At 67.9% G+C, this 50322-nt stretch carries 47 protein-coding genes; 18 read left to right on the top strand and 29 right to left on the bottom strand.

Annotated elements, in window-relative coordinates:
• Window positions 1-309: 309 nt before the first annotated feature.
• Window positions 310-912 (top strand): TetR/AcrR family transcriptional regulator, encoded by a 603-nt coding sequence (locus tag QZ258_RS11155; RefSeq protein ID WP_294181545.1) that lies wholly within the window; start codon window positions 310-312, stop codon window positions 910-912.
• 18 nt (window positions 913-930) lie between these two features.
• Here the strand turns inward: QZ258_RS11155 and QZ258_RS11150 are convergent, their stop codons facing one another.
• Window positions 931-1938, bottom strand: coding sequence for an aldo/keto reductase (locus QZ258_RS11150; RefSeq protein WP_294181544.1), 1008 nt, complete (start codon window positions 1936-1938; stop codon window positions 931-933).
• Between the two features lie 230 nt (window positions 1939-2168).
• On the opposite strand from QZ258_RS11150, the gene QZ258_RS11145 reads away from it, so the two are divergent.
• Window positions 2169-2534, top strand: coding sequence for a hypothetical protein (locus QZ258_RS11145; RefSeq protein WP_294181542.1), 366 nt, complete (start codon window positions 2169-2171; stop codon window positions 2532-2534).
• Between the two features lie 66 nt (window positions 2535-2600).
• Here QZ258_RS11145 and QZ258_RS11140 read toward each other — a convergent pair whose 3' ends face one another.
• Window positions 2601-4856 carry a polyribonucleotide nucleotidyltransferase gene (locus tag QZ258_RS11140; protein WP_294181541.1) on the bottom strand — a complete coding sequence of 752 codons (2256 nt, stop codon included), beginning with the start codon at window positions 4854-4856 and terminating at the stop codon, window positions 2601-2603.
• Between the two features lie 322 nt (window positions 4857-5178).
• On the opposite strand from QZ258_RS11140, the gene QZ258_RS11135 reads away from it, so the two are divergent.
• Genes QZ258_RS11135 through QZ258_RS11125 form a run of 3 tightly spaced genes read left to right on the top strand, consistent with a single transcriptional unit; the run spans window position 5179 to window position 6230 of the window.
• A complete protein-coding gene (locus QZ258_RS11135) occupies window positions 5179-5385 on the top strand; it encodes a dodecin family protein (protein WP_294181539.1) in 207 nt (68 codons plus the stop codon).
• Window positions 5386-5426: 41 nt separating this feature from the next.
• Window positions 5427-6038, top strand: a complete 612-nt coding sequence (locus tag QZ258_RS11130) for a DedA family protein (protein WP_294181537.1) — start codon at window positions 5427-5429, stop codon at window positions 6036-6038.
• Window positions 6039-6047: 9 nt separating this feature from the next.
• A complete protein-coding gene (locus tag QZ258_RS11125) occupies window positions 6048-6230 on the top strand; it encodes a DUF5302 domain-containing protein (protein WP_294181535.1) in 183 nt (60 codons plus the stop codon).
• Between the two features lie 54 nt (window positions 6231-6284).
• Here QZ258_RS11125 and QZ258_RS11120 read toward each other — a convergent pair whose 3' ends face one another.
• A complete protein-coding gene (locus tag QZ258_RS11120; protein WP_294181533.1) occupies window positions 6285-6929 on the bottom strand; it encodes a CE1759 family FMN reductase in 645 nt (214 codons plus the stop codon).
• A 1-nt stretch (window position 6930) separates the two neighbouring features.
• A complete protein-coding gene (locus QZ258_RS11115; protein ID WP_294181546.1) occupies window positions 6931-8058 on the bottom strand; it encodes an LLM class flavin-dependent oxidoreductase in 1128 nt (375 codons plus the stop codon).
• A 174-nt stretch (window positions 8059-8232) separates the two neighbouring features.
• Here QZ258_RS11115 and trxA point away from each other — a divergent pair, with 174 nt between their 5' ends.
• Window positions 8233-8610: a thioredoxin gene (gene trxA / locus QZ258_RS11110; RefSeq protein WP_294181531.1), complete on the top strand. Its 378-nt coding sequence runs from the start codon at window positions 8233-8235 to the stop codon at window positions 8608-8610.
• Between the two features lie 41 nt (window positions 8611-8651).
• The gene (locus tag QZ258_RS11105; RefSeq protein ID WP_294181528.1) at window positions 8652-9053 is read left to right on the top strand and encodes a hypothetical protein; all 402 of its coding nucleotides are present in this window, start codon (window positions 8652-8654) and stop codon (window positions 9051-9053) included.
• Window positions 9054-9063: 10 nt separating this feature from the next.
• On the opposite strand, the gene QZ258_RS11100 is transcribed toward QZ258_RS11105, so the two are convergent.
• Window positions 9064-9492, bottom strand: a complete 429-nt coding sequence (locus QZ258_RS11100; protein WP_294181526.1) for a hypothetical protein — start codon at window positions 9490-9492, stop codon at window positions 9064-9066.
• 25 nt (window positions 9493-9517) lie between these two features.
• Entirely contained in the window at window positions 9518-11407 is a 1890-nt protein-coding gene (locus QZ258_RS11095; protein ID WP_294181523.1) for a hypothetical protein, read from the bottom strand.
• Window positions 11408-11545: 138 nt separating this feature from the next.
• Between QZ258_RS11095 and QZ258_RS11090 the strand changes: the two genes are divergently transcribed.
• Window positions 11546-12568, top strand: a complete 1023-nt coding sequence (locus tag QZ258_RS11090) for a hypothetical protein (RefSeq protein ID WP_294181521.1) — start codon at window positions 11546-11548, stop codon at window positions 12566-12568.
• Here the strand turns inward: QZ258_RS11090 and QZ258_RS11085 are convergent.
• The 5 genes from QZ258_RS11085 to QZ258_RS11065 form a co-directional block, all read right to left on the bottom strand.
• Window positions 12565-13473 (bottom strand): cation diffusion facilitator family transporter, encoded by a 909-nt coding sequence (locus tag QZ258_RS11085; protein WP_294181519.1) that lies wholly within the window; start codon window positions 13471-13473, stop codon window positions 12565-12567. The genes QZ258_RS11090 and QZ258_RS11085 overlap by 4 nt on opposite strands.
• Before the next feature lie 101 nt (window positions 13474-13574).
• Window positions 13575-14153: an RdgB/HAM1 family non-canonical purine NTP pyrophosphatase gene (gene rdgB, locus QZ258_RS11080; RefSeq protein WP_294181515.1), complete on the bottom strand. Its 579-nt coding sequence runs from the start codon at window positions 14151-14153 to the stop codon at window positions 13575-13577.
• Between the two features lies 1 nt (window position 14154).
• Window positions 14155-14907 carry a ribonuclease PH gene (rph, locus tag QZ258_RS11075; RefSeq protein ID WP_294181513.1) on the bottom strand — a complete coding sequence of 251 codons (753 nt, stop codon included), beginning with the start codon at window positions 14905-14907 and terminating at the stop codon, window positions 14155-14157.
• A gap of 20 nt (window positions 14908-14927) precedes the next feature.
• Window positions 14928-16283: a UDP-N-acetylmuramoyl-L-alanine--D-glutamate ligase gene (murD, locus tag QZ258_RS11070; RefSeq protein ID WP_294181509.1), complete on the bottom strand. Its 1356-nt coding sequence runs from the start codon at window positions 16281-16283 to the stop codon at window positions 14928-14930.
• Window positions 16270-17622: a hypothetical protein gene (locus QZ258_RS11065; RefSeq protein WP_294181507.1), complete on the bottom strand. Its 1353-nt coding sequence runs from the start codon at window positions 17620-17622 to the stop codon at window positions 16270-16272. The genes murD and QZ258_RS11065 overlap by 14 nt, the downstream gene beginning before the upstream one ends.
• A 41-nt stretch (window positions 17623-17663) precedes the next feature.
• On the opposite strand from QZ258_RS11065, the gene QZ258_RS11060 reads away from it, so the two are divergent.
• Entirely contained in the window at window positions 17664-18968 is a 1305-nt protein-coding gene (locus QZ258_RS11060) for a nicotinate phosphoribosyltransferase (RefSeq protein ID WP_294181506.1), read from the top strand.
• Window positions 18969-18983: 15 nt separating this feature from the next.
• Here the strand turns inward: QZ258_RS11060 and QZ258_RS11055 are convergent, their stop codons facing one another.
• Genes QZ258_RS11055 through QZ258_RS11045 form a run of 3 tightly spaced genes read right to left on the bottom strand, consistent with a single transcriptional unit; the run spans window position 18984 to window position 22028 of the window.
• A complete protein-coding gene (locus QZ258_RS11055; RefSeq protein ID WP_294181504.1) occupies window positions 18984-19259 on the bottom strand; it encodes a DUF3039 domain-containing protein in 276 nt (91 codons plus the stop codon).
• A gap of 4 nt (window positions 19260-19263) precedes the next feature.
• A complete protein-coding gene (locus tag QZ258_RS11050) occupies window positions 19264-20886 on the bottom strand; it encodes a hypothetical protein (protein WP_294181501.1) in 1623 nt (540 codons plus the stop codon).
• Window positions 20862-22028, bottom strand: coding sequence for an ABC transporter ATP-binding protein (locus tag QZ258_RS11045; RefSeq protein WP_294181499.1), 1167 nt, complete (start codon window positions 22026-22028; stop codon window positions 20862-20864). The genes QZ258_RS11050 and QZ258_RS11045 overlap by 25 nt, the downstream gene beginning before the upstream one ends.
• 213 nt (window positions 22029-22241) lie before the next feature.
• On the opposite strand from QZ258_RS11045, the gene QZ258_RS11040 reads away from it, so the two are divergent.
• The 4 genes from QZ258_RS11040 to QZ258_RS11025 are packed head-to-tail and all read left to right on the top strand — an operon-like array spanning window position 22242 to window position 25478.
• Window positions 22242-22958: a phosphocholine cytidylyltransferase family protein gene (locus tag QZ258_RS11040; protein WP_294181497.1), complete on the top strand. Its 717-nt coding sequence runs from the start codon at window positions 22242-22244 to the stop codon at window positions 22956-22958.
• A 37-nt stretch (window positions 22959-22995) separates the two neighbouring features.
• The gene (locus tag QZ258_RS11035) at window positions 22996-23814 is read left to right on the top strand and encodes an ABC transporter permease (RefSeq protein WP_294181495.1); all 819 of its coding nucleotides are present in this window, start codon (window positions 22996-22998) and stop codon (window positions 23812-23814) included.
• A complete protein-coding gene (locus QZ258_RS11030; RefSeq protein WP_294181493.1) occupies window positions 23814-24575 on the top strand; it encodes an ABC transporter ATP-binding protein in 762 nt (253 codons plus the stop codon). The genes QZ258_RS11035 and QZ258_RS11030 overlap by 1 nt, the downstream gene beginning before the upstream one ends.
• Window positions 24576-25478, top strand: coding sequence for a hypothetical protein (locus tag QZ258_RS11025; RefSeq protein ID WP_294181491.1), 903 nt, complete (start codon window positions 24576-24578; stop codon window positions 25476-25478).
• Here the strand turns inward: QZ258_RS11025 and QZ258_RS11020 are convergent.
• Window positions 25475-26752 carry a CDP-glycerol glycerophosphotransferase family protein gene (locus QZ258_RS11020; RefSeq protein WP_294181490.1) on the bottom strand — a complete coding sequence of 426 codons (1278 nt, stop codon included), beginning with the start codon at window positions 26750-26752 and terminating at the stop codon, window positions 25475-25477. The two genes, QZ258_RS11025 and QZ258_RS11020, sit on opposite strands and share 4 nt — an antisense overlap.
• 128 nt (window positions 26753-26880) lie before the next feature.
• Here QZ258_RS11020 and QZ258_RS11015 point away from each other — a divergent pair, with 128 nt between their 5' ends.
• Window positions 26881-29739 (top strand): CDP-glycerol glycerophosphotransferase family protein, encoded by a 2859-nt coding sequence (locus QZ258_RS11015; protein WP_294181488.1) that lies wholly within the window; start codon window positions 26881-26883, stop codon window positions 29737-29739.
• Window positions 29740-29749: 10 nt separating this feature from the next.
• Here QZ258_RS11015 and QZ258_RS11010 read toward each other — a convergent pair whose 3' ends face one another.
• From QZ258_RS11010 to QZ258_RS10995, 4 genes are all read right to left on the bottom strand, one after another.
• The gene (locus QZ258_RS11010; protein ID WP_294181486.1) at window positions 29750-30796 is read right to left on the bottom strand and encodes a glycosyltransferase family 2 protein; all 1047 of its coding nucleotides are present in this window, start codon (window positions 30794-30796) and stop codon (window positions 29750-29752) included.
• Window positions 30797-30910: 114 nt separating this feature from the next.
• Window positions 30911-32431: a S1C family serine protease gene (locus tag QZ258_RS11005; RefSeq protein ID WP_294181484.1), complete on the bottom strand. Its 1521-nt coding sequence runs from the start codon at window positions 32429-32431 to the stop codon at window positions 30911-30913.
• A gap of 106 nt (window positions 32432-32537) precedes the next feature.
• On the bottom strand, window positions 32538-33227 hold the full coding sequence (locus QZ258_RS11000; RefSeq protein ID WP_294181482.1) for a PKD domain-containing protein: 690 nt from the start codon (window positions 33225-33227) through the stop codon (window positions 32538-32540).
• 77 nt (window positions 33228-33304) lie between these two features.
• Window positions 33305-33871, bottom strand: a complete 567-nt coding sequence (locus QZ258_RS10995) for a hypothetical protein (RefSeq protein WP_294181477.1) — start codon at window positions 33869-33871, stop codon at window positions 33305-33307.
• 69 nt (window positions 33872-33940) lie between these two features.
• Here QZ258_RS10995 and QZ258_RS10990 point away from each other — a divergent pair, with 69 nt between their 5' ends.
• A complete protein-coding gene (locus QZ258_RS10990) occupies window positions 33941-35152 on the top strand; it encodes an aminotransferase class I/II-fold pyridoxal phosphate-dependent enzyme (RefSeq protein WP_294181475.1) in 1212 nt (403 codons plus the stop codon).
• A gap of 53 nt (window positions 35153-35205) precedes the next feature.
• Here the strand turns inward: QZ258_RS10990 and QZ258_RS10985 are convergent, their stop codons facing one another.
• The 3 genes from QZ258_RS10985 to QZ258_RS10975 form a co-directional block, all read right to left on the bottom strand.
• The gene (locus QZ258_RS10985; protein ID WP_294181473.1) at window positions 35206-36633 is read right to left on the bottom strand and encodes an HNH endonuclease signature motif containing protein; all 1428 of its coding nucleotides are present in this window, start codon (window positions 36631-36633) and stop codon (window positions 35206-35208) included.
• A 117-nt stretch (window positions 36634-36750) separates the two neighbouring features.
• Window positions 36751-37650, bottom strand: coding sequence for a carbon-nitrogen hydrolase family protein (locus tag QZ258_RS10980; protein WP_294181471.1), 900 nt, complete (start codon window positions 37648-37650; stop codon window positions 36751-36753).
• A 9-nt stretch (window positions 37651-37659) separates the two neighbouring features.
• Window positions 37660-39462 (bottom strand): hypothetical protein, encoded by a 1803-nt coding sequence (locus tag QZ258_RS10975; protein ID WP_294181469.1) that lies wholly within the window; start codon window positions 39460-39462, stop codon window positions 37660-37662.
• A 136-nt stretch (window positions 39463-39598) separates the two neighbouring features.
• Here QZ258_RS10975 and QZ258_RS10970 point away from each other — a divergent pair, with 136 nt between their 5' ends.
• Window positions 39599-40249, top strand: coding sequence for a nuclease-related domain-containing protein (locus QZ258_RS10970; RefSeq protein WP_294181467.1), 651 nt, complete (start codon window positions 39599-39601; stop codon window positions 40247-40249).
• A 202-nt stretch (window positions 40250-40451) separates the two neighbouring features.
• A complete protein-coding gene (locus QZ258_RS10965; protein ID WP_294181466.1) occupies window positions 40452-40772 on the top strand; it encodes a hypothetical protein in 321 nt (106 codons plus the stop codon).
• Here the strand turns inward: QZ258_RS10965 and QZ258_RS10960 are convergent.
• The 4 genes from QZ258_RS10960 to QZ258_RS10950 form a co-directional block, all read right to left on the bottom strand.
• Window positions 40769-42622: an ATP-binding protein gene (locus tag QZ258_RS10960; protein ID WP_294181464.1), complete on the bottom strand. Its 1854-nt coding sequence runs from the start codon at window positions 42620-42622 to the stop codon at window positions 40769-40771. The two genes, QZ258_RS10965 and QZ258_RS10960, sit on opposite strands and share 4 nt — an antisense overlap.
• A gap of 954 nt (window positions 42623-43576) precedes the next feature.
• Entirely contained in the window at window positions 43577-44224 is a 648-nt protein-coding gene (locus tag QZ258_RS12420) for an ATP-binding cassette domain-containing protein (RefSeq protein WP_363182261.1), read from the bottom strand.
• Window positions 44225-44326: 102 nt separating this feature from the next.
• On the bottom strand, window positions 44327-45304 hold the full coding sequence (locus QZ258_RS10955) for a hypothetical protein (protein WP_294181463.1): 978 nt from the start codon (window positions 45302-45304) through the stop codon (window positions 44327-44329).
• A gap of 406 nt (window positions 45305-45710) precedes the next feature.
• Complete coding sequence (locus QZ258_RS10950; protein ID WP_294181461.1) at window positions 45711-46157, bottom strand: hypothetical protein; 447 nt, start codon at window positions 46155-46157, stop codon at window positions 45711-45713.
• A 71-nt stretch (window positions 46158-46228) separates the two neighbouring features.
• On the opposite strand from QZ258_RS10950, the gene QZ258_RS10945 reads away from it, so the two are divergent.
• Window positions 46229-47380: an acyltransferase gene (locus QZ258_RS10945; RefSeq protein WP_294181460.1), complete on the top strand. Its 1152-nt coding sequence runs from the start codon at window positions 46229-46231 to the stop codon at window positions 47378-47380.
• A 156-nt stretch (window positions 47381-47536) separates the two neighbouring features.
• Here the strand turns inward: QZ258_RS10945 and QZ258_RS10940 are convergent, their stop codons facing one another.
• From QZ258_RS10940 to QZ258_RS10930, 3 genes are all read right to left on the bottom strand, one after another.
• A complete protein-coding gene (locus QZ258_RS10940) occupies window positions 47537-48883 on the bottom strand; it encodes a cyclic GMP-AMP synthase DncV-like nucleotidyltransferase (protein WP_294181458.1) in 1347 nt (448 codons plus the stop codon).
• Window positions 48880-49872: a CBASS cGAMP-activated phospholipase gene (locus tag QZ258_RS10935; RefSeq protein WP_294181456.1), complete on the bottom strand. Its 993-nt coding sequence runs from the start codon at window positions 49870-49872 to the stop codon at window positions 48880-48882. Before QZ258_RS10935 ends, QZ258_RS10940 begins: the two co-directional genes overlap by 4 nt.
• A gap of 135 nt (window positions 49873-50007) precedes the next feature.
• Entirely contained in the window at window positions 50008-50286 is a 279-nt protein-coding gene (locus QZ258_RS10930) for a hypothetical protein (RefSeq protein WP_294181454.1), read from the bottom strand.
• Between the last annotated feature and the right edge of the window lie 36 nt (window positions 50287-50322).

The raw sequence follows: 50322 nt of genomic DNA, 5'->3' as shown, positions 1-50322 counted from the left end.
GTTGACGCCCGTCGAGTTCGAAGCCATCATGACCACACAGGCCGCATCCGCGGCCTAACGAGAAGAGTCACCAAGACCTTCAGCAGTCCCGCCCTTTCGCCCAACCAGGCGTACCCTCGCACTAAGAGACGGTGTGGCGCCCTACCATTCCGCCTCGGGATGCACCCTCATCCCATTGCACATACACAGAAGGATCCACCCGGCCGTCTTCGCCGGCATCCATCTACTGCCGATGACGACGGTCACCGAGGACCAGCGGTCAGAGACGACCGCAGGCCCCCGACAGAATCCGCCCGAGGAGTTACTGTCATGTTCGTTTCCGTTCCCGAAAACACCGATCAGCGCCCGCTGGCGCCGGCCAAGCAGCGCATTCTCGAAACCGCCGATGTGCTGTTCACCCGCGAAGGCATTCGCGCGGTCGGCGTCGATTGGCTCATCGAGGAGTCGCACGTCACGAAAGCGACCTTCTACAAGCACTTCCGGGCGAAGGATCGTCTCGTCCTGGACTACCTCGCCGATCGTCACCGCCGGATCGCGCTCGACGTCGCGTTGCGCCTGAGCTCGATCTCGAGCCCCGCCGACGCCCTGTTCGCGCTGCGCGATTGGACCGCCGCGGATGTCGGCAACCCGGCCCTGCGCGGGTGCGCGTTCCTCTCGGCCGCGGTCGAGTACCCGCTCGACGACCACCCGGTGCGCGTCAGCGTCGGCGTCCACCGCGAGTGGCTGCACGACCTCTTCGAGAACCTGCTCGCCCAGCTCGGCCATCTCGCGCCGCACGAGGGAGCCGACGACCTCATGCTGGCCCGTGACGGCGCGCTCCTCGGCGGCTACGCGGGCAGCCCCGACAGTGCCCGCGGTTCGCTCAACCGCGTGTTCGAGTCCGTCGTCGCGGCGGCGGCCGTCCCCGCGTAGACCCGAACCGGCACCGCGCTACGAACTCGCGCGGTCGAGCTCGAGAAGCTGGTGGCGACTGAGCAGGATCTTGGTCGCCGCCACGAAGTCGTCGACGTGCTCCGCGCGACTGGCCGAGACGACGGGCGCGGCGACATGGGGCTTCGTGAGCAACCAGGCGAGCGACACCGCGGCGGGCGTCGACTCGACCTCACTGGACACCTTGTCGAGGGCCGCCAGCACGCGCAGCCCCGTGCGCGTGAGGTAGTCGGCGAGCTCGAGGCGCCGATCCGAGCGGGCGATATCGGCGCGCGTTCGGTACTTGCCGGTCAAGAATCCACTTGCCAGCCCGAACCGCGGCATGACCGAGAGGTCGAGCTCGCGCGCGACGCGGACGACCTCCTGCTCGTGCTGCCGCCGGTGCATGAGGTTGTAGTGATTCTGCACGGCCACCATGCGGGCGACACCCAGTTGCGCCGAGGCGATCCGAGCCTCGACGAGCCGATTTCCGGCGTGATCCGAGCCGCCGAAGGCGCGCACCTTGCCGGCGCGAATGAGCTCATCGACCGCGAGAAGCGTCTGCTCGAAGGGAACCTCCGGGTCGTCGATGTGCAGGTAGAGCAGGTCGATGCGATCGGTGCGCAGTCGACGCAGCGAATCCTCCACGGCGGCGGAGATCGCCCGCGCCGTCACCCCCGGATGCTCGGGCCCTTTGCCGACCTTCGTCGCGACGACCAGGTCGTCGCGGTTGCGGCGAAACCGCATCCAGTTGCCGATCATGATCTCGCTGCGACCACCCGCATAGGAGTCCGCGGTGTCGATGAAGTTGCCGCCGGCCTGCGCATAGCGATCAAGAATGCGCTCGGTCTCGGTCGCATCCGCGGTCCAGCCGAAGACGTTCCCGCCGAGTGCGATGGGGAACACGCTGAGCTCGGAGTTGCGGATCTGACGGCGCACGGAGGCGACACCGCCGACGAGGACCGGCATCTCGAGGCTGCCCGAGTCGGGGCCGAGGGAAACCGTGCCGACCTGTTCGTGTCGCTTCACGTTATGCACCTCCTCGGGACCCAGGAAATCGTGTGTCGAGCGACGCGACACTTCGATGAACCTGGAGCGACGCAATGCGCTCAGAGTAACTCTCACGCACGCGCGAGGTGCGCCGAGTGTCCGAATCGTTACGGCGCGCGGCGTGCGGCCGGCTTGAGTCGCGCTTTGAGTTGGCTGTGGCTGTGCCTGCGAGCTCGCCGGGGTGCCGGATCGGGTGGCAACGTGGGAGCATGCCTCCTCCCGCGCGCACCGCGCCGCACCTCGCGCCGCGCATCACCCGGCGCGTCCCGCGGGGCACGGTCACGGCCGTCTGGGTGGCGCTCGCGACGTTCGGAACCGGGGCCGCGATCTCGACCCTGTGGCTCGTCCGCCCGCGGTGGACGACGTGCGTCGCCGGCGTGGTCGAGGGCGGATGCGTCTCGGGCGTCTCCAGCGTCACCGCGATGGCCGCTGCGGTCGCCCTCATGACCGTGCTCGCCGCCATCGTGCTGATCGCCGCCTTCGTGCGCGGCGGCATGCGGCTGCCGCTCCTCGTCGTGGCCACCGCCGCGGGCGTCGTCGTCTTCGCGACCGGGCTCCTCGCCTCGATCGGCTGAGCGCCGCGTCTCCCACGCGAGAAGGCCCGCCCCGCGGAAGCGGGACGGGCCTTGTCGTGACGAGATCTAGCCTTCGGCGGGAGCCTCGGGAGTCTCCGCCGCGTCCGCGGACTCCTCGACCACCGGGGCGAGCGAAAGCTTGCCGCGGTCGTCGATCTTGGTGATCTCGACCTGGATCTTCTGGCCGACGCCGAGCACGTCTTCGACGTTCTCCACGCGCTTACCACCGGCGAGCTTGCGGACCTCGCTGATGTGCAGCAGGCCGTCCTTACCGGGGGTGAGCGAGACGAAGGCGCCGAAAGTCGCAAGCTTCACGACCGTGCCGAGGTAGCGCTCGCCGACCTCGGGCTGCAGCGGGTTGCCGATCGCGAGCACCTGGGCACGCGCCGCCTCGGCCGAGGGGCCGTCGGTCGCGCCGATGTACACGGTGCCGTCTTCCTCGATCGAGATCTCGGCGCCCGTCTCGTCCTGGATCGCGTTGATCGTCTTGCCCTTGGGGCCGATCAGCTCGCCGATCTTGTCGACCGGGATGTTGACGCTGATGACGCGCGGCGCCGTCGGCGCCATCTCGTCGGGGGCGTCGATCGCCTGGTTGATGACCGCGAGGATGGCCGTGCGGGCCTCCTTGGCCTGCTTGAGCGCACCGTCGAGCACGCTCGAGGGCAGACCCGCGAGCTTGGTGTCGAGCTGGATCGCGGTGACGAAGTCGCTCGTGCCGGCGACCTTGAAGTCCATGTCACCGAGCGCGTCTTCGGCACCGAGGATGTCGGTGAGGGCCGCGTAGCGGGTCTCACCGTCGACCTCGTCCGAGATGAGGCCCATCGCGATGCCGGCGACGGGGGCCTTGAGCGGCACACCGGCGTTCAGCAGCGACAGGGTCGAGGCGCACACCGAACCCATCGACGTCGAGCCGTTGGAGCCGAGAGCCTCGGAGACCTGACGGATCGCGTAGGGGAACTCTTCACGCGTCGGCAGCACCGGCACGAGGGCGCGCTCGGCCAGGAAGCCGTGCCCGATCTCGCGACGCTTCGGGCTTCCCACGCGGCCGGTCTCACCGGTCGAGTAGGGCGGGAAGTTGTAGTGGTGCAGGTAGCGCTTCTTGGTGACGGGGTTCAGCGAATCGATCTGCTGCTCCATCTTGAGCATGTTGAGCGTCGTGACACCCAGGATCTGGGTCTCACCGCGCTGGAAGATCGCCGAGCCGTGAACGCGCGGGATGACCTGCACCTCGGCGTCGAGCGCACGGATGTCGGTGAGGCCACGGCCGTCGATGCGGATGCCCTCGGTCAGAACGCGCGTGCGCATGACCTTCTTGCTGACCGACTTGTAGGCGGCGCTGACCATCGGCGGCACCTCGCCGCCGAGCTGACCGGCATCGACCTTCTCGTTGATCGCGGTCTTGACGCGCTCCTTGAGCGCATCGTCGGCCTTCTGGCGCTCCTGCTTGTCGGCGATCTGGTAGACGCTCTTGAGCTCGTCGTAGGCGATCTCGGCGACGGCGTTGTAGGCCTCGTCCGAGTACGGCGGGAACAGCGGGAACTCCTGGATCTCCTTCGCCGACTGCGCGGCGAGCTCGGCCTGAGCCTTCGCGAGCTGACGCAGGAACGGCTTGGCGGCCTCCAGGCCCTGGGCGACGACGGCCTCGTCGGGCTTGGTCGCCCCCGAGCGGATGAGCTCCCAGCTGACGTCGGTGGCTTCGGCCTCGACCATCATGATCGCGACGTCTTCGTTGCCGTCCTTGTCGGTGACCAGGCGGCCGGCGACGGTGAGGTCGAAGACGGCCTCGGCGAGCTGGCTGTGCTTCGGGAAGGCGACCCACTGGTCACCGATCAGGGCCATGCGGATGCCCGCAACCGGTCCGTAGAACGGCAGGCCGGAGATCTGGGTCGAGGCGCTGGCCGCGTTGATCGCGAGCGCGTCGTAGAACTCGTCGGGCGCGATGCTCAGCACCGTGATGACGATCTGGACCTCGTTGCGCAGCCCCTCGACGAAGGTCGGGCGCAGCGGACGGTCGATCAGACGGCAGACCAGGATCGCCTCGGTCGAGGGGCGACCCTCGCGACGGAAGAACGAACCGGGGATCTTGCCGGCGGCGTAGGAGCGCTCCTCGACATCCACCGTGAGGGGGAAGAAGTCGAAGCCGTCGCGCGGGTGCTTGCCCGCGCTCGTGGCGCTGAGGATCATGGTGTCCTCGTCGAGGTACGCGGCGACCGCGCCCTGGGCCTGCTGCGCGAGGCGACCGGTCTCGAACCGGACGGTGCGCGTGCCGAACTTGCCGTTGTCGAGAACGGTTTCGGCGAACTTGATTTCGGGACCCTCCATGGGTCTCTCCTTAGCTGCCGCGCATCCGGCGCGGCGATTCTCGCGAAGGAGCAGGAGTAGGCAGGAAGGGACCCGGCGAATGCCGCCGGGATCTGCTCTGGTCAACAGTAGAAGCGCTCCGAGCCGCGACCTCGCGGGCTTCGGAAGACCACCACCGGTGACCAGCTTCGTGCCGGCCTGCTCCGTGATATTCCCGCGGCGTTGTCTCCGCGCGCGGGCAATCGCCGAGTGGCGATCGCTTTGATGCTAGCAGTTTGCCCTGGTGAGGCGTTGAATGAATGGGCGGGTCGCGATCCGCGCCCGCCTGATTCAAGGAGGAATCATGGCCACCGTGGCTCGAGTCACCACCATCACCGCACGATCGGACACCAGTTTCGAGGATGCGACCCGATCGGGAATCGAACGAGCGAGCACCACGATCCGCGACATCACCGGCGCGTGGGTCAAGGAACAGCAGGTCTCCGTCGAGGGCGGCACCATCACCGCCTGGCAGGTGACGCTCGAAGTGACCTTCGTGCTCGAAGACTGAGCCGACACCAGATGTTCACCTGCGGCGAGTAGAACGCCAGGGTGACGACGGACCCGTGGCTTCTCGAGCTGGCGTCGTCGCCCTGGCTGTATCCGCTCGTCTTCGCACTCGTCGTCGGTGATGCCTTCCTCGTCGTGCTCCCGAGCGAGACCGTCGTCGTCGCCCTGGGGGCCCTCGCGGGTGCGACCGGCACGCCGTGGCTCATCGTGCTGGTTCCGATCGCGGCGGTCGGCGCAACGACGGGCGACCTGTTGTGCTTTCTCATCGGTCGGCGCGTCGGCCTGGATCGCTGGGAGTGGCAGCGCCGCGGTCGCATCGCCGCGGCGCTCGGCCGCGTGCAGCGCACCATCGAGCACCGCACCGCGGTGCTCGTCTTCACCGCGCGGTACATCCCGTTCGCCCGGATCGCGGTGAACTTGACGGCCGGCGCCTCGGGCATCCGACTCGCCCGCTTCGTGCCGCTCTCCGCCGCGGCCGGGCTCGGCTGGGCGATCTATAACGTCGCGATCGGCGCGAGCTTCGGCGCGATGCTGCGCGACCAGCCGATCCTGGCGATCGTGCTCTCGGTCGCGGTCGCGATCACGCTGGGCGTCGCGGTGGACGTGGTGATCGGACGTGTGGGTTCACGGGGCGCACGTCGACACGAAAGCTAGGCTCAGCCCATGACTGAGAAAACTCCGGAGGGTTCGCCCTCCGACGAGACCAAGCGCAAGTTCCGCGAAGCGCTGGAGCGCAAGAAGTCGGGCCAGAGCAACCCCACCGGTCACACCGGCGGAGAGTCCGCCGTGCGCGGGGTCCACGCCAAGGCCGACCTAAAGCGCGAGTTCCGCCGCAAGAGCGGGTGATCCCACCCGGCCGGGGCGGCACCGAGACCGGCACCGCCCCGTCTCGGGCGCGTCCTACGTCTCCTGGAACCCGCCGACCCCGGTCGGACTGAATCCGGCCGGAAGCGCGAAGGGGTCGCGCACCCGTCGCGAGCGATCGCTCGCGACCGCCAGCGCGGCGAGCTCCGCCGCGGCGCGGTCGATGCGCTCGGGGAGTCCCCCCGAGGCGGCATCCCCGGCGCTCCCCCAGTCGCTCGCCGCGGCATAGACCGCCGTCGGCACGACGACCGTGTGCAGGTACGTGAACAGCGGCCGTAGCGCGTAGTCGAGGGCGAGCGAGTGCCGCTCGGTGCCTCCGGTCGCCCCGATCAGCACGGGCATCCCGGTGAGTGAGTCCGGCTGCAGGATGTCGATGAACGACTTGAACAGGCCCGAGTAGCTGGTGGTGAAGATCGGGGTGACCGCGACGAGCGCGTCCGCGCCCACGATCTTCTCGATCTCGGCCTCCAGCTTCGGGCTCGCGAACCCGGTGAGCATGTTGTTGGTGATGTCGGTCGCCACGTCTCGCAGCTCGAGCACGCTGACCTCCACCTCCACCCCCTCCTCGGCAAGGCGGCGACGTGTCGCCTCGACCACGCGGTCGGCAAGCAACCGGGTGGAACTGGGCTGGCTGAGACCGGCCGCGATGACGGCGATCCTGCGGTTCGTTGCGGCGGTCATCTCAGGCCTCCGTCGCGGTCAGTTCGGGCGCAGCGTCGGCCGACGTCGCGGCGGATGCCTCGCGCGCGGCGAGTCGGTTGGCGTGGGTGGGCGCATCCGGCACGCTTGCCGGACGGTTCTTCGCCAACTCCTTCCGGAGCACGGGCACCACCTCACCGCCGAGGATGTCGAGCTGCTCGAGCACCGATTTGAGCGGAAGCCCCGCGTGATCGATCAAGAAGAGCTGACGCTGGTAGTCGCCGTAGTAGTCGCGCATCGCCGCGTAGCGATCGATGACCTGTTGCGGGCTGCCGACCGTGAGCGGGGTCATCTCGCTGAAGTCCTCGAGACTCGGGCCGTGCCCGTAGACCGGGGCGTTGTCGAAGTACGGGCGGAACTCGGCGACGGCGTCTTGCGAATTCGCTCGCATGAAGACCTGTCCACCGAGGCCGACGATCGCCTGCTCGGACGTGCCGTGGCCGTAGTGCTCGAAGCGCTGCCGGTAGTAGCGGATGAGCTGCTGGTAGTGCTCCTTCGGCCAGAAGATGTTGTTGGCGAAGAAGCCGTCGCCGTAGTAGGCCGCCTGCTCGGCGATCTCCGGGCTGCGGATCGACCCGTGCCAGACGAACGGCGCGACGCCGTCGAGCGGACGCGGGGTCGACTGGAAGCCCTGCAGCGGCGTGCGGTACTTGCCTTGCCAGTCGACGAAGTCCTCGCGCCAGAGCCGGTTCAACAGCGCGTAGTTCTCGATCGCGAGCGGAATGCCCTCGCGGATGTCCTGCCCGAACCACGGGTACACGGGGCCGGTGTTGCCACGCCCGAGCATCAGGTCGACGCGGCCGTCGGCGACGTGCTGCAGCATCGCGAAGTCTTCGGCGATCTTCACCGGGTCGTTCGTGGTGATGAGCGTCGTGGCGGTCGAGAGCAGCAGCCGCTCGGTGGTCGCGGCGATGTAGCCGAGCGTGGTGGTCGGGCTCGAGGAGAAAAACGGCGGGTTGTGGTGCTCGCCGAGAGCGAAGACGTCGAGGCCGACCTCTTCGGTGTGCTTCGCGATCGTGAGGATGTCCTTGATGCGACGGTTCTCGCTCGGCGTCTGCCCCGTCGTGGGGTCGGGCGTCACATCGCTGACGGTGAAGACTCCGAACTGCATGGCGTCCATCGTGGATCTGCTTTCTCTCCGGTTCTTTTCCATGCATTTGCATGAATACCTTCGACTCAACCCCGCAGACGCGCGAACTATTCCCGGAGTCGAGACGGCGCCGCAGTCACCCTCGAACGGACGCCGTACCCTGCAACGTCCGCGCGGATTGCCTACCCTGGGACGATGGCGACTGTAGAACTCACCGAGCAGACCTTCGAGAACACCGTCCTGGGCGAGGGCATCGTGCTCGTCGACTTCTGGGCCGACTGGTGCGGGCCGTGCAAGGCCTTCGGCCCCGTGTACGAAGAGGTCTCCAACGACAACACCGACATCACCTTCGGCAAGGTCGACACGGATGCGCACCAGGGCCTCTCGAGCGCGCTCGGCATCCAGTCGATCCCGACCCTGATGATCTTCCGCGACGGCATCGGCGTCTTCCAGCAGGCGGGCGCCCTCCCGCGCCCCGCCCTCGACTCGCTCGTCGAGCAGGTGCGCGCGCTCGACATGGACGAGGTCCGCGCGCAGGTTGCCGCTCAGCAGCCGGGCGACGCCCCCGCCTGAGGCCCTCCCGCGCCGGCCATGCGCGTGGCTAGAGTGAGCGCATGACCGACTCGACCGAATCCGTTGTCCCGGCCACCGAGCCCCCGGCGAAAAAGCGCCGCGGCCTCGGCATCACCTCGCTCGTCCTCGCGATCCTCGCGGTGGTCGGCGACCTCATCACGATCGTGGTGGCGATCACCTCGCTCGCGTCCTTCGATCAAGATCTGACGACCGGGTTCGGCCTGCTCGCGGTCTTTGTCGGCGTGGGCGCGATCGCCCTCGTGGGAGGACTCGTGCTCGCCGGCCTCGCGCTGATCCTGGCGATCATCGCGCTCATCATCGACCACGGGCGACTCCCCGCCGTGTTCGGCCTCATCCTGTCGCTCGGCGTCGTCGTCTCGCACCTCGCGATCATCCTGCCGATCGCGTTCGGCGTGGCGAACCTCCCGGGCCTCACCGCCTAGGCGGACGCGGTCAGCGCACCGCGCCCATCAGCAGTTCGACGCGAAGCACGCCGCGCTTCTCGACGATCCGCACCGGGATGCGCGGCTTGGAACCCGCATCCTCGAGGCGACGAAGCGTCTCGTCGACGATCGCCTCGAGCCCGCGCGGCACCCGCCCGACGACACCGCTCACGCGGCGCCCCGTGAACAGGCGCACCTCGATCGGCGCATCGACGCCCTCTTGCTGCACCGTGCGCGGCGACATCGCCGTCTCGATCGAGGCGTCGGCCGCCTCCAGGACGGCGCGCAGCTCCTCCTGGTGCGGATCGCTGCCCGCGAGCTGAATGACGGTGCCCTTGCGGCGCGCCTTCAGCGCGTAGTCGTACTGGCCGAAGTCACCCGAGCCGCGGTCCCCCTTCGGAAACGTCGTGTCTTCCTCGCGGCGCCCGAACAAACCCATGGATCCGAGCGTAGCGGGCGCGGGCCTAGTGTTCGGCGAGGACGATCACGCGGTCGCCGGGCGCGAAGGTGATCCGGTCCGCCTTGTGCGGGTTGAGGTGCACCCCGTACGCGCGTCGCGGGTCGCGCGCCTCGCTCTCGATCCGGTAGCCGATCGCGGTCTCGCCGTGGCGGCGCGCGGCGGCGAGCACGGTGTAGAAGTTCGCGCTCTCTCCCTCGGCGATGTACTGCGATGCGGGACGCAGGTACACCTCGCTCCCCCGACTGGAGAACACCTCGTCGAAGACCTCGGCGAGCCGCGGGTTCTCGGCGAGTTGGCTCATCATCAGGCTCACGAGCTTCTCGCTCACGATGTAGTCGTCCGCGTTGGTGACCTCGGCGAGCTCGCGGTTGCGGTCGTCGAGCATCTCGGTCACCACATTCAGGTGAACCTCGAGCCGGTCGGCGATGTCGCGCAAGTGCAGCAGCGTGATGAGGGTTCGTGCGTCGGCGCGTTCGGGCGCCAGCTGCTCCCGTTCGGCATTGACGACGATGTGATCGGCGTCCCCGAGCGACAGCGAGTCCAGCAGCACGCGGCTCGCGGGATCGCCGAACTGGAAGGCCACCTCGAGGTTCGACAGCGTGGGCAGTTCGGGCGTGGGATGCGTCGACACGATGAGCACCGAGGACCCCGGCGCGACGTACTCGTTGAGCTCCACCAGCATCCCCGCGAGCCCCGCCGTGACCCCCAGCACGATCGTCCGCTCGGGGACCAGCGCCTCGGCGTCGCGCCGGGCGATCACGGTGTCATCCGCGATCCCCGGCTCCCCGAGCGCGATCGTGCTGTCGTCCTCGGCGATCACGACGATCTCGTCGGTCGCCTCGTATCGGGAATCCGCGGTCGGGTTCAGAACCACCGCATCCCGCGTCGCGTAGCCGAGCACCGCGGCATCCGGGAACGCGGCCTGGACTTCAGCGTAGGTTCGCCCGGCGAGACGCGGCCGCCGGGTGAAATAGATCTCGTCCCCGCCGAAGTCGAGCAGGTCCGTGTAGACCACGCTGAGACCGCTCTGGCGGCAGGTCTGCACCGTCACCCGCGCGATCAACTCGCTCGCCAGCACCCAATGCGCCTCCTCGCGACCCACCAGCCGGGCCGCCTCCAGATTGGTCGCATCGCGCAGCTCACCGACCAGGTGGTAGGGCTCGCGGCGGCGGTTCGGGTTGTTGGTCACCGCGAGCGCCGTGCGGATCACGGTCGCGTCGGCATCGTCGTCCCCCTCGGGCGCGAGGATGACGATGCTGCGCGCGCGGTGCGGACTCCCGAGCTCCAGGTCCACCAGGCTCATCGGGTCTCCCGACCGGCAGATGACGCGCGTGCGCCCGGTGCCTCCCACCTCGTCGCGGATCCGCTGCTCCATCTCGACCTTGTCCTCCGGCGCGAGCACCACGATCACGCTGCGGCGTTCGGACTCGTTGGCGAGGACCAGCTCGGCAATGACGGTGAACACCTTCGGGCTCCAGCCGAGGATGAGGACGTGACCGCTCTCGATCACGCGCGAGCGCCCCTGTCGCAGGTCTTCGATCTTCGCGTCGAACGCGCCCGAGACGATGCCGATGAGGCTCGCGACGATGATGAGCCCGCCGATCGTCACGAGCAGCATCAGCACGCGGAAAAGCCACCCCTCGTCGCCGCCCATCGTTCCGGGATCGAGAGTGCGCATCAGGGCGTTCCACAGCAGGTCGCTCGGGTCGTCGCCGGGGGCGTTGATGCCGTCGGGCCACACCCGCAGCAGGAACCACGCGAGCAGGCCGAGCAGCACGACGAAGACGATCGTCGCGAGCCCGAGGAGCGCCATGATCGCGCCGGTTCCCCGTGACATCCAGCTGTCGAACGAGTATTGAAGGCGTTCTCGGACGGTCGTGCGCGGTGCGGTCACAGGCGGGTCCTCCGGGGCTCTCGGGCGGTGACGACACTGTAGCGGTCGCGCGTTCTCGACGTGTTCCGCGCACCGGCCCCCAGCCACTACATTGTGAGTGATGATCGCTTCACGGTGGAGCGGGAGTGAGCCGGGGGCATGAACGTGGGCAAGCAGCGCGACACCGAGGGGTGGGTGAGCCCGGGCGGCTCACCGATGACAGCAGGCCCCGCGGTCGCACCGCCGGACCCGGCTGCAACCGAGGTGCCGCCCGCCGGGGGCGAGTCCGTGCCCACCGCGGCGCCGGCCGCTCCGGTCGCCGCGCGCCGCGGGCTGAGCACCGGCGCGAAGGTCGCGATCTGGATCGGCTCGATCACGTTCGGGCTGCTGCTCATCGCGAGTATCGCGGCCATGCTGATCGCCGTGGTCACGAGCGTGTCGGCCGGCATCCGCGACGGACTCGACGACGGGAACGTGACGGTGGACCCACTTCTCGACGGCGCCGCGGGCTCGCCACTGGCCGCCGATCCACAGGAGTGCGCGGATCGGTGCATCACCGGGCTCGATCTCCCCGCCATCGTGCTCACCGAGACCGAGCGCGACGCGCTGGAACTGCCCGAAACCTGGGCGGTCTTCGGCGACTTCCCCGAAACGACGCCGGGGGCAGAACTGAGCGCGACGAACCGGGCGTGGCGCGATGAGAAGGCGGAGCCCGACGGGTGCTTCTTCACCAACGCGGCCGCCCCGATCGCGTACGGCGTCGACGAGCGACCGCGCTACGACGGCAGCACGATCCACTTCGTCGGAGAGTTCAGCGACGCCGACTATTGGCAGTCGGTGCTGCAGTACGCACGCGTGTTCGAGAACTCCGCTGCCGCGGTCGAGCACATGCAGACGGTGGACTCGCTGCTGGCGGGATGCGATCAGTACACGATGGGCTCGGGCCTCTCGGCGTGGTCGCCGCTGGTGACCCCGGCGCCCGCTCTCGAGGTTCCCGACTCGGTGGCCGCCGTCGGCTGGCGCGAAGACGAAGCCGGAAGCCGGTTCTACGTGTACGACCTGCAGCGCGGCAACCTCGTCGTGCGCGTCAACATGTCGGCATGGCAAACGACCGAAACTGAGTTCCGCGAGGTCGTGCAGGCGGTCGCCGAACGACTCGCGGCGATCGACGTCGCCGACTAACGGTGCGTGTGCGGTTCGCGCTCGGCGTGGTCGGCCGGTTCGAGCTGGAAGGTCGAGTGCGCGACGTCGAAGTGATCGGTCAGGCACGCCCCCAAGCGCTCCAGCAATGCTCCGGTGTCGCCGGCCGCGAACAACTCGGCGTCGACGACCACGTGCGCGCTGAACACCGGTGAGCCCGAGGTGATCGCCCAGACGTGCACGTCGTGAACGGCGATCACCCCCTCGGTTGACTCGAGGTGCGCGCGGATCTCGGCGACGCTCGTCTCCCGCGGTGCCGACTCGGTCAAGACGCGCACGACGTCCCGCAGCAGCACGAGCGCGCGCGGCACGATGAGGGCCGCGATGACGAGCGAGGCGATCGCATCCGCCGGAACGAACCCGGTGGCGAGGATGACGAGCGCCGCCGCGATCGCGACGACCGACCCGATCAGATCGCCCAGCACCTCGAGGGCGGCCCCGCGCATCCCGAGAGACTCGCGGTCGCCGCCGCGCAGTACCAGCAGCGCCGCGACGTTGGCCGCGAGCCCCGCGCCCGCCACCGCCAGCATCGGCAGCGCCACCACCTCGGCCTCGCCCGGCCACACGAGCCGCCGAACTCCCTCGACCGCCACCGAGACCGCGACGACCGTGAGCAGCACCCCGTTCGCGAGGGCGCCAAGCACCTCCGCCCGCTGGAATCCGAAGGTGTGGCGGTCGGTGGCCGGCCGCGCGGCGATCGCGCTGGCCACGAGCGCGACGGTCAAGCCGATGACATCGCTCACCATGTGGCCCGCGTCGGCGAGCAGCGCGAGCGACCCCGAGAGGATCGCTCCGACGACCTCGACCACGAAGAAGACGCCGACGATCACGAGCGCGATCGCGAGGCGGCGACGGTTCGCCGTGCCGTGCGCGTGGTCGTGACTCATGCTCTCCAGCCTAGACAGGACGCGGAGCACCAACCCGGACTTTCGTCCTCTCGGGAACGATGACGATTCTCAGTTGCGCGCGGTCGTGCGCGCCGACTGACTCAGCCGTACAGTTCGCGCATCCGCACGACGAGCGCCCCGAACGCCCGTGCGCGATGCGAGATCGCATTCTTCTCGTCCGCACTCAGATCGGCCGAACTGCCCTCGAGTCCGTCGGGGCGGAAGATCGGGTCGTAGCCGAAACCGCCCTCGCCCGCGGCGGCGGTCAGCACCTGCCCGGGCCACTCCCCCACCTCGACGACCTCGCGGTCGCCGTCAACGAGGGCCGCCGCGCACCAGAAGCTCGCCGCGCGATCCGACACCCCCTCGAGGTTGGACAGCAGCAACTCCAGATTGTCGCGATCGTTGCGGGTGCCCGCATAGCGGGCCGAATGGATGCCCGGCTCACCGCCGAGCGCGCGGACGGAAATGCCCGAATCGTCCGCGATCGCGGGAAGGCCCGAGTGCGCGGCCGCCGCCCGCGCCTTGATGAGCGCATTCGCGGCGAACGTGTCGCCGTCTTCGATCGGTTCGGGGCCGTCGTAGCCGACGATCTCGTGCGGGCCGAGGCGCTCGCCGAGAATCGCCCGCAGCTCGACCACCTTGTGGGCGTTGTGGGTGGCGAGCACGAAGGTGGTCATCTCAGCTCCCGGTGAAGACCTGGGGCGCCGTCACGCCGAGCGCGGCGGCCTGAAGCTGGGCGAGTTCGGCGGTGCCGGACAGCGCCAGCTCGAGCAGGGCATCCAGTTCCCGCTTGTCGAAGGGGGCGCCTTCGGCGGTGCCCTGCACCTCGATGAACAGCCCGCGGCCGGTCACGACGACGTTCATGTCGGTTTCCGCCGCCGAATCCTCGACGTAGGGCAGGTCGAGCACCGGCTCCCCGTCGACGATTCCGACGCTGATCGCCGAGACCGAGTCGAGCAGGGCCTTCGCGTTCTTGCCGATGAAGTTGTTGGCCCGACCCCACTCGATCGCGTCGAAGAGCGCGACGTACGCTCCCGTGATCGCCGCGGTGCGCGTGCCGCCGTCGGCCTGCAGCACGTCGCAGTCGATCTGGATGGTGTTCTCCCCGAGCGCCTTCAGGTCGATGATCGGGCGGAGGCTGCGGCCGATAAGGCGCGAGATCTCGTGCGTACGACCGCCCACCCGTCCCTTGACCGACTCGCGGCCCATGCGTTCGTTGGTCGACCGCGGCAGCATGCCGTACTCGGCCGTCACCCAGCCGCTACCGGAGCCCATCTTCCAGCGCGGAACGCCGTTGGAGAAGCTCGCGGTGCACAGCACCTTCGTCTTGCCGAACGAGATGAGCGCGCTGCCTTCGGCCTGCTCGCTCCAGCCGCGCTCGATTGTCACGGGTCGAAGCTGGTTGGCGGCGCGTCCGTCGGAGCGAGGCATGGGGGTCCGTTCTGTTGAGATCACGCGAGAGCCGAGGCGAGAATCGCTCGGCGGAAGTCGGCGGCGCGGTCAGCGTAGTCGCGGTAGTGACCGTAGCTGGGCGCGGCAGGCGAGAGCAAGACGATGCCGTCGTCGATGACCTTACGCGCGGTGCGGATGGCGGCGTCCATGCCGTCGACCGGCACCGTCAGAATGCCCGTCGGCGCGAGCGCCTGAAGAATGCGCGGCCCGCTGTCGGGCAGTCCGATCACGGCAGCAACCGGATGCTGCTGCAGGTAGTCGGCGAGCGGCGCGTAGTCGACGCCGCGGTCTTGACCTCCGACGATGAGCACGAGGTCGCGCGTGTCGAGCGCCTCAAGTGCGGCCACGGCGGCGAACGGGCTCGTCGAGAGCGAGTCGTCGATGAAGACCAGTCCGCTCGGGTCGGGTACGCGCTCCAGGCGGTGCTCGAGCGGGCGGAATCCGGCGAGCGCCGTGAGCACGGTCGTGGGGTCGAGTTCGGTGCCGGCGGCCTCGACGGCGGCGAGCGCGAGCGCGGCGTTGCGCAGGTTGTGGCGGCCGACGAGCGGCAGCGTGCTGGCGTCGACGAACCGCACGCCGTCGCGCAGGATCTCCCGCGACCCGGCGCGCCCCGACACGCTCCAGCGGTTCTCGGCGGCCCCGACCAGCTCGACGTCCACGTCGGGCAAGAATCGCTCCAGCGCGGCCAGGAGCCTCGGGTCTTCGCCGTTCACGATGACACGGCGCGGCCCGTGCGCGATCAGGTTGAGTTTGTCGGCGTAGTACTGCTCTTCGCTGCCGTGCCAGTCGAGGTGCTCGGGAAACAGCGCCGTCAGCACGGCCACATCCGGCGAGGTGGTCACGGAGGAGCACTGGTAGCTCGAGAGTTCGGCCGCGTAGCGCTCGGCGTCCGGCAGCCGCAGTAGCGGGATGCCGATGTTGCCGCCGAGCTCGCAGCTCACCCCGTGCGCGACCGAGATCGCGTGCACGAGCGCGGCGGTCGTCGACTTGCCCTTGCTGCCGGTGACCGCCGTCGTGCGGGCAGCGTTCTCGGAGAGCCAGAGATCCGTCGCCGTGGTGACGCGGAGCTTCGCCTGCTGCACCGCGCGTCGCAGCGTACCGTGCGGGGGAATCCCGGGCGAGGCGATCGCGACCTGGAGGCGCTTCAGGCGGAGGGTCGCGGCGCTCGGCGCGATCAGCAACGGCACCGCCGCGCCGAAGCGACCGCGCCACGCGGCGGCGGAGTCGCCGTCGCGGTCGTCGGCGGCGTACAGCGCCCGCACGCCCGATCCGAGCAGGTGCTCGGCGAGCGCGATGCCCTCACGACCGGTGCCAAGGATGACGACGCGGCGTCCCTCGAGCTCAGACCAGCGCACGACGCGCCTTCTCGAAGATCTCGGCGACCGGAAGTGCGCTCGACTCGCCGAGGATGCGCTCCTCAAGCGCCGCGTCCCCCGCGGCGAGTTCGGGGGCCTCGGCCAACAGCGCGCGAATCACCGGGGACTCCGCCCAGCGCGGGATGCGTGAGACGAGCGTCACGGCGACCGAGCTCTCGGCCTCCTCGCCGACGCACTCGAAGGGCTTGTGCTCGCCGAGCCCGAGCAGGGCGCGGAAGCCGGGCAGCTGCGCCTCGTCGGCGAACAGGTCGTGGCCGATGATGTGCAGCAGGCGCTCGGGCTCGAGGTGCGGGGCGAGCGCGAGGAAGACGAAGCGGCACTTATCGCACTCGCCGCACCAGGTGGGCGTCGCCCCCGCGAGCCGGAAGGCGCGGTTGCAGCTGACGATCGCGTCGTCGTAGCGCGTCGTCGCCGCGAAGCCGCGCGCGATGCGCAGCTCGCTGAACGGGCGCAGGAGCGAGAACGAGGCTCCGCGCAGCCCCGCCTGCGCCTCGAGCACCGCGGCGAGCAGGCGCTCCGCCTCCAGGCTCTTCGACCACTGATGGTTGACGCTCTGGCCGTTCCATTCGAGGGTCGGGTCTGAGGCCGAGCTCTCGTTCGACATCACGACCGGGCCGAGGCCGAGCAGCAGCGACTGCGCGACCGCGATGAGCGTGTTCATGGCGGTCACCGGGACGTGCCCGTTGAGCGCTCCCCGCGCGTTGAGCTCGAGTAGCGCGGGATCGAGCCGGCGTCGCGCGGCAATGAGCGGCAGCTCGCTCGCCTCGGCGACGCGCGTGATGATCGCGTTCGGGTTGACGGCGAACTGCACCGGCTCAAGCCCGACGGCACGCAGCGACTCGACCGAGACGACCGAATCCTTGCCGCCGCCGATCGGGACGAGCGGGGTGCCCTCGGCGTCACGCACGGGAAGCGCGGCGGCGAGTTCGGCAGCGACGATCTCAGGGCTCAGCAACGCCGGAAGTCCCGCGCGGTAGGCGAACTCGGCGAGGCCGTGGCGGAGCACCTGGCGGAGGTACTCGACGGCCTCGGCCGTCAGCCCCGCGACATCGAGGTCGACGCGCGCCGGCGCGGCTGCCTTGAAGTAGCTCAGCCCGAGCACGGCCCCGAGCAGGACCAGCACGCGCTCCAGCCGCTCCTCGTCGTCGCTCGACAGCGGCGGGGCGGCCGACCCACTCGTGAACGTGATCGACTCGGTGAAGCGGAGCGGCTCGCCGGCACCGACCAGCTCGAAGTCGAACTCGGCGACGGCCGTCGCGGCATCGAAACGCGCCGCCGCGTAACGGAATGCGGTCACCGACCGCGGCTCGAAGCTCATCCCCCTCAGTCTAGGCGGCACCCCCGCTCTAGGCTCGGAGCATGACGAGTGCGCTCTTCACTGACCGGTACGAGCTGACGATGATCGACGCCGCGCTGCGCGCCGGCACGGCGCACCGGCGCACGGTCTTTGAGCTGTTCGCGAGGCGCCTGCCCGACGGGCGCCGCTTCGGCGTCGTGGCCGGCACCGGCCGCCTGCTCGAACTCCTGCGCGACTTCCGCTTCGGCGAAGCCGAACTGGAGTGGCTCGCGGCCGAACGCGTCGTCTCCGACGAGACCCTCGCCTGGCTCGCCGACTTCCGTTTCACCGGCTCGATGCGCGGGTATCGCGAGGGAGAGCTGTACTTCCCCGGCTCGCCGATCCTCGTCGTCGAGGGCACCTTCGCCGAGGCGGTCGTGCTGGAGACGCTGGCGCTCAGCATCTTCAACTACGACTCGGCGGTCGCCTCGGCCGCCGCCCGCATGGTGGCGGCCGCCGATGGCCGTCCGATCGCCGAGATGGGCTCGCGCCGCACCGGCGAGCACTCCGCCGTCGCGGCCGCGCGCGCCGCCTATCTCGCGGGCTTCGCCGCCTCCAGCAACCTCGAGGCGGGCCGCACCTGGGGCGTGCCGACGATGGGCACGGCCGCCCACTCGTTCACGCTCCTCCACGACTCCGAGACGGACGCCTTCCGCGCCCAGCTGGATGCCCTCGGCACCGGCACCACCCTGCTCGTCGACACCTTCGACACCCACCGCGGCGTCGAGACGGCGATCCGGGTGGCGGGCCCGGAACTCGGTGCGGTGCGGATCGACTCGGGAGACCTCCGCACCGTGGTGGCGGCCGTGCGCGCCCAACTCGACGGCCTGGGCGCGACCCGCACACGGATCACCGTGACCAACGATCTCGACGAGTTCGCGATCGCCGCCCTGCGCGCCGCCCCGGTCGACTCCTATGGGGTCGGCACGGCACTGGTGACCGGCTCGGGGGCTCCCGCCTCGGGAATGGTCTACAAGCTGGTCGCGGTCCAGGACGAGGACGAGGCCCCGTCCGGCTGGCGCGCGGTCGGCAAGACCTCCGAATCGAAGGCGACGGTCGGCGGACGCAAGCAGGCGTTTCGCGCCCTCACCGCCGGGGTGGCGACGAGCGAAGACGTGTACGTCGACGATCCGCCGGTCGCGGAGCGCCCCGCGCTGCGGGCACTCATGACCGAGCTCGTCGTCGACGGCGAGCCGGTCGCCGAGCACCTGGGCCCGGAGGGTTTGCGGCGCGCCCGCGAACACCACGCCCGAGCGATCGCCGAACTTCCGGACGCGGCGCTCGCGCTGTCCCACGGCGAGCCGGCGCTGCCGACCCGCTACTTGTAGCCGTCTGCCGCGCGACTACTCGTCGCGCATCCGCTCATAAACCTTGAGGCAGTCGGGGCAGACCGGGAACTTATCGGGGTTGCGGCCCGGCGTCCACTTCTTGCCGCACAGCGCCCGCACCGGCTTGCCGGTGACGGCCGACTCGACGATCTTGTCCTTCTTGACGTAGTGGGCGTAGCGGTCGTGGTCGCCGTCCTCGGTGAGCTCCTCGTTGAGGAGCTTCTCGAGTTCACGATCGAGCACATCGGTGCCGCCGCCCTGACCGGGCGAACCGGGAAGCGTGTCGCTCATGTCCCTAGTTTCTCATGGTGAAGGCCAGAAGTTCCGGCCCCGCCTCATCAAAGGCGCGACCGCCCACACTGATTCCCGCCCCGAGGACCGCCACCCCGACGACCGCGCCCACGATGAGTGACACCCAGTTCCACGGTCCCGGGACCTCGAGCAGCCAGACCACCGCGAACGCCACCGCGGGTGACGCGGCCAGGAGCGACAACAGGAACGAGCCGACCTGCGCCGACGCGCCCGTTCGACCGACCAGCTCGGGCTGCTGGAAGGATGCGTCGCCCGGGCGAGGCGCCGGGTACGGCGAGCGCGCCGACTCGGCACTGGAGACGCCGACGGCGCCGAGGAGCGTCGCCACCCCCACCCCGAGGACGATCGGCGCCACCTCCGCGTCGCCGTAGGCCCACACGGTCAGGGGCGTGCCGATCGCCAGGAGCGCCGCGCCGATGACGAGGACCGGAACCGCGCGCCCGATCCGGTCTGCTCGGCCGCGCAGCTGGGCGGCCAGGAGCGTCCACACCGCGGTCGAGTCGTAGGCGACGTCATTGTGCAGCGTCGACCAGCCGACGAGCAGCAGCATGAGCGGCAACGGAATCAGCACGCCCCACTGCAGCGGCATCCCGCTGATCCAGAATGCGAGCAGGACGACGATCGGAATTACCGGCAGGAAGACGAGGACGGTGCGATAGCGCGGATCGCGCACCCAATAGGTGAGGCTGCGCGCGGTCGCCGCACCGATCGGCGTCGCAGGGAAGCCGCGGAACCACCCGGGCACGCCGCGCCGCCGAACGGCGCGCGTGCGCCACGTCGCCCGGAACGCCGCCCTCACGACGACGTGCCAGATCAGAGCGAGAACGACGATCGTGACCACGCCGATCGGCACGGCGCGCCCCCACACCGACGGGATACCGAGCTGCGCGGGGATCGTCGCGGCCCACAGCGCGCCGATCGGGGTCACCGCCAGCGTGTCGATGATCGAACCGAAGCCGCTCTCACCGGTCTGGCTGAGCAGTCGCAGCGCCGCATCGAGTTGCGCGGCGGGCACACGCGTGATCGCGCGCGGCAGCAGGGTGAGCGTCAGCAGGGCGAGGGCGGCAGTGGCCGCCGCCACGAGAAGGAGGCGGACGACGAGTCGCGCGCGGGGCCGCGGATTCAGGATCGAGCCGACGGCGCGACCGAGCCGCCACGAGATGACGAGCTGGAGCGCGAGCAGTGCGCCGATGCCGAGCACCCGCGGGACGGAGGCCAGCTCTCCCCACACCAGCAGCGGCAGAAATCCCAGCGGCACGATGAACAGCGCGGCCGGGCCGACGAAGGAGATGAGGACGAGGGTGAGCGAGACCCGCCAGGGGCGGAACCCGTAGCCGCGCAGAGCGCGCCGGTCGAGCGGTTCGACGCGCGCGGCGAACGCCGGAACGGCGAACGCCGCGACGCTCACGATCGAGCCCGCGACGATCACGATCCGACGCGCGAAAGCCTGGTCCATGCCGCCGAGCAGGACGGCGCCGACGATGAGCGCGGCGACCGCCGCGAGAATCACCAGTGTCTCGACCACCGCGCGCGCGATGCGCCGAGGCGACCGGCTCAGGCTGTTGGCGGTGAGCCGCAGGTTCAGTCGGAGAAGCTCTGCAACCACTCCATGCCCTCCACCGCGTCCGCGCCGCCCGCCAGTTCGACGAACCGGGATTCCAGCGTGTCGTTCCCGATGACCTCGGCCATCGGCCCGCTCGCGAGGATCTTGCCCTCCACGATGATCGTCACCGAGTCGCAGACCCGTTCGATCAGATCCATGCTGTGGCTCGACAGCACGACCGTTCCGCCGGCGGCGACGTAGCGCTGCAGGATCTCGATGATGACCGCGGAGGAGACCGGGTCGACCGATTCGAAGGGTTCGTCCAGCACGAGCACGCGCGGCGAGTGAATCATCGCCGCGGCGATCGCGACCTTCTTCACCATGCCCGCGGAGTAATCCGAGACGAAACGGTCGAGCGAGTGCTCGATGCCGAAAGCGATCGCGAGGTCGGCCGTGCGGTTGACGATCGTGTCGTGGTCGAGTCCGCGCAGCGCGCCCGCGTGATGCAGGAACTCGACGCCGGTGAGGCGGTCGAACAGCCGCAACCGGTCGGGAAGCACGCCGAGGTTCTTCTTGGCGACCGAAGGGTTTCGCCACACGTCGACGCCGTACACCGAGACCTTGCCGAGGTCCGGCCGCAGCATGCCGGTGATCATCGCGAGCGTGGTCGTCTTGCCGGCGCCGTTGGGGCCGACGAACCCGGCGAAGGATCCGCTCGGAATCACGAGTCGGATGCCGTCGACCGCCGCGACTCCGCCGAAGCGTTTGGTGAGCGACTCGACCTCGATCGCGGACTCCACGTGGTGGCTGACCCCGCCGAAGAGCGGCGCCCCCGAGGTGCGGACGGTGGTCCCGCCGCGCGGACCGCCGCTGCCGGCCGGACGGTTCCGGCCCGAACGCGGGCTGGACGCCGGTCGCGCGGGCTCGGCCGGCTCGGCCGGCTCGGCGGGCTCGGCGGGCGACTCGATGCTGGGCTCGGCGATCGGCTCGGCGTTCAACGGGGCCACCGGCTCGGCGATCGTCTCGGCGGCGGGCCCAGCCGCGGGCGCGGCCACCGGCTCCGCCACCGGGATCGCCGGAATCTCGGCGATCGCGCGGCCCGCGGGCGAGATCCCGGGACGGTGCGTGGCGCCCGCGCGCGGCGTCGACGGTCGACGCGCCGACGACGTCGCCTGGGCGCGTGGTTTCTTGCGGGAAGCGGGCACGACGTAAAGGTATCAAGAGCCCCGAGTCGAGTGACTCTCAGCACTTTCCCAAAGTCACGATCAGAGAACGAAGAACGGAATCACTCCGTGGACGCACACAGAGGCCTTTACCATAACTCTCAGCACAACGAGGTGTCCTGAACCATGTTCAGTCGGTGAACAGCGCGTGAACTTCCGCGTACAACGACTGTCGACCACTACGAAGGGACCACCGTGCCGAAGACCTCTGCGCACACGACCGCGCCGCACATCGTCATTCTGGCCGCCGGGATGGGAAGCCGCCTCGGGCGCTCGCTTCCGAAGCCGCTGACTGAGCTGAGCGATGGTCGCACGATCATGCAGCAGCAGTTCGACAACATCCACGCCGCCTTCGGCCCCTCGGCCCGCGTCACGATCGTCGTCGGCTACAAGCTCGAGCACATCGTCGAGGCCTTCCCGCAGGCCGACTTCGTCTACAACGAGCAGTACGACCAGACCAACACGTCGAAGAGCCTGCTGCGCGCCCTCAAGTCCACCAAGGACGGCGGCGTGCTCTGGATGAACGGCGACGTGGTCTTCGACCCCGAGGCGCTCCTGCGCTCGCGCGCCCTCGTCGCGGGCGACCGCAGCTTCGTCAGCGTCAACACCGCCAAGGTGTCGGACGAAGAGGTCAAGTACACGACCGACGCCGAGGGATTCATCGCCAAGCTCTCGAAGCAGGTGCGCGGCGGCCTCGGCGAAGCCGTGGGGATCAACTACGTCTCCAGCCGCGACAAGGCGGCGCTCATCCACCACCTGCGCCGCGTCGACGACCAGGACTACTTTGAGCGCGGCATCGAACTCGCGATCGAACACGACGGCGTGCTCTTCGAGCCGGTCGACATCAGCGACCTCTACGCCGTCGAGATCGACTTCGCCGAAGACCTCGAGCGCGCCAACCTGTTCGTCTAGTCAGGCTCTTCGGGCACCCCGCCACTAGATTGTTGGCGTGAGCACCGAGACCGACGCCTTCGCGCGCCCGCGCACCGGCGTCCGACGCTATGCCCGGTCGCTGTGGCTCCTGACGACGCGCGATCTGAAAGTTCGCTACTCGACATCGTTCCTCGGCTACGTGTGGTCGGTGCTGGATCCGCTCGTGATGGCGGGGATCTACTTCTTCGTCTTCACGCTCGTATTCCAGCGCAGCGTGGGCAACGAGCCGTACATCGTGTTCCTGCTCTCCGGCCTGCTGCCGTGGATGTGGTTCACCGGCGCGATCTCCGACAGCACGGTCGCGTTCGCGCGCGAGGCGAAGCTGATCCGCTCGACCACCATCCCGCGCACCATCTGGGTGGCACGCCTCGTGCTCTCCAAAGGAATCGAATTCGCCTTCAGCCTGCCGGTGCTCGCCGGCTTCGCGATCGGCGCGGCGCTGCTCGGCCTGCCGATCGCGCTGCACCCCGAGGCCGCACTGTTCCCGCTCGCGATCGTGATGCAGGCGACCCTGATCTTCGGGATCGGCCTGACCGTCGCGCCCCTCGTGGTCTTCTTCCGCGACCTGGAGCGCGCGACGAAGCTCGTGCTGCGCTTCATGTTCTACGCCTCCCCGATCATCTACGGGCTTCCCGACCTCGCGCCGCTCGGGCTCGAGGGCTGGGCCGCGCTCAACCCGCTGAGCGGCATCTTCGGCATCTACCGCGCCGCGTTCTTCCCCGAGCAGCTCGACTGGTTCGCGGTCGGCGTCAGCGGCGGCGTGACGCTCGTGGTGCTGGTGATCGGCATCCTCGTCTTCCGCCGCACGATCCGCCCGGTGCTGAAGGAGATCTGATGGCGACCACGCAGCAGGCCACCGCCGTCGAGGGAAGCATCGTCGTCGAGGGGCTCGGGGTGCGCTTTAAGCGCAGCCGCAGTTCCCGTCGCAACTTCAAGGACCTGTTCGCCGGGCGCACGCGGCGCACCAGGCCCGGCGAATTCTGGGCCCTGCGGAACGTCTCGTTCCGGGTCACTCCCGGCGAAGCGATCGGGGTGGTGGGACGCAACGGGCAGGGCAAGTCGACGCTGCTCAAGCTCGTCGCCGGCGTCATGTTGCCCGACGAGGGCGGTGTCACCGTCGCCGGCGGCGTGGCCCCGCTGATCGAGATCACCGGCGGATTCGTCAACGACCTCACCGTGCACGACAACGTCTACCTGACGGCGGGGCTGCACGGCATGCCGCGTCGCGAGATCGACGCCCGCTACGCCGAGATCATCGACTTCGCCGAACTGCACGAATCGGTCGACACCCCCTACAAGCACCTCTCCAGCGGCATGAAGGTGCGCCTCGCCTTCGCCGTCATCTCGCGCCTGGAGGAGCCGATCATCCTCGTCGACGAGGTGCTCGCCGTCGGTGACAAGGCCTTCCGCGAGAAGTGCTACGCGCGGATCGAAGAACTGCTCGCGGGCGGACGCACCCTGTTCTTCGTCTCACACAGCGAACGCGACCTGCTGCGCTTCTGCACCCGCGGTCTCTATCTCGACAAGGGCGCCCTCGTCGTCGACGGTCCCATCAAGGATGTCGTGGCGCGCTACAACGCCGACTACGGTGTCTAGATGACCGCCCAGTTGCCCGTCGCGACCGCCGACGGCCTGCACCCGCGGGTGGCGCACGGCATCGACAAGCTGCTGTCGATCCAGCGGCCGGTGGTGCTCGCCCACATCCGCGCGATCCGTCGCTCCCGGCCGGGAGCCACCCCGGATGAGCTCTGCCGCATTCTCGAACGCCGCTACCTCACCGCCGTCACCAGCGGTGGGGCGCTCGTCGGTGCGAGCGCGGCGATTCCCGCCGTCGGCGTCGGCACCTCGCTCGTGCTCTCGGGCGCCGAGACGGCCGGGTTCCTGGAGGCGAGTGCGCTGTTCGCACAGTCGATCACCGAAATCCACGGGATCCCGGTCGTCGATCCGGATCGCGCGCGCACGCTCGTCATGACGATGATCCTCGGCAACGGCGGCCAGGAACTCTTGGCGCAGTTCGCCACTCAGGCGGCGGGACGCGGCACCTCCCGCAACGTGTACTGGGGCGAGCTGATCACGCGCAACCTGCCCGGCCCGGCCGTCGGCATCCTCGCCGACAAGGTCAAGCACGCCTTCGTGCGCCGGTTCGCGGTCACGCAGGGCAGCTCGATCGTCGGGCGGGCGATCCCGTTCGGCATCGGCGCCGTCATCGGCGGCACCGGGAATCATCTGCTCGGACGGGCGGTCGTCCGCTCCGCCCGGAGCGCGTTCGGCCCCGCGCCCGCCGAGTTCCCGGCGAGCCTCGACGAGCCGGATGCCACACCCCGCCCGCGCGGGAACCTCGCCAAAATCACCCAGCGCCTCCCCCGCACCCCTGACCTCGGCGGGATTCGCCGCGCCCTCACCCGCAGCAAGGGCGCGCGCGCCGCCGCACAGCTCGAGCCAGGACACGCCGAGGAGACGCTCCCCCCGCCGGACCCGGCGACCCGCCGCGCCGACTAATCGTCCTGCACTTCGGAGGGCATGCCCTCCTCGTCGATCTCGTCATCCAGGGGGTCGTGCTCGTGCGTGCGCGGATCGCCCGCGTGCAGCGCCGCGTGCTGCTCCCACTCCGCGATCATCGTCTCGATCGCCGCGTGGAACCGCGCCGTCGCCGCGCCGGGACTCGTATCGCCGAAGTGGTGCGTCGACCAGTGCGCCGCTCGCGCGATCGCCTCCGCATCCGTCAGCACGCGGTCGACCGCCGCCAGCACCGAAGGAGCACCGTCCGCCGTCAACCACTCGCAATCGCCGAGGAACCCCGACTCGTCGACCTCCGCCTCGGGCGCCACCGGACGGGTGACGATGACCGGCTTGCCGGTCGCGAGCCGGTCGTAGACCATCGCCGAGATGTCGGTGATCGCAACGTCGGCCGCGGCCAACTGCCAGCCCATGCTCGGCCCGTCGTCGAAGACGTGGTGCGCGGTCTCGTCGGCCTGGTTCGCGAGCCGGATCGCCTCAATGATGGCGCGATTCGCCGCGCGGTACTCGCGATCGATGACGCCGCTGCGCGGGTGCGGGCGGTAGATCAGGCGGTGCCGCGGCGAGGCGAGCACCGCCTCCGCGAGCGCCACCCCGTGGCTCGCGATCGAGCCGTAGCTCGCCGCGGGCCGGTCGCCCTCCCAGGTGGGGGCGTAGAGCACGGTGACCCGGTCATCCGCGGGGTAAGGCACCTCGCCCGCGAAATGATCCGCCTGCGGGCGACCGATCTGGATCGTCTTGCGGTCGAGATCAAAATTCCAGAGCTTGCGCGCGAGCCGATCGTGCGCGGCCTGCCCGGCGATCAGGGAGAAGTCGTAGGCCTTGAACTGGTTCGTCGTCATGTACATCTTGTCCGACTCGCCGTGGTTGATGAACACGTGCCACATGCGGCCGTACCGGAACATCTGGAAGTTCTTCATGTTCTGGTTGACGTACAGCACGATCCTGATGTCGTGACTCTCGACGAAGGCCTCGACGTCGGTGACCTTGCGGCAGTACGCGATCGGCACCGGCGCCTCCTCGAGCAGCGTCAACGAGGTCCCGGGGCTGCGGGTGATCACCGCGACCGGATGCGTGCGCGCCAACTCGGCCAACGGCGCGTACCACTGGCGGATCTGGTACAGGTTCACCCGGGTGTCGGCGAAGTAGACCACGATCTCGATGCCGGTCTCGGAGAGGTCCGGGAATCCGCCGCTCTCCAACCGCTCCGCGATCTCCCGGCGGTTCCGGCGAGAGCGGAGCGCGTTGCGGAACATGCGCCGAGCCGCACGGAAATCACGCAGGATGGGCACGCAGCAACTCCGGATTCACCATACGTTCATCGTGCCAGACCGCTCGGGCCTCTCCCGCCGAGAGCACCGACCGTGCCAGAATCGTGACGATTATGGCCCGCTTCACCTTCGCGGCCGGGAACGCCGGCAAACTGCTCCGGCTTCCCCTCTACGGGCTCGGGGCCGTTGCCGCGCGCCTCGTGCCGCGCAGCGATCGAATCTGGGTCGTCGGCTCGGGCATCGGCTTCGGCGAGGGCGCCGTGCCGCTCGCCCGCCTCGCGCGCGAGCGACTCGGCGACGGCCATCGGGTCATCTGGCTCGCCGGGTCGGCGCTCGAACGGGACCGCGCCCGGGCCGAGGGTTTCGAGACCCTGCCGCGCGACGGCGCCCGCGGCCTCTGGGCGACGCTGCGCGCCCGCGTCGTCATCGTCACGCACGGCCTCGGCGACGCCAACCGCTACGGCTCGCGCGGCGCCTTCATCGTCCAGCTGTGGCACGGGATTCCCCTGAAGCGTCTGCATCTGGACTCGCCGACCGCGCTGCGCATCCGCGGCCTGCCCGATCACCCTCGCGTGCGCGCGCTCCTCGCGAGCGCCTACCGCCGCGCGGGTCGGTCGATCGCACTGTTCCCGGTCGCCTCAGACCTGGTGGCGTCTCGCATCGTGAGCGCCTTCGGGATCGCGCCGAGTCGCGTCGTCACCACCGGGGACCCGCGCGATGACGTGCTGTTCGGCGAGCCCGACGCCGCGCGCAGCGCCGCGCGCCGCCTCATCGAGTCGGCGATCGGCCCGCTGCCGGCCACCGGCGCGCTCGTCCTGTACGCGCCGACCTGGCGCGACGGGCGCCCCGACCCGTCCATCCCGACCGCGGCCGAATGGCGCGCGATCGCCGCGTGGGCCGACCGCACCGAAAGCACGCTGCTCGTGCGGACGCATCCGCTCGGCGTCGGCGACTACGCGGCCGGGCCCGCCCTCAGCGACCGGATTCGGATGCTGTCGCCGCGTGAGCTGAACGAACTCACCCCCGCGCTTCCCGCGATCGATGTGCTCGTCACCGACTACTCCTCGGCCGCCTTCGACTTCGCCCTGCTCGACCGTCCCATCGTCTACCTCGCCCCCGACGTCGAGGACTATGCGAAGCGGCGCGGGCTCTACACCGACTTCCGCGACGTCACCCACGGCCGCCAACACCAAACCTGGGGGACGGTACTCGACGAACTGGAATCGCTCGCCCACCCCGACTCCCCCGAGGCCGCGCTCGCCCGCACCCACACCCGCTGGATGCGCGAGGAGCACTTCGATCTGCCCGACGGCCAGGCGACCGAACGGGTGTTCCGCGAGATTCTGCGCCGACTCGCGCCGACCCCCACCGTCCCGGCCGGCGACCCGGCCCCGCGGTTCGACTCCCCCGCGCGCATCGCCCGGCCGCGGATCCTCGAAGCCGAACTGATCGAGGGCGGCGCGACCGCCGGCGAGCTCCCGCACCTCGAACTCGAACTCTCCGGGCTCGGCGACACCGTCACCGGGATCGAACTCGCCGGCGGGCGGGCACGGGTCCCCGCGGCGCTGGACGGCGCCGGAGGCCGCGTGCTCGTGCGGATCCCGCTGCTCGCCGCGCGCTGGGGAAGTCGGCCACTCGCACTGCCGAGCGGCGCCTACGAGCTCATCGTGCGCGGCGAGGTCGACTCGACCCGGTTCGACATCGACCGCCCCCGCGCGCTCGTGCTCGACCACGAGCTGTTTCGCGCGACCGCGCGCGCCGACGCGGGCGGGTTCCGGGTGACGATCGAGGCTCCGCTCGACGCCGACGAGCAGGGACCGCGCGCGCAGCTCGAACTGGAGGCCCTGTACCGGGCCTCGCGAGGCATCCGAGAAGACGCCGTCTACTTCGAGAGCTTCTACAGTCGCAGCGTCGCCGACAATCCGCTCGGCATCGACCGCGCGCTCGCCCGGGCGCGCCCGCAGACGCGGCGCTACTGGAGCGTGCTCGATCACTCGATCGAGGTTCCCGAGGGGGCGATCCCGATCATCGAGGGGAGCCGCGAGTGGTGGCGCGTGCGCGCCGCGGCGCGCGTGCTCGTCGTCAACGACTGGCTGCGCAAGCGCTACCGGCGTCGCCGCTACCAGCACGTGCTGCAAACCTGGCACGGCACGATGGTGAAGCGCCTCGCCCTCGATCGGATCGGACGCCCCGGTCTCCTCGGCCGACTCGCCTCCTCGCGCACCGCGGTCGCCACCCGCCGAGAGCAGGCCCGGTGGGATGTGCTGCTGGCACAGAATCCGTACAGCGCCGAAATCTTCCGCTCGGCCTACGCGATGCAGGGGCCGATCTGGGTCGAGGGGTACCCGCGCGACGACGTGCTGCACGACCCCGATCCCGAGGCGCGTTCAGCGCGCATCCGCGACCGGCTCGGGGTGGCCTCGTCCGGGGTCGACGGCCCGCGCATCGTGCTCTACGCCCCCACCTGGCGCGACGATCGCACCGAGGTGATCGACTTCCTCGATGTCGAGAACTTCGCCGCCGAACTCGGCGACGACTGGATCGTGCTCGTGCGCGGCCACTCGCGCACGCTGCACTTCGGGCGCGACTTCCGCGGCCCGAACCTCATCGATGTGACGAGCTACCCGGACGTCGGCGAGCTGCTGCTGGTCGCCGATGTGCTCGTCACCGACTACTCCTCGACGATGTTCGACTGGATGACCACCGACAAGCCGATCGTGTTCTTCACCCCGGACCTCGCGCACTATTCGACCGAACTGCGCGGGTTCTACTTCGACTTCGTCGCCGAGGCGCCCGGGCTCGTCATCTCGGATGCCGCCGAGGTGCGCGCGGCGGTGCTCACGGCGCACGAGGGCCTCGTCGAGTTCGCCGAGCGCCGCGCCGCGTGGCGCGAGAAGTTCACCCCGTGCGAGGACGGGCGAGCCGGTGAGCGCGTCGTCCAGCGCATGATCGACGCCGGCTGGTTCGACTAGCCCGGAGTGACTACGACTCGGTGCGGGAGGTGTCGACGGCGTCCCGTGCGCCGCGCACCACACCCACCAAGAACCCGGCACCCCAGCTGAGGTGCATCGTCGCCACAACCGCGACGAAGCGCAACCGATCCGCCAGCGACCCCGTGTCCGAGATTCCCGCCGCGACCAGCAGGGCGAGGTAGGCGAGCGGGCCCAAAGCCGCGACCCCCGCGATCGCCAGCAGCCACACCGGCAGCAGCCCGAACGCCGCAAACGGCGCGAGCACCACCGTGAGCACGAGCGCGACCAGCAGCACCGGCGGTGCGAAGAACCGCAGCGGGTTGCGCCCACCGAGGCGTCGCACCAGCTCCCCCCGCCACACGCCCGTCGCGTAGAACTGCCGCACCAGGCGAATCCAGGTGCTCCGCGGCCAATAGCTGACGCGCAGCTGCGGGTCGAGCCAGACGAGCAGCCCCGCCTGGCGTAGCCGGAAGTTCAGCTCCCAGTCTTCGCCGCGCCGCAGTGACTCGTCGAAGCCGCCGACCTGATCGAACAGTTCGCGGCGGAAGATCCCCATGTACGCCGACTCGGCGGGGCCTTCCACGGCGCGATCACCGTGGTACGCGCCGCCGCCCAGCCCGAACGGGCTGTTGTACGCCCGCGCGACGGCCGCCTGGAAACCCGGGCGACCGGTCGCAATCATCACGCCGCCGAGACTCGCGGCCCCGGTGCGCTCCAGCGTCTCCACCCCGCGCCGCGTGTACCCGGGGGCCAACTCGGTGTGCGCATCCACCCGGATGACGATCGGGAACCGGCTCTCGGCGATCGCGCGATTCAACCCGATCGGGATGTCCATCCCCGGATTCGGGACCGAGCGGATGCGTTCGTCGGCGGCGATCAGCCGTTCCACGATCGCGTCGGTCCCGTCGGTGGACGGCCCCAGCGCGAGGACGACCTCGACCTCGCCCGGGTAGTCCTGCGCGAGGATGCTCGCGACGGCGGCCTCGAGGTAGCCCGCCTCGTTGAGAACCGGCATGACGTACGAGACGCCCGACACACTGGTCTGCTCCACTGCCACGCTCCCGAACTCCGCACCCACGACGCCCGGCGGGCCCGACCGATGGTATCAGTCGGGCCCGCCGGGGCTGGGGTTCCGCGCGCGGGCGGAGGCACTCGTCGAGCGGAGTTGGCCCTACTCGAGCGAGCCGAGCGTGACGTCGAAGGTCAGCACCTGTTCGCCACGCACCACGCTGATCGTGGTCGACGTGCCGGCGGCGAGCGCGCGGACCTGGGCCGTGATGTCGGTCGCGCTCGTGATCGGCAGGTCGTTGAAGTAGGTGATCACATCACCCGATTCGAGGCCTGCCGCATCCGCACCGGATCCGGCGGTCACCTCGCCGACGACCGCGCCCAGCGTCGACCCGGTGGCGCTGCTCGCGTCACCGACGGTCACCCCCAGCAGGCCGTGCGTGGCACTCCCCGACGTCATCAGCTCGTCGGCGACGCGCAGGGCGAGATCGGAGGGGATCGCGAAGCCGACGCCGATCGACCCCGACTGGTCGCTCGAAGAGCTGCCGGTTCCGGCGATCGCAACGATGATGCCGATCAGTTCGCCGTCGTCGTTCAGCAGCGCACCGCCCGAGTTGCCGGGGTTCACGGCGGCATCCGTCTGGATCACCGGGATCGAGATCGACGACGAGGTGGTGGTCGTGCTGCCCGGGAAGTCGAAGTTGAACTGCGGCCCCTCGGTGTCCTCGCTGGAGTCCTCCTCGGGAACGGCGGACGACGCGACGCTGATCCCGCGGTTGAGGGCGCTCACGATGCCGTCGCTCACCGAATTCGACAGTCCAAGCGGGGCGCCGATGACGACGGTGCGGTCGCCGACGTTCAGTTCGGAGGAGCTCGCCGTGTCGATCGCGGTGAGCCCGCTGGCGTCGTCGAGCTTGATGACGGCGAGGTCGGTGATCGGGTCGTTGCCGACGATCGTGGCGCTGTAGATCTGGCCGTCCGAGGTGGTGACCTCGATCGTCGCGGTCGCGGTCGCGCCGTCGAGGGTGACGACGTGGTTGTTGGTGAGCACGTAGCCGTCGTCGGTCAGGATGACGCCCGAGCCGGAGCCGGCGACCGATCCGCCGGACGCGCTGATCGTGACGACCGAGGGGGCGGCCTTGGCGGCGATCGCGGTCACCTCGGTCACGTCGTCGGGGTTGTTGACGGTGATCGTGGTCGGGGCCGACTGCGTCGTCTGCGTGGTGGAGGTCGAGGAACCGACCGCCCAGGCGGCAACACCGGCGCCGGCGGCACCGCCGATGAGCGCACCGACAGCGAGTGCGGCGACGACGGGAAGACCCGCGGTGCGTCGCGGCGCGGTCTCGCTGATGGCGGCATCGTCGACGGGGTTCGGCGCCGGCGGCGCTTCGGGGGCCGTCGGGGGTTCCGTCGGGGGTCCGGGCGGGGCCTCGGGCACGCCGAGCGGCGGCACGTTCTCGCCATCCGCGGTGGGGGTGGCGGGGGTCGAAACGGGGGCGTTCTCGCCATCCGCGGTGGGGGTGGCGGGGGTCGAGACGGGGGCGTTCTCGTCATCCGCGGTGGGGGTGGCGGGGGTCGAGAGGGGGGTGTTCTCGCCATCCGCGGTGGGGGCGGCGGGGGTCGAGACGGGGACGTTCTCCTCGACGGGCTGCGGGTCGCCCGGCGTCGGGGTGCGATCGGTCATGAGTGCTCCTTCCAGCGTGGCTAGCCTCACGCCGAAACCTGTGTGCCGCGTATGCCGGCGCTGGGAGCCTACTTGAGCATTCGGAGCGGGGCTGGCTCGCGTTGGGTCAGCACCCGGGGCCGGACGGGTTCGCCCGGCAGTCCTCCGCCACCAGGACGGTTTTGGCGCCCCCGACGGTGATGGCGAGATCGTTCGCGGGAAGCACGAGTTGACCGGCGATCGGCACCCACGTCGACCCGGCGTACCGGTACTCGGCGCTGTACCCGACCGACAGGCGGATGACGTAGGGGCCCGCCGTTGAGTACACGTGACTCGTGGGGGTCGCATCGAACTCGGCGACCCCGAGCGCCGCCCAGGTGTCACCCCGCGTCGACCGTGTCGCCGTGCTGCCGTCGCCGTAGTCCCAGTAGTACTGGACCGGGGTGAACCGCACGTCGGCGCGTTGCCCGAGCAGCGTGCCGGGCACGATCTGCGTTCCCGTCTTGGCATAGAAGTTGGTCGGCAGCCCGGCGATCGTCCACCCGTCGGGCTGCATGTGATGCGTGGCCGCCGTCGGTCGGAAGCTCGCGATGTCGACGAGCGTGACCGGTGCGGTGACGTCCCATCCGTCGCGCTCGACCTCGGCCGTGCAGGTCGGAACGCCGTTCGCGTAGGTGACGAGCGCGGTCTCGCACTGCGGAAGCGGTGCGGCCGCGCGCCCGTCGCCGCTCGCGCCGCCGCCCGCACCGCCGCCCGACCCGGGTGCGCCGTCATTGCCCGTCAGTTCTGCGGAGTCGTCGGTGAGCTCGCCGGTCACAGCACACGAAAGTAACGGGCAATCGCCCGGCTCCGCCGCAGCGATCGCTGTCGGTGCGCTCGCCAATAGCGCGGCGGTCAGCAAGAAAGAGGGCCATCCCATTTGTCATCCTCGTTAACTCTCAGGGACTGATCTTCCGTCGCCACCAACTCGACCACAGAAGGCAACATGTCCACGCGACCATCGGGGGTGATGTCCAGTCCTTCAGCGCTGATCAACCGAGCGTCAGAAAGGTCGATACAGACGTAGACGGTAACTACGGCGGTGTCGCCGTTTTGTCGAAACGATTGGAGCGAGTGAACGAACGATTGCGTATCACCCACCTGGCGTGACCCGGTCTCCGATTGGCCGTCACTGTAGGAACGGATTTCCGCCATCAGCTCTGGAGTTGTCACTTCAGCCAAGTCTGAGTAGTCCAGCCACCCGCTTTGCGCCAAGAGGTTCGATGCACGGACATATGACGAGTACACCTCCTCCGCCGCGGCGAGCGCCTCCTCGTCGGAGGCGAAGAGCGGCGTGCTGGTGGGTTGCGGGGGCAGGGTGATCGGCGCGGGGTCCGGCGCGCAGGCGGCGAGGCTCAGACTGAGGGCGAGCGCGACGGCGGCACCGAGGGCGGCGGCCGGGCCGGGTGAGGCGATCCGCATGGGATGACGGTAAGGCATCCGCTCGGCGCGTGGACGAGTCATCCACAGCGCGGCAGTAAGTTGGAATCCATGAGTGTTCCGGGCGCGTGGGAACGAGCGGCGCGCGGGGCGATGCTCCTCGGCAACGATGGCGCGCTGCGCCCCACCATCTTCGGGGAGATGTCGGCGCTTGCCGCGAGCACGGGCGCGATCAACCTCGGCCAGGGTTTTCCCGACGAGGATGGGCCGCGGGAGGTGCTCGACGCCGCCAAGCGCGCGATCGACGACGGGCTGAACCAATACCCGCCGGCACTCGGCATGCCGGTGTTGCGCGAAGCGATCGCCCGGCACCAGGAGAGGTTCTACGGCATCCGCCTCGACCCCGACCGCGAGGTGCTCGTCACCGCGGGCGCGACCGAGGCGATCGCCGCATCCCTGCTCGCGTTGCTCGACACCGGCGACGAGGTCGTCACCTTTGAGCCGTTCTACGACTCGTACGCGGCGATGATCGGCCTCGCCGGCGCCCGGCACGTGACGGTGCCGCTGCTCGCCCCCGACTTCCGGCCCGATCTGGATGCCCTCCGCGCCGCCGTCACCGACCGCACCCGCGTGATCCTGATCAACTCGCCCCACAATCCGACCGGCGCGGTGCTCGACCGCGAGGCCCTCGACCTGATCGTCGACCTCGCCCACCGCCACGACGCCTGGATCCTCAGCGACGAGGTCTACGAGCACCTCGTCTTCGCTGACCCGGCGGGCGAGGCCCGGCACACGCCGATCGCGACGCTTCCGGGCGCGCGCGAGCGCACCGTCAGCATCGGCAGCGGCGGCAAAACCTTCAACACGACCGGGTGGAAGATCGGCTGGATCATCGCGCCGCCCGCGCTGCTCGGCCCCATCCAGGCGGTCAAACAGTTCCTGACCTATGTCAACGGCGCCCCGTTTCAACCAGCGATCGCGGCCGGGCTGGACCTGCCGGACCGTTTCTTCGCGGATGCGGCGGCCACGCTCGCGTCCCGATGCGACCTGCTGTCGGCGGGCCTGGTCGCCGCGGGGTTCACGGTCTCTCGCCCGCGCGGCGGCTACTTCGTCATCGCGGATGCCGCCCCGCTCGGTGCCTCCGATGCCGACGAGTTCTGCCGTCGGCTGCCCGAACGCGCGGGCGTGGTCGCCATTCCGTTGACCGCGTTCATCCGCCCGGAGAACCGAGACGGCTACCGCACACTGGTGCGCTTCGCGTTCTGCAAGCGGCACGATGTGCTCGAGCGCGCGGCCGCGCAGCTCGCGTCGCTGCGCGCCTAGCACTCGGCCACCGCGCCGCTCAAACACCGCGCCGCGTCTCACCACACACACTGCTACCCCGCGCGCTGGGCAAGCAATCGCTCGAGCACCGGGCTCTTGCTGGGGGCGGGGATGGGGCGCTGCTCGGGATCAAGCGATCGCGGCGGCACCATGAAGTAGTCGCTCCCGGTGCGCGTCACCCGCCACCCGTTGTCGTGCACGAGCAGATGATGGTGCCGGCAGAGCAAGACACCGTCGGCCGCATCCGTTCTCCCGCCCTCCTGCCAGGGAACGATGTGGTGTGCTTCGGCCCAGGAGGGTGGTCTCTCGCAACCCGGGAAGCGGCACCCGCCGTCACGGGCGGCGATCGCCAGGCGCTGGTGTCGGCTGAACAGCCGACGCTCGCGACCGAGGTTGAGAGGCTGGCCGACGGAATCGAAGACGACCGCCACCGAGCCCGCTGCGCAACGGTGACGCTCAGCGGTGGAGATGCTGACCGGCTCCGACTGCCCTTCGACGCGAGCGATGCCGCGACCCGATTCGAGGTCGTGCGCCGTGACGAGAACGCGCACCGACGCACCGCGACCGGCCAGCACCGCGTCGGGGCTCACGGTCGACCCCACGCGGACGAAGTCGACCAGGGCGTCAAGCGCGATCTGCTCGGTGGTGCGGGCGTCGCGCACCAGGTCGGCGGCGGCATCGACCGCCGCGGGGTCGACGAAACGCGGACCTCCGCGGCGCGGCGACGTCACCGCATCGACGGCGGAGACGACGAGGGCGGCCGACTCGGGGTCGAGCAGCCCCGAGACGCGGGTCATGCCGTCGGCCTGCCGAAACAGGTGCAGGTAGCGGCGTTCACGCAGGGCGCGCTCACGATCGGCAACCCGTTCGGCATCCGCCGCCGCGTCGAGCTCGGCGCGAGCATTGCGCGCGGCAACCGCAAGACGTTCGAGGCTGAGGCCGGGCGCCTGCGCGACGAGTCGTTCGGCCGCGGCCGCGAGCGCCGGCTCGCCGATGGCGTCGCCGGGCACCCCGAGCCCGGTGCGAATCGCGTCGGCGGCGGCCACGGAGAGCCGGCCGGCGGCGACCGCCGAGCCGACGGCGCGCAGCCACGGCTCAGCGTCGGCGATCGACGCGCGGCCCAGCTCGGTGGCGACGTCGGGAGCGGAAGCTCGCGACGCATCCGTCACCGGGATCATCGACCCGACGCGCACGAGCGTGGCCGCGTCGCGTGAGGTGCCGCCCGTCAGCCGCTGGACGAGTTGCTGCGGCGTGCGCGTGCCCAGACGCTGCGCCAGGCCCTCGTAGCCGAGGTCGGGGCGCGAGCGGTGCGCGATCTCGGCGGCGACGACCGCCGACGCCGACTCGACCCGGCGCGCGATCTCGCCGAGCTCCCGCTGCAGGTCGAGCAGCTCCGAGTCGGCCACCCCGAGCACCGCGGGCGGGGCGAACGGCACCGAGACATCGGCGAGCGATGTCAGAGATGCGTTCGAAGTGGACATGAGTCGATTGTCTCAGGATTCGAATGTTTATTCTAGGTTTGCTCAGATACTGGTGGAGAAGTCGCGAGCCGTTGGACTGTGGAGGAGACGACTGCGCCGACCCCGCGACCCCACGCCCTACTCCCCGATCGCCCCAACCCCGAACCGCCGCAACGCCAACGCCGGATTGACCCGCCGCACCTCCGCGACCCGCGCCGGAGAGATCCACGCCACGCCGACGTCGACCGACTCCCCCACCGTGACCAGTTCGATGCCCATCGGATCGACCACCATGCTGTTGCCCGCTCCGACCGGCGGCGCATGGTCGGCGGCGGCCACGAAGATCGTGTTCTCGAGCGCACGCGCGGTGACGAGCGTGCGCCAGTGGTGTTCCTTCAGCGGACCGCGCACCCACTCGGCGGGCAACAGCACCAGGTCGGCTCCGGCATCCACGAGTCGTCTGGTCACCTCGGGAAACCGCACGTCGTAACAGGTCTGCAGCCCCACGGTGAAGCCCTCCCAGGCGAACACCGGTCGCTGCTCGAGCGCGCCGGCGACCACCCAGTCGCTCTCCTTCTGGCCGAACGCGTCGTAGAGGTGCATCTTGCGGTAGCTCGCCACCACCTGGCCCGAGGCGTCCACCGCGACGAGCGTGTTGTGCACTCGCTCGGTATCCCCCGGCACCGCCTCGATCATGCCGGCCACCAGATGGATGCCCAACCGCCTCGCCACCGCACCGAGCGCGCTCGTGAACTCGCCCTCGATCTCTTGCGCGAACGGCACCACGCCCGGCCCCATCGCCGCCGTGAAGTACGACGAGTACTCGGGGAATACGACGAGGCGCGCGCCGCGCGCGACGGCGACCTCGGCGAGGCGGGTGATCTCGGCGAGGTTCGCGGCGGGGTCGTCGCCGGGCGCGAACTGCGCGACGGCGACCGCGACCGTACGAGCGCCCGCGCCCGCGCCCGCGCCCGAACCTGTGCCCGAACCCCTGCCCGCGCCCGAACCCGCGCCCGCCGAACTCTCAGATGAAGCCATGCGCCCAGCCTAGGTCTGCGGGTCCCCGCAATCGGTGAACCAGCGCACGGTGCCCGCGTAGTCGGCGAGGTGCAGGTCGATGCGCTCCCGCTGCCCGCCGAGCGTCGCATCCACGACCACCGTCTGCGAGTTGGGAATCTGGGTCGTGTGGCCATCGACCGGGTAATCCCACGGCTCGGACCGCTGCTCGACAACCTCGATGTCCGAGATCGACCCGACCACTCCGGCAAGGTAGGCGTCGCACTGCGGGGCACCGTAGCGGTGCAGAACGGCCGGATGCAGGGTCGCCGCCAGCGCATCCACGTCGCCGGCCGCATGCCAGCCTTCAAACGCGTCGACGAAGTCACGAGCCGCTTGCTCGCCGGTGCTGGTGCTGTCGAACGCGTTCTGCATGGTGGCGACCGCGGTGGGGTCTCCCTCGCACGCGAACGCGCGCTCGTCGGCGGTGACCGCCACCGCCGCGGAGTCGGCCGGAATCGTCTCGGTCGCGCCGTCCGCACCGCGCAGCGTGACCTCCCCGATCGCGTAATCGGCATAGCTCGACACGGGCACCGCGGCGGCGATGACGCCCTCGGGCGTGACGATGCCCGAGACGGAGTTGACGTCGGCCCCCGGAGTGTCGACCTCGTAGGCCGCGCCGTCGAGGTCGCTCGCGGCGGCGACCACGACGAGGAACAGCAGGTACCACGACGGGCTCCCGGGGAAGAACGGGTACGGCGTATGGCCGACGGCGGAGCACGAGGCCGGCGCGAGTCGGGCATCCTCGACTGATGCCGCCGACGTCGGTTCGTCACTCGGATCGACCGCCGCACCCGGCGTCACCGCCGAGCGCGGGAGCAGGAACAGCACGATCGCGATGATCAGGATCACGACGAAGATCGCGAGCAGCATGAGGAACCACCAGCGCTTCCAGAGCGGCGCAGGCTCGGCCTCCGTGCCGTGGGCGCCGCCGCCTCCCAGCTTGGTCGTCCGCGCATCCGCGCCCCGCGCATCCGCACCCCCCGCCGCCCCGGCCGCTCCCCCGGCCGCTCCCCCGGTTTCGGGCCGCGGCGGGCACGGGAAGGGCGCACCGATTTTCTTCCAGGTGGTGCGCGTCTTCCCGGTCGGGGTCTCGTCGTACTTCCACTTGCCGATCACCGCCCAGCCCTTCGAGCGCACATCGGTGTGTTCGAGGATCTGACTCATCGCCGCCGTGGTGCCGAGAAAGGCGCCGACGAAGGCGGCCCCGACGGCGGCAAGTCCACCGGCGCTCGCCACCGCGCCCGTCGCCCCGGCGCCGCCCAGGGTGCCGGTGGTGGTGACCACGGTCCCTTCCGCGATTCCCGCGGTGACGGTGCCGTAGGCCAGATCGCCGAACAGCCCGGCGACACCGAGACCGCCGCCAGCCGCACCTGCTGCGGGGCTGAGCAGCGTGTCGTAGTAGTCCTTCAGCAGGGTGTCGGTCACCCACTGCTCGTAGTACTGCTTGAGCAGCGCGAACTTGTAGCTGTACTCCGCCTCGACGGTCGCCTGTTCCTGCTGGCACATCCCGTCGCCGACCGGCACGACCCGAAAGGACGGGTTCGTTGTCGTGGTCTCGCGCCACTCCGTGTGACTGACCTCGAGCAGGTCCACCTCGAAGCGGTTGAAGTACGCCCAGCGGAATACTTCGTTGCCGGCTTCATCGGCCTGCAGCTGGTCTGAGACCCAGATCTTCTCTTTCGGATGCTTCGGACTGTGCGTGAACCCGTCCGACATCGAGACCTGCAGGTCGGGCGCCGACTGATAGATCGGCGGGTCGGAGGGCACGGGCGCGTTCGGGTCGGCAGGCATGGGCTGCTCCATCCGGTCAGGCGAGCGCCAGCCACGAGCACCGGCGCACGACGGTGAGGTTGTCCGGTGCCCGCAACCGTACGCCCCTGAAAACCGGGGGTCAACGGCGTCGGCGGGCCGGAGTAGCGTGTGGCGCATGACCTGGGATCGGGGTTTCGCCGGCGCCTCCCCCCACCGCGAGGGCGCCCGGTTGCGGCGCGAACGCGAGCATTCGGCGGAGGCGGCGCCGGAAAGCATCCAGGATCTGCTGCGGGATGCGGGTCGCCGCTCGCGCGAGGTTCGCGCCTGGGAGAAGGGGGCGGCGGGCGAAAGCATCGTGGGTCGAGTGCTCGCCGAGCTCGTCGATCACGGGGTCCGATCGCTGCACGATCGGCGCGTGCCGGGCGGCGCGAGCAACCTCGACCACCTCGCGATCGCACCGACCGGCGTGTACGTGATCGACGCAAAAAACTACTCGGGCCGCCCGCGCATCGAGACCTCCGGCGCGGGCGAGGCGACCACGACGCGCCTGTTCATCGGCCGCGACGACCGTCAGCACCTGGTGCAGAGCGTGCAATGGCAGACCCGCGTGGTGGGCGCGGTGCTCGCCGATTCCTCGGTACCGGTGCGCGGCATCCTGTGCTTCATCGGCGCCGACTGGGAGGTGCTGAACGGCTACCTCGTCGGCGGTATCGGCGTGACGTCACCGGAGCGCCTCGCCGACCTGCTGCGGATGCCCGGCCCGCTCGACGCGGCGCGAATCGCGGCCCTGCGCCGGCATCTGCTCGCCTCGCTCGACGCGGCTTAACGCAGAAGGCCCGGTCCAAAGACCGGGCCTTCTTTTGGTTGGCGACGTAAATGACACCTCAAATCTGAGGACGCAGCTCTTGCTACGGGTTGTAGGGCGCTACGCAAATCCGCGCTATCCAGAGAAGTCGCTTGAGGAGCTTCAGCACTTACTCGAGCTTGCGCGGAGCGAGCAAGTTTCTGTCGGAGAACTCCAACCGACTGTGATTCGCAACATCAAACGACGCCTAGGTCGAGAGCTCATCGCCGAGTTGGTTGCCGCCTACGAATCAGGCGTCACCACGATCGAACTGATGCAGCGCTACGACCTCAGCAAGACCAGCGTCCTGAAGCTTCTGCGCGAGGCCGGCGTGACACTGCGGCGTCAGCCGATGACGTCGAATCAAGTTGAGCACGCGCAGCAACTTTACGAGTCCGGCAACTCGCTCGCGACTGTAGCGGAAAAGGTGCAGATGCCGACCGAGTCTGTCCGGCGTTCTCTTCTCGAGCACGGGGTGCAGATGCGCCCCAGGCAAGGACGCTAGCGGGTGACGTGCGAGTTGATGCGCCTAAGCCAAGTACGGAGATCGTCGTCAGGATCACGTTCGCTGAGCATGTCGGCGGTCATGTGTGCCACTGCACCCTTGTTCAGCCAGTGCTTTGTGTTGGACTCCTTCTTCTTCTGCTTCTCTGGCTCGAGATCCATCCATGCCGTTTCAGGGCTGGTCGCATCGTGAATGATCTGCGCCACGCGTGCAGGGATGTTTTCGAAGTCGCCAACTGCGCCAAGTTGCACATCAGTTCGTTCTAGCTGGATTGCGGCTGGATGTAGGTAGTTCTCTAATTCGGCTTTGCCGGTGTGCACGGCCTCGGCGTCGGAGCGCGAGTTGATCGCTTGAGCGACGGCGTCGTAATGCGGCGCTTGTGGTGGCGCGAAGTCCCTGTCGAACAGGTGGAACTCAGGAATTCCAAGCCCTTCGAGCTTGCTGACCCAAAGCCCAGCGCTTGAGCCGCCGACTGGAATGAACACAACAGTGCCCTCGTCTTCCAGCTTCGCGAGGTTAGGGATGTCGGCTTCAGTTTCAGATAGCGTCGCCGAGATTGCGCGAAGGAAGTTTTCATCGTGCTTGCCTTCAACGCCTACGAAAACCTTGACTCCATGGTCTGGCAGCACACCTAGCGCTTTCGCAACCTTCTTCAGTGTCTCCTCGCCAGGAGGGTGAATCGTGCGAGCTTCGCCCGCAGATTCGATGTAGTGCAGGCTAGATGCCGGCAGGAGGCGCCCAAGCATCGGCGTGTGCGTCGTCACCAGTACTTGATACCCGTCCTGCTCAGCGATCTCCCTCATGGCATCGAGCAGGGCGCGTTGCATGTCGGGGTGCTGACTTGTTTCTGGCTCTTCGATCGCGTAGATAATTCCGCGGTCTGGCGTTTGTAGCCGTCGAGACTCGGCCTGAGCCTGGAGGAAGCCAAGAAGGACAAGGCGGCGCACACCACTCCCGCGCTTATTGAGAGGGATCTCGGTGTCGCCGGTGAGTGCAATCTTGAACACCGAGTCCCACTTCGGTTCTGAGATGGTGGGTAGCAACTCCCGTGCAACCTCTGGGGCCATGTCCGCCACCCGCGCGACCGTCTGCTTGATGAGCTCGCGTACTTCCGCCGTGACCGAGAGAGCAATCTTGTCCAGAGTTTCGCGCTCCTGTTCGAGTGCGATCTTGACAGCCGCTTTCATTGGATCCTGCGCCTCGCCGTCCTGATCCGTGCTCGAGCGGTCCGACTTGAACAAGAAGAACGCCGGTAGCGCTTCCTTGATTCGTGTGTAGATTTCCTTCGCGCCGACCTGCTCGACTTCAATAAGTTGTTCGGTGAGTTCCAGGTCTTCTACGTGCGCCCTGATCGCTTCTCGGATTTCCGCGCTAACGCTTTGATTCACTCCTTGTGTTGGCACCCCGAGGGTGGTCAACCGCGTCCGCAGTTCGGTGATCTTCAGCTTTAGAAGGTCGTTGACGCCCTCGGCACTCGGGTGCATCGCCCGAATGAACGTCTTCGCCGTTGGCGTCTTGAGGCTGCCGTTGAAGACACGGACGATCTCTAGTCGGCAGTCGGAGTTCAGGAGCTGCTCTCGCGCCAAGGTCGTGCGACTTGTTGCATCAAGAATCAGAGATGAAGGTAGATCGGCGAACTCGCACGTAATTGTCATGTCGGCGCGGTCGCCGTGTTTTGCGGCGTCGTCTGAGTCGGGCTTCTGTTCTTCGAAGAAAATGCTCAGAGCTTCCAGGATGCTGGACTTGCCAGCATCGTTCTTCCCAATCAGCGAAGTCAGGTCGCCCAACTCAAAGGAGACCTCGTCGGTGTAACAACGAAAGTTCCGGATTTTTACTCGTGCCAACTTCATACGCGCATCTCCTGCTTAGCTGCACGCAGTATGACAGACTGAGCAATTCTTGAGAATCCCTACGGCTTCTCGGACGGCTCAATGCCGAGTTCCTCGTCGGCCATGCGAATCAGCGCCCGAATCAGCTTCTGGACGTCGGGCTCGGGTCGCTGCACGGCCGTGACTGTGATGTCCAGCTGCCGGGCACGCCGCGAACGGCGAGCTATGGGTGGCGGGGCAACAGAAGGCCACGGCGCATCCAGGTGCGGCAGTGCTCGCCGATACGAACGGCCGACGACGTGTGGCAGTGACGGCTGCTTGACACTGATTATGACCAGGCACGCGCCCAGTCCTTGATCGTCAGTGACCGCTTTGACTCTTCCCTTGTCCCCTGAGTCGAGCCGCGAACAGGACGCTACCAGCAACCGCAGCGCTGACTACGACGATAGGGAGGTCTCGCTCAGGCAACCACTGGTCCAGGACCAGAGCCCAGCCGTTCGGCCTTGGCGCTCGATACTCGAAACCGGAGGTACCCGCGGCGAGCAGGTATCCGACTGGAGCAAGAAGGGCAAACTGACGCGGCAACGTCTCCGCCGCCACCAGTGAAATCGCGACAACCAGCACGAGATTCCGAGCAGCACCTTCGAACAGGGCGTCCCCGAACAGGATCAAGATGCCAGAAGCCACGGCCACCGGAGCGAAAGCAAGCAGCAGGTCGAGTCCCGCGATATGGGATCGGCGAGTACTTGTTGCTTCCGCGGCGATGGGCCGGTTCCCACACACGACTATCCACCACAAACCCGGGACGAACGCCACTACGTATGCGAGCGAGAACGCGTTCGTGTGTCCGGCGACCAAGTTCGGGAGTAGCAACTCGACACGCGATGTCGTAACGATCACGATCACTGTTACAGCAGCAACGACAGCGGTCGCCCATCCCCACCTCGAGACCCACCAGCCAGCCATGCCGACCGCTTATCGCTCGTGCCGCTTGACAACCGCACGATATGCGTACTCCGCGCGGTCAGTCTCTGGCGTCCCGGGCGGCACCTCTCTCAAAAAATCCTTGCTTGTACCCGAGAAGACGACCCTGCCTTCGTCTATGACTAGCACACCTTCATAGAAATCATCGAGGTCGTCAGTCTGGTGGGTGGAAATGACCAGCGCTACGCCGTCCAACGATCGCAGCGCGGAACGGACAGACCCACGTTGCTCTGGATCCAAGCCCGCTTGTGGCTCGTCGAGCAAGAGCACAGCTGGCGAACTAATCGCAGCGCTCGCAATCCCGACCCGTCGACGCTGACCCCCAGAGAGCCTTGAAACGCCGAACTTAGCCCGGCTACCCAGCCCTACCATACCTAGCGCGTGTTGAGCGGCATCGTATGAACGTCTGGTGGGCATGCCCTTTAACCATCCACTGTACGCAACCTGGTCTCGCGCGGTGAGACCGAAAATTGGTCGAATATCTTGAGGCATAAGGCTCGTGACACGTCGTAGGTCGCGTGACCTAGAGGCGCTCACGCCGGAAGTCGGATGAACAGAGATGGCCCCGCCCGTCGGCAGCAGCCAGCCCGCAAGCAAGGCAAGCAACGTGGACTTTCCCGCTCCATTCGGGCCAAGCACGGCGAGCGGAAAATGCTTTAGATCAACACTGACGCCATCGAACACTAGGCTCCGCCTTGAGTACCCAAACGACAAGTCATCCAGAGTTATCTGCACGCGAATCTATCCCTCACAGTCGGATTGAGCTAGCTGCCAGTCGAGCACTAACTTCAGGCGGTCTTCTTGAGTTGGAAGCCCGAGCGCCGCCTCGACTTCAGCGGGAGAAACAGGAGCCATCTCAACGCTCGTCTCGCTGCCAAACGCGACGTTCGGAAGCACCTCACTCGGATCTGCCCCCATCGTCGTGGCGAGCGCGTAGGGAATCACTACATAGTCCGGCAACTGAATGCTCGAGTCGAGCACAATCGGGTTGCACGTCGTCTGCGCGTACAGTTCGCTCGTGAACGTCGTGAGGATCTGCCGGTAGGTGGGTTCAACCGGAAAGTGGACCGCTAGTCGCGCGAACGAACTCCCGGCCTCCTGCTGCGCGGGAGCCGACACGGACGAGGGGAGATCAATGCCGACCTCGTCGGCTATGTCGTAGCCAGAGCTCAGGACAGCGGCAACGAAGGCGCGGGTAGTCGCGGGCGTTTCGGGATAGGTGCACACGGCGGGATTGTCACCCTCGCACACCTGGGAGCCCAGGTCTCGGAGAACGCTGGCGGTCGCATTCGTTCCTGTCGTAAGCACGTTGGCGGATAGGAGCGCAATCGTGACGGCTGCAGCTGCTGGCAGGGCCAGGTGCCGCCACTGCATCCGGATTGTGAGTGCGGCGAGCAGAAATAGGACTGCCGCAAGCGGAACTGAGGCCAGAATGGCTCGCCAGTCAGGGGCTTGCTCAATCGCGTCGCAACACAAATACATTGCATAGCCAGTCATGTGTCGCCATGACACGTTGGCGCCATCCGTGAGCGGGTACTGGGACCACTGGGCAACAGCCAAGATCGAAACAGGAACCGCAACCGGAATAGGCGCGAGCGACCCAACGATCCATCCGCAGCAAGCCGCGACGACTGTCATCGCGACGGCACTGACGACCAGGCCGAAGTCCGGGAGACCAGCAGGAGGATGGGTGGCGATCTGAATAGCGAGCACCGCCACGAAACCAATGAGCACAGCTACGAGGAGGGGCCACAGGTGCGCGAGCAAGACTCGGACGGCGTTGCGGCGCGCCATTCGCATCTGGAGCGGATCAGCGAGCGCCAGCCGCCTGCGTGAGGCCCAAGCAGCCGCGCCAGCGAGAATCGGTAGTCCGTACTGCAGACCAGCGCCAGCCCTTGCCAAATAGCCGGTCCAAGACGGGGCGAACTGCCCAGGACTCAGAACTAGGAACCAGAAGTACACGATGAGCGCAGTTACGAGCGGGGCCGCCCAAAAGGCGGGAGAACTCCGAACGGGCACAATCGGGCGAAATCGATCTAAAGACTTACTCAATTGCATCACCATGGGTAGGTCAGAATTGGTCGGGCCCGGTCACGGACCGGGCCCGACGCTCTGAATCCGACGTTTAGTAAGTGATCAGAATGTTGGAGTTACTGAACGGGCCCGATTGAAGGCCAGACACGCCCGAAATCTTCGCACCGTTGTACTGATAGCGGTACTGCTGCCCCACCGTCTGTGTTCCCCAATTCTGAGAACCCGACGAACTGGAGCAATACACATTCTTGTTACCGAGCGAGACCGGAGCCGAGATGCCCGACGACCGCTGTAGCTGCATCTGGGCGTAAAGCGGCGTTGGCGAACCGGCAGTGCTCCAATAGCACGTCGCAAGGAAGTCGAATGAATGAGAACTGCTGGTGCCCGTGCGGTATACGCCGACATGACCCGGCCAGAAATCCACCATGCTCGAGTGGACTGATGCGGCCGCCGCCGGGCCGGCGGTACCGGCGATGAGTGCGACAGACACTCCCACTGCCGCGATCGTCTGACGAAGCTTTGATCCTGTTTTCAACATTTCCTGATCCCGCCGAAGTTGGTTGCCCCGGGAGTGAGATTCACTCCAATTTGAGCATAGGCTCGGACTTTATGTCGCGCAAGCGATATCCCATGCCCGGGCTGTCCGTCGGACTACGCTGCCAGCTGGACGTAATCGTGAAGGAAAAAGCGATGTCACTGCAACACCCGCTGAACAACTTCGACGGCCTGCGCCTCATCGCCGCAGTCGCGGTACTCGTAGGTCACGCGTGGCCGCTGACCGGACGTTCGGACGCTCCCGCTATCGCAGGCCTCCTTGTCAGCCATCTAGCTGTTTACGTCTTCTTCTCGATCAGCGGCTACCTGATCACTGTCAGTTGGAATTCGTCCCCTCGTGTCGCGAGTTACTTGCGGCGCCGAGCCGCTCGCATTTTCCCGGCCTTGCTCGCCGTGCTTCTGACCACGGTGCTAGTCATTGGTCCGATATCCACAGTTCTTCCGATCGGGCGCTACTTTGCGACGCCCGAGACTTGGGAGTATCTGGCCGCCGGAATGCTCTTGGCCCCGAGGTATACGCTCCCCGGCGTCTTCCAAGCGAACCCCTCGAGCGCGGTGAACGGTTCGCTCTGGAGCCTGGGGCCAGAGTTCATCTCGTATTTGCTAGTGATAGTCGTCGGCCTTCTCGCATTGGCGTTCCCTGAGAAATGGCGAGCGGCATCAGCGACGCTCGTCTTCGCCGCTTTTGGGATCATGCTCGCGGTCGCGTATTGGACTGTACCTATCGAGGCGATTCAGGACTCCGCCCCGGCGATGGTGTTCTTCGTAGTCGGCTCATCGATTGCGCGGTTCGCTGTCGGGGCTCGACTTCCGCTCTGGCCGGTAATCCCGCTCATTCTCATGTGGATCCTCGTTAGCGCGATCTCGGATGCCGCTACTGTCTACGCGGCATGGCTCGCGGTACCTTATGCATCAATCGCTGTCGGCCAACGGAGTTGGCCGGTGCTTTCCAAGCTCGGCCGGTACGGTGACTTTTCGTACGGCATCTACCTCTGGAGTTTCCCGTTGCAGCAAGTCGTATGGCTCATCGCGCCGGCGATTCCGCTGTTGCCGAACATCTGCCTGGTTCTCGTCGCGACAAGTGCTGCGGCCGTTGTGTCATGGTTCTTGATCGAACGACCCGCGATCAGGTGGGCCCGTCGCACGGCGGGTTCGAAGGCCCTCAAAGCACCGCTGCACGAGACGATCGCTACTGTCGTTAGGTAACTCGCGGTTGCCGCCACGACCTAGGGATTTGACGATGTCCCCGACCGCTAACCTGACTGCGGCTCTGTGGTGCCTCCCCGTCGCGAGGTGAATTCCTTGGGGAACCTAGCGTGTTATCGGCCGTGGGCTGTCGCCGAAAGCGCCCTGAACGCTCGATCACCTGATGATGACATCGTGGTGATCCATCGCGACACACACACCGTTCTTCACCACGTACACCTCGACGTAGTGGTGTCCGCGATACGAAGTTGGTTCGCTGCGGCGCAGGCTCCCGGCGTCCAGCACGACTTGTCCCCGAATCGTGTTGGCGGCTATCGCTTCCTCGCCCGTGTTCCGGACCTTCCAATAGACCTGAACCGGCCCCGGAACATTGTGAGACAGCTGAAACTTGATCGTACGGTTCTTCGGAGCGACGTTCCCGTTTCTGCGGAGTTCGTACTCGCGAAACCCATTGCGCTTTGCAAGCCGACCGGTCACTCGGGCGCGGTATGCGGGATTTAGCTGGGTCTGGATGCCCCAGCGTTCAGAGAGAGTTTCCTCGGTATCGACAACGCCTTGGCGGCCGACGTGTGCCTCGAGCGCCTTCTTCACGGACGTGTCGTAGGTGCCGAACTTCTCACCGAACAGACGGCGCCATTTGACCTTCGACTCTTCAGGGTCCTCTTCGAGAAAGGCCTCGTCGATCCAGCCTCGGTACTGGTGCATCTTGTTGCGGAAGTTTGCGTAGAGGTGTTGCTCCCAGCGATGGTTGAAGTTCTCAGTCGGCTCACTTGGGTCGTCGATGCTCGGCATCGTCTCGTTGTCCTGAAGATAGTCATCGAGATCTCCGATGATCTTGCGAAGCGCGGTCGGGACGTCGGGGTAGAGATTGCCATCGCCCCACGCCGCGGCATCATCGACGGCGTTGCCGAGCAGTATCGAGAGAATCACCGACTTGCAGTCGAAAGTGTCTTTGAAGTCACGCAGGTACTTGATGAGTCGGATGACCTTGACGAGTCGGCCATTCGCGAGCCGGTTTCGCTCGTCGAGCCAGGCGTTGTATCCCTCGGGATTCGTTAGCTCGAAAAGATTGTCATCGCGATTGGTGATGTAGTGCTGCCCGTGACGCTCCATATACGGAACTACGTCAACGTGGAACTCATTCGCGTAATCGATGCGAACACACCTGTTGTGTCGGCTGACCATGTCGTGATAAGTCGCGCTGCTGCGAAACACGGTGTAGAGCTCTTGGACGTAGTCCTCGGCCTCCCATCCGTCGATCTCTTCGATGTAGAGAAGGAGGTCTGCATCAAACTCGTCGTTTGCGCGGACCGGATTGATGATCGTGCGGTGCGCGTAGCTGCCCTGTGGCAGCACATCGATGAAGTGCGTCGCAAAGTCGTCATCGCCCGAAGCGAGGAAGTTCTCGATCGCCTCCGTTCGCCGATCGAGCTGTTTGATGCGGCCATCGCTGAGATTGACCTTGTTGGCGAGGAAGGCGTCGAAGTGCTTGATCAGCTTCATGTGGCGGTCTCCTGATCGTCGAGCGTTCGGATTGGCAGGAACCGATCGGCAGGCTTGGCGAAGAACCGCTTGCGAAGTAGCGGCAACTGAATCCGAGCCTGCTCGGCGCCCAATGCCCTCAGCTCCGGGATGCCCGCCACTCCATCTAATTGGTACTGGCGCTCATCGACGGTCGGCGACACACGTACCACGTGCTCGTGCCCAAGAAGAAGCATCGCGCTTCCGACCGAGGCAGAAGATTGTCCCGCCATGAACACCTTGACGATTCGCTTCGCCCAGTAGTTGAAGAGCCCCAGAAATCTCGCCTGACGAGCGTGGAAATTGGTCGCAGGTTCAGTGCAACCGACGCCCAAGAGATCGATGTCGCCCTTACTCCACTCCAGAACTCCGACCGCTTCCACGGCGGCCGTGCCCATCGGATTGTTCGCCCACGTACCGCCGTCAACAAGTGGCACTCCGTTGGATAGCCGGTGCGTCGGAAAATAAGTAGGTGCCGCCGCAGTGGCCATGGCGACGTCAACGGCAAGCAACTTGTAGTCCCGTTCAAACCGCTCATGATGCGCCGTCTTGAAAACGTTCACCGTGCCTGTCGAGAGATTCAACGATGGGATCACCAGCCGAGTGGTCGCCTCACCGAGACGGCGCTTGCCAAAGACCTCCTCAAGCGCCGTTCGCAACGGTGCGGGATCGTACTTCGCGCTCACGGCCTGGCGAAGAAGGCCGAGACGACGACTGCCCCGAAAAATCGTCGGGCCTTTCTCCTCGTAGAACTTAAGGATGTCCACCGCTGGTATCCCTAATCCAAGTGCGAGGGCGATGATGCCGCCGGTCGAGGTTCCTACGATGAGGTCGAAGTGGGAAGCGAGAGGCTCGTCGAGTTCGCTTTCGAGGTCAGCAAGAAAGGCTGCAGGGAAGACGCCCTTGATCCCTCCTCCGTCGATCGCGAGAATCCGCCGCGGAACTCCCGCTCTTGGTTGGACTGCGTTCATCTGTATCCCTAGTTATGCGCCTGTCCGCCCAGTTTTGCAAGCACAACCGACATCCCAGCCTGAGAAGCGGGCCACCTTGCGGGTCGCGACGAGCTCCCGTACCGCCTCATTCAGCCAATGCGAGAGGGAAGATCCCTATGGAGCTGCGGGGAACTGCCCCATCACCCACGCGGCGCCCAGTAGCAGCGCACCCGCCAATGTCAGCCGTACCGCGGTCCCAAAGACCGTTAGGTGCGCGTTGGTCGTCAGTTCCCCCACACCGACGCACTCCGCATACTCGCGGGCGACTCGCTCGGAGTCGAACTTGTCGGTGACGTCCCGCCAGGTGGTGGACTTTCCGGCAGGGGCGTCGGCGTCGTAGACGTTGGTGAGCCATCGTGCGATGGTCAGTGAGAACCGATCAAAGCTACTCACAGAAGGACACAACGCACGATGGCTCTAGACCAGTCT

Source organism: uncultured Schumannella sp. (genome assembly GCF_905479755.1).
GTDB lineage: Bacteria > Actinomycetota > Actinomycetes > Actinomycetales > Microbacteriaceae > DCRR01.
This window is presented reverse-complemented; position numbering and strand designations above follow the sequence as displayed.

Excerpts from the sequence above, each read along its gene's own strand:
- QZ258_RS11155 (WP_294181545.1), top strand. The coding sequence starts at position 310 with ATGTTCGTTTCCGTTCCCGAAAACACCGATCAGCGCCCGCTGGCGCCG.
- QZ258_RS11145 (WP_294181542.1), top strand. The coding sequence starts at position 2,169 with ATGCCTCCTCCCGCGCGCACCGCGCCGCACCTCGCGCCGCGCATCACC.
- QZ258_RS11140 (WP_294181541.1), bottom strand. The coding sequence starts at position 4,856 with ATGGAGGGTCCCGAAATCAAGTTCGCCGAAACCGTTCTCGACAACGGC.
- QZ258_RS11135 (WP_294181539.1), top strand. The coding sequence starts at position 5,179 with ATGGCCACCGTGGCTCGAGTCACCACCATCACCGCACGATCGGACACC.
- QZ258_RS11125 (WP_294181535.1), top strand. The coding sequence starts at position 6,048 with ATGACTGAGAAAACTCCGGAGGGTTCGCCCTCCGACGAGACCAAGCGC.
- QZ258_RS11120 (WP_294181533.1), bottom strand. The coding sequence starts at position 6,929 with ATGACCGCCGCAACGAACCGCAGGATCGCCGTCATCGCGGCCGGTCTC.
- QZ258_RS11115 (WP_294181546.1), bottom strand. The coding sequence starts at position 8,058 with ATGCAGTTCGGAGTCTTCACCGTCAGCGATGTGACGCCCGACCCCACG.
- trxA (WP_294181531.1), top strand. The coding sequence starts at position 8,233 with ATGGCGACTGTAGAACTCACCGAGCAGACCTTCGAGAACACCGTCCTG.
- QZ258_RS11105 (WP_294181528.1), top strand. The coding sequence starts at position 8,652 with ATGACCGACTCGACCGAATCCGTTGTCCCGGCCACCGAGCCCCCGGCG.
- QZ258_RS11100 (WP_294181526.1), bottom strand. The coding sequence starts at position 9,492 with ATGGGTTTGTTCGGGCGCCGCGAGGAAGACACGACGTTTCCGAAGGGG.
- QZ258_RS11090 (WP_294181521.1), top strand. The coding sequence starts at position 11,546 with ATGAACGTGGGCAAGCAGCGCGACACCGAGGGGTGGGTGAGCCCGGGC.
- QZ258_RS11085 (WP_294181519.1), bottom strand. The coding sequence starts at position 13,473 with ATGAGTCACGACCACGCGCACGGCACGGCGAACCGTCGCCGCCTCGCG.
- rdgB (WP_294181515.1), bottom strand. The coding sequence starts at position 14,153 with ATGACCACCTTCGTGCTCGCCACCCACAACGCCCACAAGGTGGTCGAG.
- rph (WP_294181513.1), bottom strand. The coding sequence starts at position 14,907 with ATGCCTCGCTCCGACGGACGCGCCGCCAACCAGCTTCGACCCGTGACA.
- QZ258_RS11065 (WP_294181507.1), bottom strand. The coding sequence starts at position 17,622 with ATGAGCTTCGAGCCGCGGTCGGTGACCGCATTCCGTTACGCGGCGGCG.
- QZ258_RS11060 (WP_294181506.1), top strand. The coding sequence starts at position 17,664 with ATGACGAGTGCGCTCTTCACTGACCGGTACGAGCTGACGATGATCGAC.
- QZ258_RS11055 (WP_294181504.1), bottom strand. The coding sequence starts at position 19,259 with ATGAGCGACACGCTTCCCGGTTCGCCCGGTCAGGGCGGCGGCACCGAT.
- QZ258_RS11030 (WP_294181493.1), top strand. The coding sequence starts at position 23,814 with ATGGCGACCACGCAGCAGGCCACCGCCGTCGAGGGAAGCATCGTCGTC.
- QZ258_RS11025 (WP_294181491.1), top strand. The coding sequence starts at position 24,576 with ATGACCGCCCAGTTGCCCGTCGCGACCGCCGACGGCCTGCACCCGCGG.
- QZ258_RS11020 (WP_294181490.1), bottom strand. The coding sequence starts at position 26,752 with ATGTTCCGCAACGCGCTCCGCTCTCGCCGGAACCGCCGGGAGATCGCG.
- QZ258_RS11015 (WP_294181488.1), top strand. The coding sequence starts at position 26,881 with ATGGCCCGCTTCACCTTCGCGGCCGGGAACGCCGGCAAACTGCTCCGG.
- QZ258_RS11005 (WP_294181484.1), bottom strand. The coding sequence starts at position 32,431 with ATGACCGATCGCACCCCGACGCCGGGCGACCCGCAGCCCGTCGAGGAG.
- QZ258_RS10995 (WP_294181477.1), bottom strand. The coding sequence starts at position 33,871 with ATGCGGATCGCCTCACCCGGCCCGGCCGCCGCCCTCGGTGCCGCCGTC.
- QZ258_RS10990 (WP_294181475.1), top strand. The coding sequence starts at position 33,941 with ATGAGTGTTCCGGGCGCGTGGGAACGAGCGGCGCGCGGGGCGATGCTC.
- QZ258_RS10985 (WP_294181473.1), bottom strand. The coding sequence starts at position 36,633 with ATGTCCACTTCGAACGCATCTCTGACATCGCTCGCCGATGTCTCGGTG.
- QZ258_RS10980 (WP_294181471.1), bottom strand. The coding sequence starts at position 37,650 with ATGGCTTCATCTGAGAGTTCGGCGGGCGCGGGTTCGGGCGCGGGCAGG.
- QZ258_RS10975 (WP_294181469.1), bottom strand. The coding sequence starts at position 39,462 with ATGCCTGCCGACCCGAACGCGCCCGTGCCCTCCGACCCGCCGATCTAT.
- QZ258_RS10970 (WP_294181467.1), top strand. The coding sequence starts at position 39,599 with ATGACCTGGGATCGGGGTTTCGCCGGCGCCTCCCCCCACCGCGAGGGC.
- QZ258_RS10960 (WP_294181464.1), bottom strand. The coding sequence starts at position 42,622 with ATGAAGTTGGCACGAGTAAAAATCCGGAACTTTCGTTGTTACACCGAC.
- QZ258_RS10950 (WP_294181461.1), bottom strand. The coding sequence starts at position 46,157 with ATGTTGAAAACAGGATCAAAGCTTCGTCAGACGATCGCGGCAGTGGGA.
- QZ258_RS10945 (WP_294181460.1), top strand. The coding sequence starts at position 46,229 with ATGTCGCGCAAGCGATATCCCATGCCCGGGCTGTCCGTCGGACTACGC.
- QZ258_RS10940 (WP_294181458.1), bottom strand. The coding sequence starts at position 48,883 with ATGAAGCTGATCAAGCACTTCGACGCCTTCCTCGCCAACAAGGTCAAT.
- QZ258_RS10935 (WP_294181456.1), bottom strand. The coding sequence starts at position 49,872 with ATGAACGCAGTCCAACCAAGAGCGGGAGTTCCGCGGCGGATTCTCGCG.